We start from the raw sequence: 48,777 nt of genomic DNA on the forward strand, positions 1-48,777 counted from the left end.
TTTTTGAAAATCAATAATAATAATAAAGTAAAATCAAGCACCTAGAAAGTGATAAATTTTAAAAATCGTTTTGCTATTTTCAAATCTTCAAATTATCAAATTGAGACCACTCGAATAGAATTCTTTACATCTTCTGCAATTTTTCTAGCTCTATCCATATCTTCATTTACAATGGTAACGTGTCCCATTTTACGGAAAGGTCGTGTTTCACGTTTTCCATAAATATGTGGCGTTACGCCATCGATTGCCATAATTTTATCGATATTTTCATAATAAACTTGTCCGGTAAAACCTTCTTCGCCTACCAAATTTACCATAATTCCTGCAACTTTACTATTGGTGTTGCCTAAAGGTAATCTTAAAATAGCACGAATATGATTTTCGAATTGCGATGTGTAACTCGCCTCAATGCTATAATGCCCAGAATTGTGTGGTCTAGGTGCAACTTCATTAACCAAAATTTCATCGTTCATCGTTTGGAACATTTCAACAGCTAAAAGACCAACATGGTTAAATGCTTCTGAAACTTGTAAAGCAATTTCTTGTGCTTTTTGTGCTATAGTATCGTCTATACGAGCCGGACAAATAACATATTCTACTTGGTTAGCTTCAGGATGAAATTCCATTTCTACAACAGGATAAGTCGCAACTTCTCCATTAGCACTTCGGGTAACAATTACTGCTAATTCATTTTTAAACGGAATTAAATCTTCAACAACACATTCAATATCGGCAAGTTTTACTAAATCTAAAGCAGATTGACAAATTTTAACCCCATTACCATCATAACCACCCGTTGCACTTTTCCATACAAATGGGAAATCAAGTTCATCTTTAGCTAAACTTTCACGTAAATCGTCTAAGCCCACAAATCGTAAGTGTTTAGATGTTGGAATATCATTTTTCACATAAAAATCTTTCTGTTTTCCTTTGTTTTGAATTAATCGAAGTGTTTTAGGTGAAGGAAAAATAGGTAAACCTTCTTCTTCTAATTTATCTAAAGCATCGAGGTTTACATTTTCGATTTCAATAGTTAATAGATGCACCATTTTACCAAATTGATAAACCGTATCATAATCTAACAAACTGCCTTTGTAAAAAGCATTGCAACCAAATCGGGCTGGTGCTTCTTCGCTAGGGTCTAAAACAAAAGTTTGAATATCGAATTTTCGAGTGTCGTTCAACAGCATTTTACCTAATTGGCCGCCACCTAAAATACCTAATCTAAAATCAGAAGAAAAATAATTCATTTGTAGTATTATGTTGTGTGTTTTAGGTTACAAAGATAATTTTTTATACCTTAAACAGAAAAGAAGAAAGGTATAAAACAATAGAAAGTAGATTAAAAATAGACTTTATAATTTAAAACTTGCGCCTTAACTTATTAGTTATTTCAAATTCAGTACAGTATCTTTGCCGTTTCAAAAACAATTATATGAATAATATAGTAGCTATTGTAGGACGGCCTAATGTAGGAAAATCTACTTTTTTTAATCGTTTAATTCAGCGTCGCGACGCCATTGTAGATTCGATTAGTGGTGTAACACGCGATAGAAATTACGGACGAAGTGAGTGGAATGGTAAAGAATTTTCGATAATTGATACGGGTGGTTACAGTATAGGTTCAGACGATATTTTTGAGGGCGAAATTAGACGCCAAGTAGAACTAGCAATAGATGAAGCCGATGCTATTTTGTTTGTGGTTGATGTAGAAGATGGTATTACACCCATGGATAATGAAGTAGCGAATCTTCTTAGAAAAGTAGAAAAGCCTGTTTTTTTAGTAGTTAATAAAGTAGATAACGCTATGCGTGTTAGCGATGCAGTAGAGTTTTATTCTTTAGGACTTGGAGAATATTATACGATATCAGGTATGAACGGAAGTGGTACAGGCGAATTACTCGACAAATTAATAGAATCGCTACCAGAACTACCACAAGCAACTGAAGAAGAAAATGAATTGCCTAAATTTACAGTAGTAGGACGACCAAATGCAGGGAAATCGTCATTTATTAACGCATTAATTGGCGAAGATCGATTTGTAGTAACCGATATAGCTGGTACAACACGCGACGCTATAGATACTACCTATAACCGATTTGGTTTCGAATTTAAATTGGTCGATACTGCAGGAATTCGTCGTAAAGCAAAAGTAAAAGAAGATTTAGAGTTCTATTCGGTTATGCGTTCAGTACGTGCTATAGAACATGCCGATGTTTGTATTCTGATGATTGATGCTACTAGAGGTTTCGAAAGCCAAGACCAAAACATATTTTGGTTGGCTCAAAAAAATAGAAAAGGAATTGTTGTTTTAGTGAATAAATGGGACTTAATTGAAAAAGATACCAAAACAGCAAAACTTTTTGAAGCTACAATTCGTAAAGAAATAGAGCCATTTACAGATGTACCTATTTTGTTTGTTTCGGCATTAACAAAACAGCGATTGTTAAAAGCTCTAGAAACAGCTGTTGAAGTGTATGAAAATAGAAAACAACGCATACCAACTTCTAAGTTTAACGAGTTAATGTTGCCAATTATAGAGCATACACCACCGCCAGCTATAAAAGGAAAATACATTAAAATAAAATATTGTATGCAGTTGCCTACACCTGTTCCTCAGTTTGTATTTTTTGCTAATTTACCACAGTATATTAAAGAACCTTATAAGCGTTTTATTGAAAATAAATTACGCGATAACTTTAACTTTTCTGGAGTGCCAATTGATATTTATTTTAGAAAAAAATAATAATTAACAAACTTTTGTGTAACAATAGTTTAAAAACAAGTACTACTAAAGTACAATGAAAAAAATTAAGCTAATAATAGTTTTTTGTTTACTTGTAACACTTTCGTCGTTTGTAGTGTGGCACAAATTTTATGTTTCGGTTACCCAAGTTAACTATAACGAAAATAAAAACCGTGTCGAGATTTCTTCTCGTATTTTTATTGATGATTTAGAAAAAGCATTAGATGAAAAATACGATAAAAAACTAAATTTAGCGACTAAAATTGAAGATAAAAAAGCCAAAACATATATCGAAAACTATTTAACTAATAAAATAAAAGTAGCTATTAACGGAAAAGAAAAAGCAGTACTTTTTTTAGGGATAGAATATGAAGACGATGTGGTTATTTGCTATTTAAAAACCGATTTTTCTAAAAAAATAACTACATTTGAGTTTACTAATAGCATTTTAACAGAACTTTATAGCGAACAACAAAATATTACTCATATAACTATTGGCAATAAAAAAGAGAGTTTTTTATTTACAAAATCAAACCCAAAACAACTAATCAAAACAAACTAATATGAAAAAGCATTTCATTCTCGTTTTTTCTACATTTTTAAGCGTTTTTCTTGTTACAGCGCAAGAAACTAAAGTTGAAGAAACTAAAAAGCCAGGGCATTACAATCAAAATAAGTTTCGTCAATTAAACGAAGAATTAGCCACTCCTAATATGTTTCGCACAGCATCAGGAGCACCCGGTCCAGCGTATTATCAGCAACAAGCCGATTATAAAATGAATTTGGTTTTAGACGATAAAAATACAACATTGTCGGGCGAAGAAACCATTACATATTACAATAACTCTCCAGACAATTTAGAATACCTTTGGGTACAACTCGACCAAAATATGCGAGCTCCAGATTCTAATACACCATTAGTTGAAAACCAAAAAATGCAGGTAGCAACCTCTGTTAGTCAGTTTTCAAAAACCTATATAGAAGAATCTTTTCAAGGCGGTTTTCACATTGATTATGTAAAAGATGCAAAAGGCAAGAATATGAGTTATACCATCAATAAAACAATGATGCGTATTAATTTAGACTCGCCATTAAAATCGGGCGATAAAATTTCATTTTCAATAAAATGGTGGTATAAAATTAACAATTATATGGTAGATGGTGGTCGTTCGGGTTACGAACAATTTGAAGATGGCAACCGCTTATATGTAATTGCACAGTTTTATCCTAGAATGGCCGTTTATAGCGATGTAGAAGGTTGGCAAAATATGCAATTTTGGGGTAGAGGCGAATTTGCACTTCCTTTCGGAGATTTTGATGTTACTATATCGGTACCATCAGACCACATTATGGAAGCAACTGGAGTATTGCAAAATAGAAAAGATGTTTTTACAAGCGAACAATTAAAACGCTGGGAATTAGCCGAAAAAACTTTTGATAAACCCGTTGTAATTGTAACCCAAGAAGAAGCCGAAAATCGTGAAAAAGGTTTTGAAACTACTACAAAAACATGGAAGTATAAAGCAAAAAATGTTCGTGATTTTGGTTTTTCTACTTCTCGTAAATTTTTACTCGATGCTATGGCGGTAAAATTAGAAACAGCACAGCCTATGGCTATTTCTATGTACCCTAAAGAATCCAATCCACTTTGGGGCGAATACTCTACACGGGCTGTGGCACATACTCTAAAAACCTATTCGCATTACACATTCGATTATCCGTATCCAAAAGCAGTTTCAGTTTCGGCACAACGACAAGGTATGGAATACCCTATGATTTGTTGGAATTTTGGGCGACCAGAAAAAGACGGTACCTATACCGATAGAACTAAATACGGAATGCTAGGAGTTATAATTCACGAAGTAGGACATAACTTTTTTCCTATGATTGTAAATTCAGACGAAAGACAATGGACGTGGATGGACGAAGGTTTAAATACTTTCTTAGAATATTTAACCGAAATTTCATTCGACCCAAATTTTCCAGCCGATAGAGGGCCAGCCGCTAAAATTGTTCCGTATATGAAAGGAAACCAAGATTTTATTTCGCCTATTATGAGCAATTCTGAAAATATTTTTCAGTTTGGAAATAACGCCTACGGAAAACCAGCAACAGGTTTAAATATTTTACGTGAAACTATTATGGGGCACGAATTATTCGATTATGCTTTTAAAACCTACGCAAACAGATGGAAATTTAAACATCCTACACCAGAAGATTTCTTTAGAACAATGGAAGATGCTTCGGCAGTAGATTTAGATTGGTTTTGGCGCGGTTGGTTTTACTCTACCGATTATGTTGATATTGGAATTAAAGAAGTGAAACAGTTTGCCGTTACAACAGAGCCAACAGAAGAAGCTAAAAAACTTTTAGCCCGTTACGGTAGAAACTTAGACGATATGAAAGATATATTATTTTGGGTAGAAGAAAAAGATAATATGTCATCTAAAAGTTTTAACGCAGAAGCTATACAACCATTAAACGATTTTTTAGCGACTAAATATACAGTTGAAGAACGAGCAAAATTAAAAAAGCCAAATTATTTTTATGAAGTAGAATTTGAAAAACCAGGCGGAATGATAATGCCAATTATTGCCGAGCTACACTATGAAGATGGCAGTACAGAAGAATTTCGCTTTCCTGCTCAAATTTGGCGTATGAACAACGAAACTGCAAAACGTATTTTTGCAACCGAAAAGCGAGTAGTAAAAATTCAACTCGATCCAAAACTTGAAACTGCCGATATTGATGTAAATAATAATATGTGGCCAAAAGAAGAATTACCATCTAAGTTTGATGAATTAGATAAAAAGTAAATAAAAAATGGGGTTTTTTAACCCCATTTTTTATTGATATCAATAACGTTTTTTAAAACTAATAATTATATTTATTTTTCCATCTATTTTTTAAAAACTGTCGCAATTCTTTTTCACGAGCATTTTCGCCAGGTTCGTAAAATTTGGTTTCAGAAATTTCTGTGGGTAAAAATTCTTGTTCTGCAAAATTATTGACAAAATCGTGTGCATATTTATATTCATCGCCATAGCCTAATGTTGCCATTAATTTAGTTGGAGCATTACGCAAGTGCATTGGAACGGGTAAATCGCCTGTTTGCTTTACTAGTTGTTGTGCTTTGCCAATTGCCATATAGCTTGCATTACTTTTTGCCGACGTTGCTAAATAAATAGCACATTGGCTTAATATAATTCTACTTTCGGGATAACCAATTGTGGTTACTGCCTGAAACGTATTGTTTGCCATAATTAAAGCAGTTGGGTTAGCGTTGCCAATATCTTCACTGGCTAAAATAAGCATTCTGCGCGCAATAAATTTTACATCTTCGCCACCTTCAATCATTCGAGCTAACCAATATACAGCACCATTTGGGTCGCTTCCCCGTATCGATTTTATAAAAGCCGAAACAATATCGTAATGTTGTTCGCCAGTTTTGTCATACAAAACCGTATTTTTTTGCACCAATTGCATTACTTTTTCATTAGTAATTTCAACTAAATCGCCTTCTGTAGCATTAACAACCAATTCAAAAACATTTAAAAGTTTTCGCCCGTCGCCACCCGATAAACGAAGCAACGCTTCTGTTTCTTTTAGTTTTATAGTTTTACTTTTCAGTAAATCATCAACCTTAATTGCTCTGTGTAAAAGTGCTTCTAAATCTTCTTTTGTAAACGGATTAAGTACATATACCTGACAACGCGACAGTAATGCGGGAATAACTTCAAAACTTGGGTTTTCGGTTGTGGCACCAATTAATGTTATCCAACCTTTTTCTACTGCTGCCAAAAGCGAATCTTGCTGCGATTTACTAAATCGATGAATTTCATCAATAAACAAAATGGGGTTTTTAGTGGTAAACAAACCGTTATTTTGTTTGGCTTTTTCAATTACTTCACGAACTTCTTTTACACCCGAGTGTATAGCCGAAAGTTGATAAAATGGACGTTTGCTTTCTGCAGCAATTATTTGCGCTAAAGTTGTTTTTCCTGTTCCTGGTGGTCCCCATAATAGCAAGCTTGGAACAATTCCTTTTGTAATTTGATGTGTTAACGAACCGTTTTTGCCTACTAAATGCAATTGGCTTACATATTCCGATAAATTTTTAGGACGAATGCGTTCTGCTAATGGTGCTTCCATACGGTAAAATTAATCTTTTAGTTTTAGGTTTAAAAATTTTACGTTTAAAGATTTTAATAACTGCCATTTCTTCAGTAAATTATATTTGGTGTTATATTTGAGTATTCCTTATTTATGAAAAAGAAAAAGACCATAATTGGCGAACATCAATTTACATTTACTAAAGCAGTTGTGTTATTTCCGTTGTTTTTTGTGTTGTTGTTATGGTTGGTTTTTTGGTACGAAATGAAGTTTAATGTTAACTTACATCATTTCGGAATTTACCCACGCGAATGGTTTGGCTTAAAAGGCATTTTATTTAGTCCGTTTTTACACGGTAGCCTAAAACATTTGGCAAACAATTCGTTGGCTTTGTTGGTTTTACTGCCTGCTTTGCAATTTTTTTATAAAAAGCAAACTACTTTAGTACTTGTATTTGGTATTCTTTTTTCGGGCTTAGGAACGTGGCTTTTAGGACGACCAAGTTATCACATAGGTGCAAGCGGATTAATTTATGTTTTAGTTAGTTTTATTTTTTTTAAAGGAATTTTTACCCGTTACTATAGATTAATGGCGGTTTCTATGTTTGTGGTGTTGTTTTATGGCGGTTCGGTTTGGTATATGTTTCCTAATGTGGATAATTCTGTTTCGTGGGAAGGTCATTTAGCAGGTTTTGTTACAGGTTTAGCAATGGCATTACTTATTAAAACACCGCAGTTTGGCAAGCCGTTAATTTACGATTGGGAACATCCAAATTTTAACCCAAAAGAAGATGTTTTTATTCGTAATTTTGATGAAAATGGCAATTTTAATCCGCCGCCAAAACCAAAAGAAGGCGAAAGCGAAATTAAAAGTTATTTTACTTCCTCAATAAAAGTGATTTATGAATTTTTGAAAAGAAATTGAACTTAAGAATGAAAACTTTAAAATTACACAATTTAGGTAAGGCTGATTTAGAAAGCATATTGAAAATGGAATTTACTTATAGAAAGGCTGAAATTAAAAATAAAGACAAACTTTCTGAAGAAGAAAAATTAAAGCAAATTCAAGAGTTAGAAATTGAGTTAAAAAAGAAAATGCAAAAAGCAAAATGGTCTTTGTTTTGATTTCTCAAATATTTAATTCACTAATCCGCTGTCTAACAGCTTCATATAAAAAAGCACCGCAAGCTACCGAAACATTAAGGGAAGAAATGGTACCAAACATAGGTAATTTTGCTTTTTCATCTACAATTTTTAAAACCGAAGGGTTAACACCTTTATCTTCGCTACCCATAATAATGGCAATAGGTTCTTTAAAATTGATGTCGTATAGTGTATGGTTTGTTTTTTCGGTTGCGGCTACTGTTTTTATGCCGCTGGCTTGTAAATGAAAAACAGCGTCTTTAACGTGATCAACTTTACAAATAGGCACATTAAAAACAGCACCAGCACTGGTTTTTACGGTGTCGCCATTTACAGGAGCGCTACCTTGTTTAGCAATAATAATTCCGTTTACACCTGTACATTCTGCAGTTCTAATAATTGCTCCAAAATTTCGCGCATCGGAAACACCATCTAAAATTATGAAAAGCGGTTTTTTTTCGGCTTCTAATAACGATACAATTAAGTTGTCTAAATTAGCAAATGTAATGGGCGATATAGTAGCAACAGCACCTTGATGGTTTCGGTTGCCTAATCGGTTTAGTTTTTCTACAGGAACTTGCGAGTAGTTAATATTGTGCTGCTTTAAAACTTTAAAAAGCTCGCGCATTAAATCGCCTTGCGAATCTTTTTGTACAAAAACTTTATCAATTTCAGTTCCCGATTGTATGGCTTCGATTATAGCTCGAATTCCAAAAATTTGTTGCGCTTTTTCCATTTGGCAAATTTAGAGTATAAAAGTATAAAAGCATAAAAGTTTAAAGGCTTTTGTTGCAAAAAAACGAGTAAAAGGCTAAATAGCCCTGATGGAAGTGATACCGAGTAAAACGGACAGCAGGAATATGGATTGCTTAAATGCCTAGAGATTCGCTGCTAAAAATTGGTAGTAAAACTAATTTGTACTATAGAATTGGATAATTTTATGGCGTGGTCGTTTGTGCTTCCGTTTGCATACACAAATTGGAATAATCCGTTTTTTGTAAGCATACCAAAACCAAAGCCTAAACCGAGTAGATTTCCTTTTAAATTTGCCGTTTTATCTTGAAAGTAGCCGTAATCGGTAATAGAATTGACGTAAACACTAGGCGAAAGCAAGTAGCGGTATTCTGCCATAATGCCCGAAAAAAAGTTGGCTTGCAGCGTGTTTTCGCGAAATCCGCGTATAGAATTTATTCCGCCAAAACGGTAGAGTTCGTTAACAACATACGCATTACTTTCTAAATAAAAGGTTTCGTTTTTTAGGTTAATACTATTTTTTTCGTTGAGGTTAAGATTGTAAAAAGCATTAAGCTGTGCTAAAAACTGCTTGGTTTTTTGTTGTAAAATGGTTCTGTTTCCTATTCCGGTTGTAAGGAGTATTTTAGCTTTTTCGGGAAAAATAAACGATGTTATATTTCGCTTTGCGTAATCGAAAGTTAAGGTGTAAAAGACACTATTATAATTGTTTAAACTAATGCTGTTTGCATTTTGAATATCGGTAGAAACAATGCTTTGATAGCCCACAAATATTTTTTTGGTATAACTAAAATAATAACCTAAATCGAAATTAAATTGTGTGTTTTGAAAAATGCTATCTTGTTTAAAAATTTTTAAATTAGCTTTTGTGCCGATTGGACTTTTAAATACATACGGAATTTCGGTTCCTAAATGAAATGATGTTTGTTTGTTTCCATCGTTTCGCCAATTTAACTTAAATTTTTCGCCACCATTTAAAATATTTATTAAGTGCAAGTCGAGATAACCGCTAAAAATTAATTTTGTGTTTTCGGCATCGTTTGCAAAACCTATAAATCCGTCAAATGTATTGGGTTTTGTTTTTTCTAGATAAGTATATATTTTGGTTGAATCTTTAGTAAATAAAAGTTCTGGATTTCGGGTTTGCATTACAAACGGAAATGCTTCTATATCGTTAGTTATTTCGGTTAAAAGTGCCTGATTGAAATTTTGTTTTTTGTATTTTTTTAACCAATTTTTTTTAATGTTCTTTGGAAATTTAGTGTAGCCTAAAACAACTAAATCGTTAACCATTCGTTTGTTGTTTAACGATAAATTTAACTCAGCAAAAATAGTGGTATTACGCTGTTTTTGATTGATGAGTTTAAGTTTACTTAGCGCATACCCATTTTGTTCTAAAACAGCGAGTTTTAGTTGTATCCACGATTCAACTTCGTTTGGTTTTAAATAGATGGTGTCGGTTTGTAGCGAAAGTAATTCTTTTTCTTCGTTTTTAATTTGATTAGTTACAATTGCAATACTGTTTATGCGATTGCCTAAAGAGTAAAAAAAGGTAAAAGTGCTATCGTTTACTTTTTTTTGGTCTTTTAACTGATAGGAAAAAAAACCATTTGAAAGTAATTTTTGTTCAAAAGTTTTTTGCGATTCTAATACTAAGGCAACCGAGCTATTTTCTTTTTTATAACCAATACTATCAATTATATGCGTTTCTTTTGCCGAACTTCCATTTATTTTTAAATAAAAGTTTTGACTTGAAACCCATAGCGGAATAAGAAATAAAATAAGTAGTTTCCATTTCATTTGGTAAATTAACGAAAAATATTGGCTATTCGTATAAATAAAAAAAGCACCCGAAGGTGCTTTTTCAAACTAACTAAAACAAATTCTATTACTTTTTTATAAGTTGTTTAGAAACTGAGTTATTATTTTTAGTAGCTTTTACAATGTACATTCCTTTAGTTAATTCGGAAATATTTATAGGTGTAAAAGCGTTAACTTGGCTTATTGAAATTACTTTTTGCCCTGTAATTGTGAATACTTCTAAAGCATCTACATCTTTAGAAAGAAATAATTCGGTATCGGCAGGATTAGGGTAAATAGCAAAGTTGTTTTCTAGCGACACAAGATCTGTAGAAAGTAGCGCGGGTTGGTTACCATAAACTTTATATCCACCAGACGGAATAGCAATTTGCATATTAGTAGCCGTAACATTTAAAGTAGAGTTATCCATTAAATTGTACCAAGTTCCTGTATAAGGGAAATCGGCTGTTACGTTTAAGTTTGCTACCGAAAAATTTGCTAAAACTACAACATTTTTTAAACTAGTAGCGGGTAAACTGTTGTCGTAAATGTATATTCTAGGTTTAATATTGTTACCATCTGGGCTAATAGAATAATCGCCATTAAAAACAGGTTCTGTAGTTTTTAATTTAATAAAACGAGCATATTGTTCATAAATAGCACCTCTAATAGCATCGGCAGGCCAATTTTCTACCCATTGTGGTTGTGGTTTGGTATCTAATTTGCAATCGCCTGCAATAGGGTCACTTTCATTATTAACCGAACCATTATTACATGTATAAATAGAATCGTCCATTCCTAATTCTTGAAAATGCCAAATCATTTTAGGTCCTGGTACTAAAATACTTGTAGCTCCTATTGATGGCATTCTGTTTAATGTATTGGTTAAATTTCCTTGTACTGGAAAAGCACCATTTCCGTTGCCATAAGTAAAGGCTTCGTACATTAAACGGTCTTTGTCATGACTTTCAGGATAGCCAATTAATCGTTTACCAGAAAAACCACTGCTTACATGTCCAATTCCTGATATATCGGCACCTGTAGCATAGCCCTGTGCTAGTTGTTTGTAAGGATAAAATTCTTCTCCCCAAAGCATAATTCCTTTTCCTTCGCCTAACCTATAGTTTGCCCATTCTACTTCTTCGGCGGCAGAACCACCTGTTCCTAAATGTTCAAAAATTACATAATGATTGGTATCTAAACTCCAACTATAATCCGCATATTGCTTTAGTACAGCAACTCTATCCGATTGATAATTATTGGTACACGTATCATCTCCAGAATTACATGCTTGCGTAAATCCTTTAGTTAAATCCCAACGAAATCCATCTATTTTAAACTCTTGTATCCAATGTTTAATAGTACGTTTTACATAGTCTTGAGTATGAATAGATTGATGGTTAAAATCGTCGCCAACGCCATAACTATGTTTAGCTACAGTATTAAAATAAGGATTGTCGGTATTAGGACCGCCCCAGCCGTCTCCATCAGGATCGTTCATCCACATACGAACCATAGGGTTTCTACCAAAAGCGTGATTAAAAGCTAAATCTAATATTACAGCAATTCCATTTTGATGGCATAAATCAATAAACTCTTTTAGTTTATTTTTTGTTCCGTAATACTTATCTAATGCCATGTGAAATGAAGTGTTGTATCCCCAACTTTCGTTGCCTTCAAATTCCATAATTGGCATTAATTCTATAGCATTAATATTTAAACTTTTAAAATAATCGATTTTATCAATTAAATCTTGATAATTTCTATCGGCATCAAAATCGCGTATAAGCACTTCATAAACTACTAAATTATCTTTACTTGGTTTCGTAAAATTTGGTACTTGCCAGCTGTAAGGTGTTTGTCCTGTTTGTAGCACTGTAACCTCTCTTTCTTGTCCGCTAGGGTAGGCATAGGTAGTGGTTAAATCTGGAAAGCTGTTAGCCGAAATCCAAGGATCATCGTAAGGGGAAAGTACTAAGGTAGAACAAGGATCAGCTATTTTAACAATACTTGGCGAGTTTGTTGTAGGTGTTTGATCACCAACCCAATATTGATATGTATATACTTGCCCTGCGGTTAATCCAGTTAATTCAATCCAAAATTTATCTGATGCCGTATCTTTTTTCAAAGCATAAGCACCAGTAGGTTGCCAATTGTTGAAAGAACCAGCCACATATACAAAGTCTTTTCCTGGTGCATTTAAAACTAATGTCGCTTTTGTAGCATCTGAAGGATTATAGTTTATACCAATATCTAAACCAGTAGGTAAAGCTTCTATAGTTGTAGCAGCAGCAATTACTACGTAAAACCTTTTACTGTAAGTTACAGCGCCTTGTGTAATTTGTAATTCGTAAGTAGTATTAGTAGTAATACCTGTATGTGTGTAACTGTAAGAGGCTGTTGTAGCTGTATTTATACTTGCGCCATTTGCTATTAAATTATAACTAGCATTTCCGTTAGTGTTTGATGCAGTTACGGTAAGATTTCCTCCCGATGGCAAAACGGTATAACTGTTTTGGTCAGGAGTAGCTAATGTTACTTGAAATGCTCCTACATTTAAAGCTAAATCGGTAGTTTGTTGTGAACCATCGGCACTACGAAAAACCAAATTAATTTTTGTGATACTACCCGATGGGTTGCTATAAAAATCTTGAATAGTTGGTGTTAAGTCTAACTTATAAATATTTCCAGAAACCAATGTTAATGCTGGTTGACTAGTGTTGTTGCCCCAACTACCAATTACATTTTGCCAGTCTGTTCCATCTACATTTACCCCAGTATGTGCATAAATTGTACCCGAGTATGAAGCCAATCCTGTACCTGTTTTATCGAATAAAATGGTTGCACTTTGGTTAGCTTCGGGGTTAGTTCCGCCTTGCCAACTTACTTGTGCGAAAGAAATTGTAGTAAAAAATAATAGTAATAATAGATATTTTTCTTTCATTTTCATAGAGATTTAAAAGGGCTACCTTAGTAGCCCTTTTTGTTTAAAATATTTTATTGTGGTGTAAGCGAGTACGTATAAGCTCTTGGATTCGATAAATCTAATTCTATTAAATAAGTACCAGCTGTAACTGCGATGTTTTCACCGCCATAAGTCATCATGTCGCCAGCGTAATTAAGTGTGCCATCTTCACTAGCTTTGTAACCACCTAAATTCCATTGGTCTGCACCGTTGTTCCAGTTGTTGTTGTAGCGGAATTTAATTTCACCATCGCCTAAAGTTATTACTATTGACCATACACCTGTAGCAGCATCATAAGTCATATCGGCATCACTATCCCATCCTGAACCTCCTGTTACTGCAGCAGTTGCAGAACCAATAACTCCCCAAGAAACTTGTGTAGCATCATAAGTTAAACTAGTAGTGTTAGCACGTAGTCTGTAGTAACCAGCAGTTGCATTACAATTACTTTCGCCTTGTTCAACTAAAGTATTAGTAAAGGTCCCATCATCGCCCCAGTCTGTATTTCCCCAATCGTAAACACCAGAAGCGTTAGCTGCAATAAATTTAAATTCGCCATCTAACCAAACATAACCGTCGTAGTCTGTGTTCCCATATTCGTAAGCAGCTAATTCTGGAGCTGTTCCAGGCGACCAGCCTTGGTGATTTCCTGGTACAGCTATTTTTGGTAAATCAGTTGAATAAGGTGTAATGGTTAATGTTATAGTATTTGAATAAGCTACTACATCTTCATTTGTTCCTAAAGAAGATTTAATTCTCATATCAACATCTGTAGGAGTGTAAGGAGTAGCACCTAAAGCCGTCATAGCGCCATTTAATTCTTCTACTTTCCAAACTAAAAAGCGGTTGCTAGTTGTACCCGCAGATACAACTTCTGCAAAGTCTGTATTAGCTAAGGCTAATTCAATTTCGTAGTTTACTTGTGTTTGCACACCATAATCGGCATGATTCCATACTAAAGTAACTAAATCGTTGCTTGCGTTTTCGGGTAATAGAACATATTCGCTACCATCTTCAGGAGTTAATAATTCTGGCCCACCACTAGGGTTTATAATAGTTTGGTCGTCGTTTTCGCACGAAAATGCTGCGAAAAAAACTAATAATAAAGCTGATATTTTTAAAACTTTTTTCATTTTCTTATAATTTTATTAATATTAATAACCAGGGTTTTGCGTTAAATTAGGGTTTGCTTGTAATGCAGTAAGTGGTATAGGGAACAGATTATAGGTGTTAGATATTGCTGCACCATTTACACTATTACCTTTCCAAGGCCATAGGTATGTTCCACCTGTAAATTTTCCAAAACGGATTAAGTCACTACGTCTATGTCCTTCTAAATTTAATTCACGACCTCTTTCGTCAAGAATAAAATCTAATGTTAAATCTCCTGCAGTGATTAAGTCTGCGTGAGAACGATCTCTTACGTCATTTACATAGTCTAAAGCTAATGATGAACTACCACCACCACCACGTAGGAAACACTCTGCATACATTAAATACGCATCTGCTAATCGGAATAAAGGAAAATCTGTATTTGAGAATACTGTTGCAGCTCCTGAAGCGGCATAATAATTAGTGTTTCTAAATTTAATAGAAGGATAACCATTTGTCCATTCTTTATAATCATTCATTTCATAAGTATGCCCCGATGTCCAAAACAATTCTCCTCTTTCATCATTTGTTTCGTAAAGACCATACCAAGCTTTTGTAGCTCTGTGTCCTGCCCAAGCATCGTTTCCACCAGGATTTCCAAATAATGAAGTATCCATTGTAGCACTGTTCATACTTCCACATATAATATAAGTTGTATTCCCATAACTTTGACTGGTAACAGCATCAGCAATTAATGGTAAAATAATTTCACTTGATGAATTGTTGTCTCCAGAAAATAAAGCACCATAGTTAGGTTCTAAACTGTAGCCGCCTTCACTAACTATCATGTTAATGTATGGGTAGGCATCAGTGTAACGATCTGTTCCGGTATAAACTTTACCATTCATATAAAGTTTGGCTAATAGCATAGCGCCAGCGTATTTGTTAGCTCTACCATAAGTATTTGATGTTGGTAAATTATTAACTACATCGATTAATTCACTTTCAACAAAATTAAACAGGTCAACTCTTGAAGATTCGGGTAGAGGTAATGTAACACCTGCTTCAGCTTCGGTTACTAAAACACCTTTTCCAAAACAATCAATAAGATAGTAATAGGCTAAAGCTCTTAAAAAACGAACTTCAGCAATAATTTGTTCCTTGTTTTCAACATCTACATTTTGAAGAACAACCAATAAGTTATTACATTGTGGTATTGTGTAATATATACGATTGTATAAATATCTGAAAAACTTATTGTTTTCGTCCCAATTTGAAGTAGTTGTCAATTGGTCTAAACCATCATCTCCCCAACGGTTTTTCATGCCATCGGCAGTAAAATCTTGTAGGTTAATAATTCCACGTAAAAACGGAGATTCTCCTGGATCGTCAGAAATATCGGAACTGCCAGGCCCATTAGGTCCAGATAAAGCATACGAACCGTATAATTTTGATAAAATACCTGTTATGGCATTTGGGTCTTGCGCTAAAAGTTGTTCTAATGAAAGCTCAACTTTAGGTTCCGTATTCAAATCGTCGGTACACGAAAATAGTATCGACAATAGTGTAAATAAACTTAATACTTTAATTATTTTCATAACATTTTATTTTAAAAATCTAAACTTAAACCAAAAGTATAAACTCTAGGTCTTGGATAAAAATTAGTATCAATACCACCAAAAACTTCTGGGTCTTGACCAGAATATTTAGTAACTAAAAAGGCATTGTTTACTGCACCGTATAAACGTAATGATGTACTATCATTATTAAATAATTTGTTGAAACGATATCCTAAAACAATATTTTCACAACGTAAAAATGTTGCATTTTGGAGCATATAGTCTGAAAATTTTTCATTTCCGTTGAAGTTTACAAAACTTGAATCTGCAGCACCGTCATAAAAATTAAGTACGTTTGTTAAATTACTACCTCTAACAGGTTTAACAGCGTCTGTCCAACCAGAAGTTAAAATTCTTGAGTTGTAAGTTTGTCCGTCAAATTGGCCTCTAAAACTAGAGCTAAAATCCCAATTTTTATAATTAAAATTGAAACCAAAACCAAATGTAAATTTAGGTGTTCTTTCAACAATATAACGGTCGTCGTTTGTAATTTTACTATCCCCGTTTCTATCAACAAAGGCTCCAGGTATTACTTTTCCATTCGCATCGTAAAGTTGTTGAAATACCCAAAATGAACCAGGTTGAAATCCTACTGCATGAACTTGACTGTTTACGTTAGTTCCTGTTGGTAAAGTACCGCCAGCACTAATCATAGTAACATCTCCTAAGTTAGTTATTTCAGTATAATTATATGCTAAATTGGTGTTAAATTTTAAACTTGTAACATCAGTTTGAACAGGTTTAATATTTAAATTTAATTCAAAACCTTTGCTTTCGGTTTCCCCTATATTACTTACAAAGCTGTCTTTTAGGTATTGACCAGGAGCAACAGGAATAGTTGCCAATAAGTCTTTAGTGTAGCGTTTGTATATTTCAAATGATCCTGATAACAAATTGTTTTTAAAGAAATCAAAATCTAAACCAGCATTATATGTCGTTGTTTTTTCCCAAGTTAAATCTGGGTTGTATGCATTTGCCGAAAATAAATTAGAACCAGGTAAGTACTGGCTGGTAGTTCCTGCAACTGTAAATAAAGGAATTGAAGGATAAAAGCCTTGTGAGTTATATCTTGTTGTCCTGTTTTACCAGCATAATCGATTTTTTAAGTCGTTAACAAAGTTTGAGTCTTTTAGATGTTTCTTCTTTTAACTTCAAGCAACAGCTGCAGCAGGAAAATAGCCCCAACGATTATCTTTGTTAAATAATGAAGAACCGTCAGCTCTTAATGATAACGTAACTAAATATTTATTATACCGTCAAAATTTGTTCAAAAGAAAAGACTGAGAAGATTTAATTCATTTGTAATATCTATTGTTTGGATTATTCGGGTTGTAAAATTCATTAGTAGGATCCGAGGTGTATTCAATTACACCAGTAGTAGTATTTGTATTAGCAGATGTCTTTGTATCCATCATTTTTTAAAATTTTTAATTACGAATAACCTCCTTGAATATCAAATTTTCGTAAGCACCATTAATTCTTTACTATAAACTAAATAGCTATCAAAGTGAGTGTTTGTTGTAGTTTGGTGTTCTTCATAGTTTTTCCATAATTGAAAACTTGATAGTTTCCACTACTATATCTGTATAAAGCTAAATTGTTTTCTGAAAAAGTTTCTCTTAATTTGGCCTGAGAAGCATCTAGACCTAAATTTACAACTGCACGTAATTCTGGTAAGAAGTGCATTTTGTAGTCTAATTCTAAATTACCTAAAAAGCGAAGGTTTCTTTCCGGTCTTTTACGTTGATTTAATAATGCAACAGGGTTATATTGCCCACTTATAATATTTGGATCTGAATCGTCCATGGTTTGATAATAATTTCCAAAAAGACTAGTTCCAAATTCATCATATATAGGTTTAGTAGGATCCATATTCACGGCTCCAGCTAAAACACTACCTTCGTCTATAGCATTTTTATAGGTGTATGTTCCTTTAGCATTCATGTCAATTTTTAAATGATCATCAAAAATGCTTGGCGTCATTTTTACAGAATATGAAAGCCTTTCGTAGTCATTAGTTTTAACTAAACCTTCATTTTTAGTATATCCTACAGAAGCTCTAAAAGGCAAATAACCATAAAGATTTGCCCTTGCACTAAAGTTATGGTCGGTAGAAATTGAGTTTCTATAAATAGCATCTTGCCAATCGGTATCATAAATAACTCTTTCACCGCTAGATGGGTTTTCTACTCCTAGCTTATTAACTAAATTAGGGTGAAATTCTTCTATAAATCGAGTAAATTCGCTACTGTTCATAACGTCAATTTTTTTAGTTACTTTTCCAGCGGAAACATTAGCAGAATAATTGAATTTAGGGTCTCCAGAAGTACCTTTTTTAGTCGTAATTATGATAACACCATTAGAAGCTCGAGAACCGTAAATAGCAGTTGCAGAAGCGTCTTTTAAAACCGTAAAACTCTCAATGTCGTTAGGGTTAATTAACGTTAATGGATTGCTAACTCCTGCAGGAGATGTGTTATCGATAGGAATACCATCAATAACAATTAGCGGACTACTATTAGCTGTTAATGATGCACCTCCACGAATTCTAATATTTGGTGCAGAATCGGGCTGTCCGCCGTTGTTAGTAATTCTAACACCAGCAGCCTTACCTGTTAACAGCTGGTCTGCAGAAACAATTGTTCCTTTATTAAATTCTTTCGCTGTAATAAGATCTACAGAACCTGTAGCATCTTCTTTTTTTACAGAACCATAACCTATAATAACTAAGTCTTGGAGCATTTCTGAACTTTCTGTTAAATTAACAGTAACTTCTTTTTGCCCTGTGTAGGTTAATGTGTAATCTGTAAAACCTAAATAACTAAAAACGATAACATCGTTTACTTTAAGATTGTTTAATGTAAATTTTCCATCAAAATCGGTAGCTGTACCGTTCGATGTTCCTTTAACTATTATGTTTACTCCGGGTAATGGCTCTTGCATAGAAGGGTCAATAACCACACCTTTTAAAACATTTTGTGCTAGCATTCCTAATGGGAATAAAAACAACATAAATAGTAACTTTTTTTGCAGTGTTTTCATACAAAATTTTTAAATTTAACGCTTTTTTAAATTCGCTTATATTTACTTCAAGTGTTAAAGTTATGTAAATAAATTGTAAAAAAAGACATCGGGTGTGAGCTAAGGCTTGCGAAAACGTTTTCGTGTTGAAAACTTTATGTTTTCGGCGTTTTTTTATTCGTTTTTTGCGAAAATTAAAATTTAAATAGTACATTTATTGCAAGAATATAATACATTGAGAAAAAAGGTAACATTAAAACAAATTGCAAAAGAGTTAGATGTTTCGGTTTCAACCGTGTCTAAATCTTTAAAAGATAGTCCAGAAATTAGCGAAGATACAAGGCTAAAAGTTCAGGCTTTTGCTAAATTGTACAACTATAAACCTAATAATATTGCATTAAGTTTAAAAAATAGACGCACTAAGACTATTGCAGTTATTATTCCAGAAATTGTACATCATTTCTTTGCAACGGTTATTACAGGTGTAGAGCAAGTAGCTAATGATGAAGGTTACAATGTATTAGTTTGTTTGTCTAATGAATCATTTACAAAAGAAGTTATTAATATGGAAACTCTTGCAAGTGGAAGTATTGATGGTTTTATAATGTCGTTATCAAAGGAAACACAACAGAAACAAGATTTTCATCATATAAAGGAAGCTATTAGTCAAGGAATGCCCGTAGTTTTATTCGATAGGGTAACTAATAAAATAAATACCGATAAAGTAATTATTGATGATTTTATGGCAGCCTATAATGCAGTTCAGTTTTTGTTAAATACAGGGGCTAAAAAAATTGCACTTATTACAACTGTAGATTATGTTAGTGTAGGTAAATTACGAACAGACGGCTACAAAAAGGCATTAATCGACAACGGAATAGCAGTAGAGGATAAGTATATTGTTAAAATTGAAGACATGGATACTTGCGATACAAAGATTCATTATTTAATGAGTACCGAAAAAATTGATGCCATTTTCGCAGTAAATGAGTTGTTTGCAGTTGTAGCCATAAAAATTGCGAATAGTTTGCAAATTAAAATTCCAAACGATTTAGAAATAATTGCATTTACTGACGGTATTATTTCTAAGTTTTCTACCCCAACCATTACAACAGTTAGTCAAAGTGGTGTAAAAATGGGAAGAAAAGCAGCCCAAATTTTAATTAAAAAATTAGAAGACGAAAACGAAGAACAAGAAAACGAAGTTGAAGTTTACGATACGGTGGAAATAGAAACAGAATTAATATTAAGAGAAACTACGAAAACGTTGTAACTTGATTAATTTACTGAAAATCAGATTTTTGTTTTTGTTTGATTCTTGTAAATAAAAAAAATAAACCTTCTTTTTTTGCGAGCTACATTAAAAAAATTACTTTTGAAAAATCAAAGCTTATATTTACTTCACAAAAGTTTTGATAAGCATAGCTTATCGTAAATAATAAAAATTACGATAATGGAAAAACGTAGATTAAGTTTCTGGGAAATTTGGAACATGAGTTTCGGTTTCTTGGGAATACAGATGGGCTTTGCCTTGCAAAATGCCAATGCCAGTAGAATTTTACAATTGTTTGGAGCCGATGTGCACGAATTGTCTTGGTTTTGGATAATTGCTCCTTTAATGGGGTTAATTGTTCAACCAATAATTGGTCATTATAGCGACAATACTTGGACGCGTTTCGGCAGACGTAAACCTTATTTTTTAGCAGGGGCATTATTGGCGTCAATTGGTTTGGTTCTTATGCCACAAGCCGAAATTTTCATAGCTTTTCTGCCAGCACTTTGGGTTGGTGCAGGTATGCTTATGATTATGGACGCCTCGTTTAACATTGCCATGGAGCCTTTCCGTGCGTTAGTAGGCGATAATCTAAGAGCAGATCAGCACACTTTAGGTTTTAGTGTTCAAACAGCTTTAATTGGTATTGGTGCTGTAGTGGGTTCATGGTTGCCATATGTTTTAAATCATTGGTTTGGCATCAGTAATCAACCTACAGCAAATTCTGTTGTTCCCGAAAATTTAATTTATTCTTTTATTATTGGTGCTATTGTTTTAGTCGTTTCTATTATAATTACTATTACTACAACAAAAGAATATTCCCCAGAAGAATTAGCAAAGTTTACAGAAGAAATTGAAAGTAAAGAAGCAGTTGGTGAGGTTAAAGAAGCAAAACTTTCTGATATTTTTACCGATTTTGTAAAAATGCCCGAAACTATGCGCCAATTAAGTTGGGTGCAGTTTTTTTCATGGTTTGGACTTTTTGGTATGTGGGTTTTTACCACACCGGCTATTGCACAACATATTTATGGACTTTCAATAGATGATACAAAAAGCCCCGCATTTCAAGATGCAGGCGATTGGGTAGGAATCATTTTTGGCGTGTATAATTTTGTTTCAGCAATTGTTGCTTTTGGTTTACCTTATATAGCGAAACAAATTGGTCGTAAAAAGACTCATGCAATTTCATTAGTATTAGGAGGTATTGGATTACTTTCTATGTATTTTATGCCAAATAAAGAAGCGCTTATTTTTTCAATGGTTTTGGTTGGTGTTGCTTGGGCAAGTATATTGGCAATGCCATATGCTATATTAGCGGGTTCTATAAAACCAAAAAAAATGGGCGTTTATATGGGAATTTTTAACTTTTTTATTGTAATTCCTCAAATTATCAATGCACTAATAGGTGGGCCATTGGTTAAATATGTATATAACGACCATGCTATTTATGCTATTGTTATGAGTGGTATAAGTTTTATTATTGCTGCAGTTTTAGTATTAAAGGTAAAAGATAAAGAAAGTTTGTAATGAAACAAAAAACATTTATTTTCGATTTAGATGGTGTAATTGTTGACACGGCTAAATATCATTTTTTAGCTTGGCAAAATTTAGCCACTCAATTAGGAATACATTTTACGAATGAAGATAACGAACAATTAAAAGGTGTTAGCCGAGTTCGTTCACTTGAAATTATTTTAGGACTAGGCAATCAAACGGCTTCTGACGAAAAAAAAGAAAAATGGTTGGTTCAAAAAAATGAAGAATATTTAGCCTACATCGAAAAAATGGATGAATCAGAAATTCTACCAGATGTAAAGCGAGTATTACAGTTTTTGAAAGATAACAACCAAAAAATAGTTTTAGGTTCAGCAAGTAAAAATGCTAAAGTTATTTTAGATAAAGTGCATCTTACATCTTATTTTGATGCTCTTGTTGATGGTAATGCTGTTTCTAAAGCAAAGCCAGATCCTGAAGTTTTTTTAGTTGGTGCTAAATTAACAGCATCAACCCCCGAAAATTGCATTGTATTTGAAGATGCTTTTGCTGGAATTCAAGCAGCAAATGCTGCAAATATGTTAAGTATTGGAATAGGAGATAAAGCCGTTTTACATGAAGCTAACTATTGCTTCAATGATTTTACAGCTATATCAAATGAATTTTTAAAAGAATTAATTGAAAAATAAAAATGAATCAAGATTATATCATACCAAATAACTGGTCGATTATTGAAGAAGGATTTAATGCAGAAACTGTAAAATCGTCTGAAAGCTTATTTAGTTTGGGAAATGGTGCTATGGGGCAACGTGCCAATTTTGAAGAAGCATATTCCGGAAAAACATTCCAAGGAAGTTATATTGCTGGCGTATATTATCCCGATAAAACTAGAGTAGGTTGGTGGAAAAATGGTTACCCTGAATATTTTGCAAAAGTATTAAATGCGCCAAATTGGATAGGAATCGCAGTTGAAATAAATGGAGAATCATTAGATTTGGCAAAATGTAAAGCCGTAAATAACTTTCGTCGTGAATTAAACATGAAAGAAGGGTGGTATAAACGTCAATTCCAGGCAGTTTTACAAAATAACACTGAAATTGAGGTTAATGTTACTCGTTTCCTCTCTTTAGATTTAGACGAAGTTGGCGCTATTAAATATAGTATTACGCCATTAAACGGTAAAGCAAACATTACATTTAAGCCTTATTTAGATTCGGGAATTCATAACGAAGATACCAATTGGGACGATCAATTTTGGGAAACACTTCAAGTAAAAGAAGAAGCGCAGTTGAATCAAGCTTTTATTGTTTCTAAAACATTAAAAACGAATTATGAAGTAGTTACTTTTATGCATAATTCTGTTTGGATTGAGCAAGAAAATATTGCAACTAATCCATCTAATGTTACTAAAGAAGCTACCAAAGTAACTTTTACCTATGAAGTAACAGCTGAAAAAAATAAAACCGTTTCACTTCAAAAATTTGGAGGTTATACCACTTCTTTACATTATAATTTTGATAACTTAATACCAGCAGCTCAAAAAGCAATTTCAAAAGCAAACGAATTAGGTTTTCAACAATTATTAGAAAATCAAATTAAAGCTTGGGCTACAATTTGGGAAATGAGTGATATTACCATTGATGGCGATGTTAAAGCGCAACAAGGTATTCGTTTCAATATTTTTCAATTAAATCAAACCTATTCTGGTAAAGATTCACGCTTAAACATTGGACCAAAAGGATTTACTGGCGAAAAATACGGAGGTTCTACCTATTGGGATACCGAGGCGTATTGTATTCCATTTTATATGGCTACAAAAGATCAACAAGTTGCTCGTAATTTATTAACATATCGTTACAATCAATTGGATAAAGCTATCGAAAATGCTGAAAAACTTGGTTTTAAAAACGGCGCAGCTTTATATCCAATGGTTACCATGAATGGAGAAGAATGTCATAATGAATGGGAAATTACTTTTGAAGAAATTCATCGTAATGGCGCTATTGCATTTGCCATTTATAATTACCACCGTTTTACCAATGATTATTCATATATTCCAGAAAAAGGATTAGAAGTTTTAATCGGAATTGCACGTTTTTGGCATCAAAGAGCCACTTTTTCAACGGCTAAAAATAAATATGTTATCTTAGGTGTAACTGGCCCGAATGAATACGAAAACAATGTAAACAATAACTGGTACACCAATTATATTGCCAAATGGTGTATTGATTATACATTGGAACAAGTTGAAAAAGTTAACCAAGAATATCAAAACGATTATCAACGTATACAAGCAAAAGTTAATTTGAGTACTGAAGAAATGGAAGCTATGAAAAAAGTAGCAGATGCTATGTATTTTCCATATTCTGAAGAACACGGCGTGTATTTACAACAAGATGGTTTCTTAGATAAAGAATTAGTTACAGTAGCCAATTTAGAAAAATCGCAACGACCAATTAATCAAAAATGGAGTTGGGATAGAATCTTGCGTTCGCCTTATATTAAGCAAGCCGATACTTTGCAAGGATTTTATTTCTTTGAAGATCATTTTACAAAAGACGAATTAGCAAAACATTTCGATTTTTACGAACCATTTACTGTTCACGAAAGTTCGTTATCGCCTTGTGTACACTCTATTCAAGCCGCAGTTTTAGGAAGAATGGAGCAGGCTTACACCTTTTATTTACGTACATCGCGTTTGGATTTAGATGATTATAATAAAGAAGTACACGAAGGTTTACACATCACTTCAATGGCTGGAACATGGATGAGTATTGTTGAAGGTTTTGGAGGAATGCGTATTAAAGATAACACTTTATCTTTTGAACCGCGAATTCCATCACAATGGCAAGCATATTCGTTTAAAGTCAATTTCAGAAATCAAATAGTAACAGTAAAAGTAACGCAAAACGAAACAACTATTTTAGTTGATGGAGAAAAAGAATTGCCAATTCTTTTAAACGGTATTGAAACTGTAGCGAAAACAACTTTAAACTTAATTTAATAAATAACCTCAAAGGTTTTCAAAACCTTTGAGGTTTTGCTTTTTAATTAAACAACACATGAAAAAATCATTCGTATTTTTCTTTTTTTTAGTTTCAGTTTTTGGAATTGCTCAAGAATTGATGTCGCCCAATGGAAATTTTAAAATGAAATTTTATCTTTTGGAAGATGGCACACCTACTTATCAATTGTTTTATCATAATACAGAAATTATAAAACGGAGTAAATTAGGTTTAGAATTGAAAAACGATACAAAATCATTATTAAATGATTTTCAATTGGCAGATTCAAAAACAGCTTCTTTTGATGAAACATGGAAACCTGTGTGGGGTGAAGAAACAAAAATAAGAAATCATTACAATGAGTTAGCAGTTACTTTACAACAAAGACAAACGGATAGAAAAATAATAATAAAATTCAGACTTTTCGATGATGGTTTAGGTTTTCGCTATGAATTTCCAGAACAAAAAAATCTTGTCTATTTTGTTGTAAAAGAAGAACGAACAGAATTTGCCATGACGGGCGATCATACTGCTTTTTGGATTCCAGGCGATTATGATACACAAGAATATGATTATACAGAAAGTAAACTTTCAGAGATAAGAAAATTATTTAGAGGTGCAGTAACCGAAAATGCTTCGCAACAACAATTTTCAGATACGGGTGTACAAACTTCTTTAATGATGAAAACTACAAATGGAATCTATATTAATATACACGAAGCAGCGCTAATCAACTACTCTTGTATGCATCTTAATTTAGATGATAAAAATTTTGTGTTTCAATCACATTTAACGCCCGATGCAAAAGGTGATAAAGGCTATTTACAAGCACCATGTGTGTCGCCATGGAGAACTATAATTGTGAGCAATGATGCACGCTATATTTTAGCTTCGCGAATGACATTAAATTTAAATGAACCTTGTAAAATTGAAGATACTTCATGGATAAAACCTGTAAAATATGTTGGTGTTTGGTGGGAAATGATTACTGGAAAAAGTGCTTGGGCTTATACCGATGATGTGCAAGCCGTTCAACTAGGTGTTACAGATTATACCAAAGTAAAACAAAGTCCAAAACACGCTGCAAACACAAAACATGTTAAAGAGTATATCGATTTTGCAGCACAACATGGTTTTGATGCTGTTTTAGTAGAAGGCTGGAACGAAGGTTGGGAAGATTGGTTCGGAAAATCAAAAGATTATGTATTTGATTTTATTACACCATATCCTGATTTTAATGTGCAAGAATTGCATAAATACGCCGCTTCTAAAGGAATCAAAATGATTATGCATCATGAAACTTCGGGTTCAACTCGTAATTATGAACGCCACATGGATAAAGCATATCAATTTATGAAAGACAATGGTTATGATGCAGTAAAAAGCGGTTATGTTGGTAATATTTTACCACGTGGCGAACATCATTATAGCCAATGGATAAATAATCATTATCAATACTCCATTGAAAAAGCTGCTGATTATAAAATAATGGTCAATGCACACGAAGCGGTTCGTCCTACTGGAATTTGTCGTACGTATCCTAATTTAATAGGTAACGAATCGGCTCGTGGAACAGAATTTCAAGCTTTTGGTGGTTCAAAACCAAATCATACTACTATTTTACCTTTTACACGTTTAATGGGTGGACCAATGGATTATACACCAGGTATTTTTGAAATGAATATTTCAAAATTAAATCCAAATAATAATTCTCATGTAAATACAACTTTAGCCAATCAATTAGGATTGTATGTAGTAATGTATAGCCCATTACAAATGGCGGCTGATTTACCAGAACATTACAATCAATTTTTAGATGCTTTTCAGTTTATAAAAGATGTGCCAGTGGAATGGGAAAAATCGGTTTATTTAGAAGCAGAACCAGGATATTACACTACAATTGCTCGCAAAGATAAAAATTCAAATGACTGGTTTGTAGGTAATTCGAATGGATTAAAAGAAAGAGTTTCTGAAATTAATTTAGATTTTTTGGATAAAGGGAAAAAATACGAAGCAACCATTTATGCTGATGCTAAAAATGCTGATTATAAAACCAATCCTCAAGCTTATACTATTTCTAAACAAAAAGTAACACAAAAATCAAAGCTTAGTATTAATACTAAAATAGCGGGTGGATTTGGAATTAGTATAAAAGAAATTAAATAAAATCTAATGGGTTTTTAACAAGGCAAGACCTCAAAGGTTTTTAAAACCTTTGAGGTCTGGTTAAAAAAAAATAAAAAATGAAAAAAATAACAACCTTATTATTAATATCACTTACAATTTTATCATTTGCTCAAGTTGATAAAATGGAACCGCCATTTTGGTTTGAAGGAATGAACCATTCAGAAGTTCAAGTAATGTTTTATGGAAAAAATATCGCCCAAAATGCTGTTTCGGTTTCCAATAACGTAGTAATAACGAATGTTGTTAAAACTGAAAATCCAAATTATTTATTCGTAACAATTGAGACTAAAAATGTAAGTGCACAAACTTTAAAATTTCAATTCAAAAACGGAAAGTCAACTTTTACTAAAGATTTTGAAATTAAAAAACGCAAAGAAAATTCTTCTTTACGAAAAAGCTTCACTTCGGCAGATGCCATGTATTTAATCATGCCCGATCGATTTGCAAATGGTAATTCAGCCAACGATTCGTCTTCTGAATTAAAAGAAAAAGCAGATAGAAACAACCCAGGTGGGCGTCATGGAGGCGATATTCAGGGAATTATTAATCATTTAGATTATTTAAAAGAATTAGGAATTACAGCACTTTGGAGCACGCCACTTTGCGAGGATAACGACGAAACCTACTCGTATCACACTTATGGTCAATCAGATGTTTATAGAATTGACCCGCGTTATGGAACTAATGACGAATACAAACAATTAGCTGCCGAAATGCACAAACGCGATATGAAATTGGTAATGGATTATGTAACCAATCATTGGGGTGCCGAGCATTGGATGTTTAAAGATATGCCTACATACGATTGGTTTCATCAATTTCCAGGGTATGCACAAAGTAATTACCGCATGACAACGCAATATGATAATTATGCTTCAAAAAGAGATGCACGTTATTGTATGGACGGGTGGTTTGTACCAAGTATGCCCGATTTGAATCAATCGAATCCGTTGGTGTTAAATTATTTAATTCAAAATGCAATTTGGTGGATTGAATTTGCCGATTTAGATGGTTTCCGTGTAGATACCTATTCTTACAATGATAAAGAAGGTATTGCAAATTGGACCAAGGCAATTACCGATGAGTATCCTTATTTTAATATTGTAGGTGAAGTATGGATGCACGACCAAGCTCAAATTTCGTATTGGCAAAAAGATAGTCCGATTGCTAAAATTCAAAGTTACAATTCACATTTACCAAGTGTGATGGATTTTACGCTTCACGATGCTTTTGGTGAAGTTTTCAATCAAAATAGTGCCAGTTGGTTTGATGGAACCATTAAGTTTTACGAAAATTTTGTGAATGATTTCTTGTATGCCGATCCAAATAATTTATTAATTTTTTTCGAAAACCACGATACTGCACGTTTCAATCACATTTACCAAAACGACATCAAGAAATATAAAATGGCGATGACTTTAATGGCTACTATGCGTGGAATTCCTCAATTGTATTATGGTAGCGAAATTGGAATGGCTGGCGATAAAGGTAAAGGCGATGCTGCCATTCGTCAAGATTTTCCAGGTGGTTGGAAAGGCGATGCGAACAATGCTTTTTCTGCTTCAGGTAGAAATGATTTACAAAACGATTATTTTAATGTAACAAAGAAATTATTGAATTGGCGAAAAAATAAAAATGTTATTCATTCTGGAAAATTAACACAATACATTCCAGAAAACAATGTGTATGTATATTTCCGTCATAACGATACAGAATCAGTAATGGTAATTATTAATAATTCATTAGAAAAACAAAAAATCAATTTAGCTCGTTTTCAAGAAAATATTAAAACTGCAAAAAGCGGATTTGATGTGATTTCTGATAAAAAAATAGATCTTACTCAAAACATTGAAATTGAAGCCTTGACTTCTTATATTTTAGAATTACATTAAAATGAAATATATTTTTTTACTTATGGTTTCTTTATCACTTGCTCAAAATTCAATAAAAAGTGAGCAATTAAAAGATTCGTCCAGATTTTTGGGAACCATTGTAAGAATACAAGATTTTCCGTCAAAATTTGTTGAAAAAAGAACGGTTGATGTTTGGTTACCAGACAATTATGTTGCCCATAAAAAATACAGTGTATTGTATATGCACGACGGACAAATGCTATTTGATGCAACAACGACTTGGAATAAACAAGAATGGGGAGTTGATGATGTGCTAACGCAATTAGTTTCAGAAAATAAAATAGTAGATGTTATTGTTGTGGCTATTCACAACGTGCCACAAATTCGTCATACCGATTATTTTCCACAAAAACCTTACGAAAATTTAACAAAAGTTCAACGAGAAGAATTAAAGGCAGCCATTAAAAAATCAGGTTTTTCATTTGATGAAAAAAAGTTGAATGCTGACAATTATTTAAAATTTATAGTAAAAGAAGTAAAACCTTTTGTCGATAAAAATTATTCCGTTTATACCGATGCTCAGCATACTGCTATCATGGGTTCTAGCATGGGCGGATTGATTTCGATGTATGCCATTTGCGAATATCCAAAAGTATTTGGTGCTGCCGCATGTCTGTCTACACATTGGCCAGGTTTTCGAGATTTTGATGGCAATCCAATTCCCAATCAATTTTTTAATTATATAAAAAAACATTGCCCTTCACCTAAAACACATAAATTGTATTTTGATTACGGAACAGTTGAGCTTGATGCTGAATATGTAAAATATGCACAGCAAGTAGATGAAGTTTTTGATCTAAAAGGTTATGATATTACGAATTATGAAAATTTAAAATTTGAAGGCGAAAATCATTCTGAAAATGCTTGGTGCAAGCGATTACATATTCCTCTTGAATTTATATTTGGAGAAAAAAATAAAAGATAATAAAAAGAAAAAGATCTCAAAGGTTTTTAAAACCTTTGAGGTTAAAGAAAAAAATAAATATAAATTAATAGCAATGAAAAAAACAATTGTAACTCTAGTTGCCCTTTCTTTTTTATGGAGTTGTAAAAGAGAAAATAAAGAAGGTGTAGTGGTTGACAATACACCAAAATTAGAAGCATTTAACGATAAAACCACTGAAAATGCAGTTATTTACGAAGCTAACATTCGTCAATATTCTCCAGAAGGAAGTTTTAAAGCCTTTACCAAAGATATTCCGCAGTTAAAGGAATTGGGTGTAAAAATCATTTGGGTAATGCCTATTTTTCCTATTTCGCAAACTAAAAGAAAAGCTACAGGTGGCGAAAACAGTAAGTTTGCTTCAGAAATGCCCGAAGCAGAGCAACATAAATATTTAGGAAGTTACTATGCAGTTTCCGATTTTACTAAGGTAAATCCGGAGTTTGGTACTATTGAAGATTTTCGTGAATTGGTAAAAACAGCTCACGATAATGGTATGTATGTTATTTTAGACTGGGTGCCAAACCATACCGGTTGGGATCATAAGTGGATAACAGAACATCCTGAGTTTTATACTAAAAATGATAAAGGCGAAATTATTGATCCAATTAATCCCGAAACTGGAGAATCTTGGGGTTGGACAGATGTTGCCGATTTGAATTATGATAATGCAGAATTGCGTAAAACCATGATTGCCGATATGAAACATTGGATAACTAACGAAAATATTGATGGTTTCCGTTGCGATGTTGCCAGTAATGTTCCAACCGATTTTTGGCAACAAGCTATTCCTGAATTACGTAAAGAAAAAAATATTTTTATGTTAGCCGAGGCTTGGGAACCCGAATTATTGAAAGATAACTTATTCGATATGTGTTATGGTTGGGAAGGTCATCATTTAATGAATGAAATGGCACAAGGTAAAAAACCTGTAACCGATTGGGCAAAGTATATGGAAAAAGTTTCAAAAGAATATGAAGCCAATGATATTGTGATGAATTTTGTTGATAATCACGATGAAAATTCTTGGAATGGAACTATAAATTCACGCTTAGGTAAAGCCAGAGAAGCAGGAATTGCTTTGTCTTATGTTATGCCTGGAATGCCGTTAATATATAGTGGTGACGAATATGGATTAGATCATAGTTTAAAATTCTTCGAAAAAGATTCCATTCCTAAAACAAAAGGTAATGAATGGGCTTTGCTAGAAAAATTAGGGAAACTTAAAAATGAAAATCCTGCATTAGCTGGTGGAAAATCAAAAGCAGAATATATGACAATGCTTACACCTGATAACGATAAAATAATTGCATTCTCTCGAAAAAATGGAGGTAATGAGGTAGTTTATCTAGCTAATTTTTCGGATAAAGAACAAAATGCAACGGTAAAAGTTGAAGGAAAATACAAAGACTACATCACTGGAAAAGAAATTGAATTGAAAAGTGATGAAACTATGAAGTTTCAGCCATGGCAATATTTTGTTTTAACAAACTAAAAATTCAATATTTTTATATAGAATTAAGACAGTCAATTAATAAGGCTGTCTTATTTTTTTTGAATTGTATTGAAAATTAATATATTAAGATTTGGATTATAAAAAATAATTTTTACCTTTGCATCCCCTAAAATAGGGTAGATAAACAAGTATTAATTTATAAGTAATTATGCCAACAATTCAACAATTAGTAAGAACTGGAAGAGCCAAAATAACTAAGAAGAGTAAATCGGCTGCTTTAGATTCTTGTCCTCAAAGAAGAGGGGTTTGTACGCGTGTTTACACTACAACACCAAAAAAACCAAACTCGGCAATGCGTAAAGTTGCCCGTGTTCGTTTAACAAATGGTAACGAAGTAAACGCTTACATTCCTGGTGAAGGACACAATCTACAAGAGCACTCGATAGTATTAGTTAGAGGTGGAAGGGTAAAAGATTTACCAGGAGTTAGATACCACATCGTACGTGGTGCTTTGGATACTGCCGGAGTTAACGGTCGTTTACAAAGAAGATCTAAATATGGTGCAAAACGCCCTAAAGACAAAAAGTAATTTTTAATTAAGTTAAAAGTTGAAAGTTAAAAGTTGAAAGTAAAAACTTTGCAAACCTTAAACTTTGAAACCTTAAACTTTAAAAAAGAAAAGACATGAGAAAAAGACAGGCCAAAAAAAGACCTCTTTTACCAGATCCAAAATTTAACGATCAGTTAGTAACGCGTTTTGTGAATAACTTAATGTGGGACGGTAAAAAATCAGTTGCTTTCAAAGTATTTTACGATGCTTTAGAAATCGTAGAAACTAAAAAGCAAGACGATGAAAAATCGTCATTAGAACTTTGGAAAGATGCTTTAACCAATGTTATGCCGCACGTAGAAGTACGTTCGCGTCGTGTAGGTGGTGCTACGTTCCAAATCCCAATGCCAATTCGTCCAGATAGAAAAATTTCTATGGCAATGAAATGGTTAATTCTTTATGCAAGAAAAAGAAACGAAAAGTCAATGGCGGCTCGCTTAGCATCTGAAATTTTGTCAGCAGCTAAAGAAGAAGGTGCTGCTGTTAAGAAAAGAATGGATACGCACAAAATGGCTGAGGCTAATAAAGCATTCTCTCACTTTAGATTTTAATTCATAAAGAAAAAACAAAATGGCAAGAGATTTAAAATATACAAGAAATATCGGTATTGCAGCGCATATTGATGCAGGTAAAACTACGACTACTGAACGTATTTTATTCTATACCGGTAAATCGCATAAAATTGGAGAAGTTCACGAAGGTGCTGCAACCATGGACTGGATGGAGCAAGAAGCAGAAAGAGGTATTACCATTACTTCTGCTGCTACAACTTGTGAATGGAATTTTCCAACAGAACAAGGTAAGCCAACAGCAGATTCTAAAGGTTACCACTTTAATATTATCGATACTCCAGGTCACGTTGACTTTACAGTAGAGGTAAACCGTTCACTACGTGTGTTAGATGGTTTGGTATTCTTGTTTTCTGCAGTAGATGGCGTTGAACCACAGTCTGAAACCAACTGGAGATTAGCTGATAACTACAAAGTGCCTCGTATGGGATTTGTTAATAAAATGGACCGTCAAGGATCTAATTTCTTAGCAGTATGTCAGCAAGTAAAAGATATGTTGAAATCAAATGCAGTGCCATTGGTTTTACCAATTGGTGATGAAGCTGATTTTAAAGGAGTGGTTGACTTAATCAAAAATCAAGCAATCGTTTGGCACGATGATACACAAGGTGCTACTTTCGATATTGTTCCTGTACCAGACGATATGATTGCAGATGCAAAGAAATACAGACAACAATTAATTGAAGAAGTTGCTGCTTACGATGAAAATCTTTTAGAAAAATTCATGGAAGATGAAGATTCTATTACAGAAGATGAAATCAATAACGCGTTAAGAAGAGCAACTATCGATATGGCTATTATTCCAATGTTATGTGGATCTTCATTCAAAAACAAAGGAGTACAGTTTATGTTAGATGCTGTTTGTAAATTCTTGCCTTCTCCATTAGATAAAGAAGCTATTGATGGTACAAACCCAGACACAGAGCAGCCAATATCAAGAAAACCATCGGTTAGCGAGCCTTTCGCAGCATTAGCATTTAAAATTGCTACCGATCCTTATGTAGGTCGTTTGGCTTTCTTCCGTGCGTATTCAGGTGGTTTAGATGCAGGTTCGTACGTGTTAAATACTCGTTCTGGTAACAAAGAACGTATTTCGCGTATTTATCAAATGCACGCTAATAAGCAAAACCCAATCGATAGAATTGAAGCTGGAGATATTGGAGCAGCAGTAGGTTTTAAAGATATTAAAACGGGAGATACATTGTGTGATGAAAAACATCCAATTGTATTAGAATCAATGGTGTTCCCTGATCCAGTAATCGGTATTGCAGTTGAGCCTAAAACAAAAGCTGACGTAGATAAAATGGGTATGGCTTTAGCAAAATTAGCAGAAGAAGATCCAACTTTTACAGTACGTACAGACCACGCTTCAGGACAAACTATCATTTCTGGTATGGGTGAGCTTCACTTAGACATCATTGTTGACCGTATGCGTCGTGAGTTTAAAGTGGAAGTAAACCAAGGTGAACCACAAGTTGAGTACAAAGAAGCATTCACTAGACAAGCTGAACACAGAGAGGTTTATAAAAAACAATCAGGTGGTCGTGGTAAATTTGGTGATATCGTATTCAAAATTGGACCAGCTGACGAAGTTGACGGAAAAGTGCCAATGGGCTTACAATTCGTTAACGAAGTAAAAGGTGGTAACGTACCAAAAGAATATATACCAGCTGTTGAAAAAGGTTTCCGTGAGGCTATGAAATCAGGTCCTTTAGCAGGATATGAAGTAGATAGTTTAAAAGTAACTTTACTAGACGGTTCATTCCACCCTGTGGATTCAGATGCGCTTTCATTCGAATTGGCTGCTAAATTAGGTTATAAAGAATCAGCAAAAGCTGCTGGTGCTGTTATCCTTGAGCCAATTATGAAGTTAGAAGTGTTAACTCCAGAAGAAAATATGGGTGATATTGTAGGTGACTTAAACAGACGTAGAGGTCAAGTAAACAATATGGACGATAGAGCAGGTGCTAAAGTAATTAAAGCTTCTGTGCCACTTTCTGAAATGTTTGGTTATGTAACTACTTTAAGAACATTATCTTCTGGTAGAGCAACATCAACAATGGAATTTTCACATTACGCTGAAACGCCTTCTAATATTTCAGAAGAAGTTATTAAAAAAGCTAAAGGTAACGCTTAATTTTAAAGAAAATGAGTCAAAAAATTAGAATAAAACTAAAATCATACGATCATAATTTAGTAGATAAATCTGCTGAAAAAATCGTTAAAACTGTAAAAAGTACAGGTGCAGCGGTAACAGGGCCAATTCCATTGCCTACGCATAAAAAGATTTTTACTGTATTACGTTCTCCGCACGTAAACAAAAAAGCGCGTGAGCAGTTCGAACTAAGTTCGTACAAAAGATTGTTAGACATTTATAGTTCATCTTCAAAAACTATCGATGCTTTAATGAAATTAGAATTGCCAAGCGGTGTTGAAGTAGAAATCAAAGTGTGATAGATACTAAAATTGAGTAATAGAAAACCTCGACATTTTGTCGAGGTTTTGTTTTTATAAAAAACTTATAAAAAAGAAAATCAATTGTTTGCAAAATAAAATAAAAAGATTACCTTTGCACCCCATTGGGAAACATATATATTGTTTTCAAGTAAATTAGTAATTAATAATTATTTTAAATATGTCTGGGTTAATCGGAAGAAAAATCGGTATGACAAGCATTTTTGACGAAAACGGAAAAAACATTCCGTGTACAGTTATTGAGGCTGGTCCATGTACTGTTACCCAAGTCAGAACCACTGAGGTTGACGGGTATGAAGCTCTTCAACTTGGTTTCGATGACAAGGCAGAAAAGCAAACAGTAAAAGCAGAAGAAGGACACTTTAAGAAAGCGGGTACTGTGGCTAAGAAGCAAGTTGTTGAATTCAAGTATTTTGAAGAAAAACACAATCTAGGAGATGTGTTAACTGTTGATTTATTCAACGAAGGAGAATTTGTAGATGTACAAGGTGTGTCTAAAGGTAAAGGTTTTCAAGGGGTTGTAAAACGTCACGGATTTGGTGGTGTTGGTCAAGCAACTCACGGTCAACATAACCGTTTAAGAGCACCGGGTTCAGTAGGAGCATCGTCTTATCCTTCTCGTGTATTCAAAGGAATGCGTATGGCGGGAAGAACAGGAGGAGAGAAAGTAACAATTCAAAACCTTAGAGTTTTAAAAGTTGTGGCAGAGAAAAATCTTTTAGTAGTAAAAGGTTGTGTACCAGGTCATAAAAACTCTTACGTAATCATTCAAAAGTAATGGAAGTAAAAGTATTAGATATCAACGGAAAAGATACAGGGAGAAAAGTACAACTTTCTGACGCTGTATTTGCAATTGAGCCTAATAAGCATGCTTTGTATTTAGATGTAAAACAGTATTTAGCTAATCAAAGACAAGGTACACATAAGTCTAAAGAAAGAGGAGAAATTGCAGGAAGTACTCGTAAGATTAAAAAACAAAAGGGTACAGGTACTGCACGTGCAGGTAGTGTAAAATCGCCTGTATTTGTAGGTGGTGGTAGAGTTTTTGGTCCAAAACCAAGAAACTATTCGTTTAAGTTAAATAAAAACTTAAAAAGATTGGCTCGTAAAACAGCTTTAACTTTAAAAGCGCAAGAATCTAATTTAGTAGTGGTAGAAGATTTTACTTTTGAAACACCAAATACTAAAAATTTCATTAATGTATTGAAAGCTTTAGGGTTAGATAATAAAAAGTCGTTATTTGTGTTAGGTAATGCAAATAAAAATGTATATTTGTCGTCGCGCAATTTACAATCGACTTCAGTTGTAACTTCTTCAGAATTAAATACTTACGGCGTTTTAAATGCTAAAAGTTTAGTGTTGACTGAAGGTTCTGTAAGTGGAATTGAAGCTAATTTAAGTTAATATATAAGGTTATGAGTATCATTATTAAACCCATTATAACTGAAAAAATGACCAAAGATGGTGAGGTTTTTAATCGTTTCGGTTTTGTTGTTGCTAAAAATGCTAACAAAATTCAAATCAAAAATGCAGTTGAAGCTGCGTATGGTGTGAATGTAGTTGCTATTAATACAATGAACTATAGAGCAGATAGAAGCGTTAAATACACCAAAAACGGTTTAATCAGTGGGAAAACAAATGCTTACAAGAAAGCAGTTGTTCAAGTTCAAGAAGGAGAATCAATAGATTTTTATACTAATATCTAATTAAAAATGTCAGTTAGAAAATTAAAACCTATTACCCCGGGTCAGCGTTTTAGAGTTGTAAATAGCTTTGACACTATTACAACTGATAAGCCGGTTAAGTCATTATTGGCGCCGAAAAAAAACTCAGGAGGTAGAAATAGTCAAGGAAAAATGACCATCCGTTATTCAGGAGGTGGTCATAAACAAAAGTATCGTATAATCGATTTTAAAAGAGCTAAAGATGGTGTTCCAGCTATAGTGAAAACTATCGAGTACGATCCAAATCGTTCTGCTTTTATTTCGTTGTTAGCGTATGCTGATGGAGCTAAGACTTATGTTATTGCTCAAAACGGAATGCAAGTAGGGCAAACTGTAGTTTCTGGTGAAAACGCATCTCCAGAAATTGGAAACGCAATGCCTTTAAGTAAAATTCCTCTAGGTACTGTAATTTCTTGTATAGAATTACGCCCAGGTCAAGGTGCTGTTATCGCACGTTCAGCAGGAACTTTTGCTCAGTTAATGGCAAGAGATGGTAAATATGCAACAATTAAAATGCCTTCAGGTGAAACAAGATTAATTTTGTTAACGTGTTCGGCAACAATTGGGGCTGTATCAAATTCTGATCATCAACTAGTGGTATCTGGTAAAGCAGGTAGATCTAGATGGTTGGGCAGAAGACCTAGAACAAGACCAGTAGCTATGAACCCTGTAGATCACCCAATGGGTGGTGGAGAAGGCCGTTCATCTGGAGGTCATCCACGTTCAAGAAAAGGTTTACCAGCTAAAGGTTATAGAACTCGTTCTACAACCAATCCGAGCAACAAGTATATTGTAGAACGTAGAAAGAAATAATTTAGAAAAACATGGCACGTTCATTAAAAAAAGGACCTTACGTACACTATAAATTAGAAAAGAAAGTTTTAGAAAACGTAGAAAACGGTAATAAAGCTGTGATCAAAACTTGGTCAAGAGCTTCAATGATTACTCCAGACTTCGTTGGGCAAACTATCGCAGTACACAATGGTCGTCAATTTGTACCAGTTTACGTTACAGAAAACATGGTAGGTCATAAATTAGGAGAATTTTCACCAACACGTTCATTCCGTGGTCATGCTGGTGCAAAAAATAAAGGTAAAAAATAATAAGAAGCTATGGGAGTTCGTAAAAGAGAAAGAGCAGAGCAAATTAAAGAAGCTAAAGCACAAGTGGCTTTCGCTAAATTAAACAATTGCCCTACTTCGCCTAGAAAGATGCGTTTAGTAGCTGATTTAGTAAGAGGTAAAAAAGTAGAACAAGCTCTAAATATATTAAGATTTAGTCAAAAAGAGGCTTCTAGAAGATTAGAAAAATTATTGCTTTCTGCAATTAATAACTATCAGCAAAAAAATGCTGAGGCTAATTTAGAAGAAGCAGGCTTATTTGTAAAAGAGATTCGCGTTGATGGTGGTATGATGTTAAAAAGACTTCGCCCAGCACCACAAGGTCGTGCACACAGAATTAGAAAACGTTCTAACCACGTAACAATCGTGTTAGGAGAAAATAATAACACACAAAGCTAATAAACAGTATGGGACAAAAGACAAATCCAATCGGAAATAGACTTGGGATCATCAGAGGATGGGACTCAAACTGGTATGGTGGAAATGATTACGGTGATAAAATCGCAGAAGATTACAAAATTCGTAAATACATTTACGCACGTTTAGCAAAAGCAAGTGTTTCAAAAATAATTATCGAGAGAACTTTAAAACTTGTAACCGTTACTATCACTACGGCTCGTCCAGGTATCATTATTGGTAAAGGCGGTCAAGAGGTAGACAAGTTAAAAGAAGAACTTAAGAAAATTACTGACAAAGAGGTTCAAATTAACATCTTTGAAATTAAACGTCCTGAGTTAGATGCTTATTTAGTAGCTAACAGTATTGCTCGTCAAATCGAAAGCAGAATTTCATACCGAAGAGCTATTAAAATGGCTATTGCGGCTGCAATGCGTATGAATGCTGAAGGTATTAAAGTAATGATTTCGGGTCGTTTAAATGGTGCTGAAATGGCACGTTCAGAACATTTTAAAGATGGTCGTATTCCTCTATCTACTTTCAGAGCCGATATCGATTATGCTTTAGCAGAAGCTCACACTACTTACGGTAGAATGGGTATTAAAGTATGGATTATGAAAGGTGAAGTTTACGGAAAAAGAGATCTTTCACCGTTAGTTGGTATGGACAAACAAAAGTCTAAATCTTCTGGAGGATCAAAATCAGGTAAACCAGCTCGTAAAAGAAAGTAATTATTTTAAATTAAAGAAAAATGTTACAGCCTAAAAGAACAAAATACCGCAAGGTACAGAAAGGTAAAATGAAAGGAAACTCGCAAAGAGGTCATGAGCTTTCAAACGGTATGTTTGGAATCAAATCTCTAGATTCTTCTTTCATTACTTCTCGTCAAATTGAAGCAGCTCGTATTGCAGCTACTCGTTTTATGAAAAGAGAAGGACAATTATGGATTAAAATCTTTCCAGATAAACCTATTACTAAGAAACCTCTCGAAGTACGTATGGGTAAAGGTAAAGGTGCAGTTGAATATTGGGCTGCAGTTGTAAAACCAGGAAGAATTATGTTTGAAGTAGGTGGCGTGCCATTATCAGTTGCTAAAGAAGCATTACGATTGGCAGCTCAAAAACTTCCAGTAAAAACTAAGTTTGTTGTTGCTAGAGATTTCGAAGCATAATTTACAAAAAAATTATTACGATGAAACAGTCAGAAATTAAAAATCTATCTTCAGCTGAATTACAAGAGCAACTTAGTCAATTACAGAAAACGTATGCCGAACTAAAAACTGCTCACGCAATTTCACCTATTAACAATCCACTTGAAATTAGAGGAGTAAGAAGATCAATAGCAAGAGTTGCTACTGAAATTACCAAAAGAGAGTTACAATAATAGTTATTCTGTAAGATGGAAAAAAGAAATTTAAGAAAAGAAAGAATTGGTGTTGTTACCAGTAACAAAATGGAAAAATCTATTGTTGTTTCTGAAACCAAAAAAGTAAAACACCCATTATATGGTAAGTTCGTGTTAAAAACTAAAAAATATGTGGCACACGACGAAAAAAACGATTGTAACATTGGAGATACTGTAAAGATCATGGAAACACGACCATTAAGTAAATCTAAATGTTGGAGATTAGTTGAAATCATTGAAAGAGCTAAATAATTATGGTACAACAAGAATCAAGATTAAAAGTAGCAGATAACACGGGAGCTAAAGAAGTTTTAACTATTCGTGTTCTAGGAGGAACCAAACGTCGTTACGCATCAGTAGGAGATAAAATTGTAGTATCTATTAAAGATGCAACTCCAAACGGAAACGTAAAAAAAGGAGCTGTTTCTACAGCAGTTGTTGTTCGTACTAAAAAAGAAGTAAGAAGAGCAGACGGTTCATACATCCGTTTCGATGATAACGCATGCGTATTATTAAATGCAGCAGGTGAAATGAGAGGAACTCGTGTATTTGGTCCTGTTGCCAGAGAACTTCGTGAAAAACAATTCATGAAAATTGTATCATTAGCACCAGAAGTGCTTTAATTCTAAAAATGATGACAAAGTTAAAAATCAAATCAGGAGACGTAGTAAAAGTAATTGCTGGCGAAAGCAAAGGCAAAGAAGGAAAAGTATTACGTGTACTTCGTGAAACAAACAAAGCGATAGTTGAAGGTTTAAACATGGTTTCAAAACATACAAAACCAAGTGCTAAAAACCCTCAAGGTGGTATCGTTCAAAAAGAAGCACCTATTCATATTTCTAATTTAGCTCTAATTGATTCTAAAACAAAATCAATTACTAAAGTAGGGTATAAAATGGAAGGTGATAAAAAAGTAAGGTTCTCAAAAAAATCTAATCAAGTATTATAGTTATGGCTTATATACCAAGATTAAAAGAAGAGTATAAGAGTAGAATTATTGCTGCTCTTAAAGAAGAATACGGTTACAAAAGTATTATGCAAGTTCCAAAACTTGAAAAAATAGTAGTAAGCCGTGGCGTTGGTGCAGCTGTATCTGACAAGAAATTAGTAGATTACGCAGTTGATGAAATCACAAATATTACAGGCCAAAAAGCAGTGGCAACTATTTCTAAAAAAGACGTAGCGTCTTTCAAATTAAGAAAAGGTATGCCTATTGGTGCTAAAGTAACATTACGTGGCGAAAGAATGTATGAATTCTTAGATAGATTAATTACATCTTCACTACCTCGTGTACGTGATTTCGGCGGAATTAAATCTACAGGTTTCGATGGTAGAGGAAATTACAACTTAGGTGTTGTAGAACAAATTATCTTCCCAGAAATTGATATTGATAAAGTAAACAAAATTGCCGGTTTCGATATTACTTTCGTAACATCTGCAAATACAGACAAAGAAGCACAATCATTATTAGCAGAACTAGGTTTACCTTTTAAAAAGAATTAAGACATGGCTAAAGAATCAATGAAAGCCCGTGAGGCAAAAAGAGAGGCGTTAGTAGCTAAATATGCAGCCAAAAGAAAAGCGTTAAAAGAAGCAGGCGATTATGAAGCATTACAAAAATTACCAAAAAATGCTTCACCCGTACGTTTACACAATCGTTGTAAATTAACAGGACGCCCAAGAGGCTATATGCGTCAATTTGGAATATCACGTGTAACTTTTCGTGAAATGGCCAACCAAGGATTAATTCCAGGCGTAAAAAAAGCTAGTTGGTAAAATAAATTGCTTTAATAAATAAAAAAGTTTATATTTGCACACTTTTTTATTGAAAAAGTTTAACTATAAGTCGCAAAAACACCAATTTTTGGGGTGTTTGCGACTTATAGAATTATAAAAATGAATTAATTGGTTTCAGGTTCAAGAAGTGGGTTGCCTCTTGAAAACCAAAACCGCAATTTAATAAATATGTATACAGATCCAATTGCCGATTTCTTAACAAGAATTCGTAATGCGTCGAGAGCTAACCATAAAGTGGTTGAGATTCCGGCATCTAACTTGAAAAAAGAAATCACAAAAATTTTATTCGACCAAGGATACATCTTGAGTTATAAATTTGAAACAGAAACCCCACAAGGTTCAATCAAAATTGCTCTTAAGTACGACAAAGAAACGAAAGAGCCAATAATTAGAGATATCCAAAGAATAAGTAAACCAGGTTTGCGTAAGTATTCAGGTTCTACAACGTTACCAAGAATTTTAAATGGTTTAGGTTGTGCTATCGTGTCAACTTCTAAAGGAGTAATGACAGGAAAACAAGCAAAACAACTTAATGTTGGAGGAGAAGTTATTTGTTACGTATACTAATTAAAAGACGAAAGCATGTCAAGAATAGGTAAAAATCCAATTGCAATTCCAGCAGGAGTAACAGTAGAAGTTAAAGATGCTGTGGTTACAGTAAAAGGAAAATTAGGCGAGCTTTCTCAAGAGTTTTCTGATGTTACTGTAAAGGTAGAAGACGGTCAAGTTATAGTTGAACGTTCATCAGACAACAAAAACGAGAGAGCGAAACATGGGCTTTATCGTGCTCTTATCAACAATATGGTTGAGGGAGTTTCAGAAGGTTTTACAAAACAATTAGAACTAGTGGGTGTTGGTTACCGTGCTTCAAACCAAGGTCAAAGACTTGATTTAGCATTAGGTTATTCACACAATATAGTTTTAGAAATTGTTCCAGAAGTAACTGTAGAAACTATTTCTGAAAAGGGTAAAAATCCAATAGTGAAATTATCATCATTTGACAAACAATTATTAGGACAGGTTACTGCTAAAATCAGATCTTTCCGTAAACCAGAACCTTATAAAGGAAAAGGTATTAAGTTTGTAGGTGAAGTATTAAGAAGAAAAGCAGGTAAATCAGCTTAAAAATTAAGGCTATGTCATTAACAAAATCGGAAAGAAGACAAAGAATCCATTACAGAGTTAGAAAAACGGTTAGCGGAACTACGCAACAACCAAGACTATCTGTATTTAGATCAAATAAAGAAATCTATGCGCAAATCATAGACGACGTAAACGGTGTTACATTAGTTGCTGCATCTTCTCGTGAAAAGGGAGTAACAAAAGGTACAAAAATTGAAACTGCAAGCGCAGTAGGTAAATTAGTAGCAGAAAGAGCTCTTAAAGCAGGTGTTTCAAATATTACTTTTGATAGAAGTGGATATTTGTATCACGGACGTGTAAAATCATTAGCAGAAGGAGCTAGAGAAGCAGGACTTAAATTCTAAGAAATTATGTATCAAAATTATAAAAATGTAGAACTAGTAAAACCAGGTGGTCTCGAATTAAAAGATCGTTTGGTTAGTGTAAATCGTGTAACCAAAGTAACAAAAGGTGGTAGAGCTTTCGGCTTTTCTGCTATTGTTGTTGTTGGAGATGAAAACGGTGTTGTAGGTCACGGATTAGGTAAATCTAAAGATGTTTCTGAAGCAATTGCTAAAGCAGTAGAAGATGCTAAGAAAAATTTAGTGCGTATTCCATTAAACAGTGCTACAGTACCTCATGAACAAAAAGGAAAATTTGGTGGAGCAAGAGTGTTTTTAATGCCTGCATCTCACGGTACTGGAGTAATTGCTGGTGGTGCTGTACGTGCAGTATTAGAATCAGTTGGTATTCACGATGTGTTATCAAAATCTCAAGGTTCATCTAACCCTCATAACGTTGTTAAAGCTACTTTTGATGCTTTATTACAAATGAGAAGTGCTGTAACAGTTGCAAAACAAAGAGGTATTTCTCTAGAAAAAGTATTCAAAGGATAAAAATTCAAGGAAAATGGCAAAAATTTTAGTAAAACAAGTTAGAAGTAGAATTAACTGTCCTGAAACTCAAAAAAGAACATTAGATTCTTTAGGGTTAAGAAAATTAGGACAAGTTGTTAAGCACGACGCAAGTCCTGCTATCCTTGGAATGGTAAATAAAGTTAAACACTTAGTTTCTGTAGAAGAAACTAAATAATAAATTTCGTTATGAATTTAAGTAACTTACAACCGGCTGAAGGTTCAACACATAATCAAAATAAAAGAGTAGGTAGAGGACAAGGTTCTGGAAAAGGTGGTACCGCTGCACGTGGTCATAAAGGAGCAAAATCTCGTTCGGGTTACTCTAAAAAAATTGGTTTTGAAGGCGGGCAAATGCCGCTTCAAAGACGTGTTCCTAAGTTTGGTTTCAAAAACATAAACAGAGTAGAATACCAAGGCGTAAATCTAGATACATTACAAACATTAGTAGATAATGGTGTAATAGTAGATACAGTAGATTTTGCTACATTAGTTGATAATCGTTTAGCAACAAAAAGCAGTTTAGTAAAGATTTTAGGAAGAGGTGAGTTAAAAGCTAAACTTAAAGTTAGTGCTCACAAATTTACAGCATCTGCAAAAGCCGCTATTGAAGCAGCTGGAGGAGAAGTTGTAACTTTATAAAATTTTAGTACATGAAAAAGTTTATAGATACTTTACAAAATATTTGGAAAATTGAAGAGCTAAAAAATAGAATTCTTTTAACTCTAGGTTTGTTATTAGTGTATCGTTTTGGTGCACAAGTAACGCTTCCAGGTATTGATGCTACTAAACTAGGAAAACTGGCAGAGCAAACAGATCAAGGTATTGGTTGGTTAATTAATGTGTTTACAGGAGGTGCGTTTTCGCAAGCTTCCGTATTTGCATTAGGTATTATGCCATACATTTCGGCTTCTATTGTGGTGCAATTAATGGGATTAGCGATTCCATATTTGCAAAAACTACAAAAAGACGGCGAAAGCGGACGAAAAAAAATCACTCAAATTACGCGTTGGCTTACTATAGCTATTACCTTAGTACAAGGTCCTGGGTATATATATAATCTATATAACCAGTTACCAGGAGAAGCATTTTTATTAAGCGGTCCAACGTTTATATTCTCATCAGTACTTATATTAGTTACAGGTACTATATTCGCTATGTGGTTAGGAGAAAAGATTACCGATAAAGGAATTGGTAATGGTATATCTCTCTTAATTATGGTGGGTATTATTGCTCGTTTACCACAAGCATTTGCTCAAGAATTTGTTTCGCGAACTTCTCAAGAATCAAGCGGTAGTATCATGATGATTGTTATCGAAATTATTTTATGGATTTTGGTAATAGTAGCTTGTGTATTATTAGTAATGGCAGTTCGTAAAATACCAGTTCAATACGCAAGAAGAACTACTTCGGGTAGTTTTGAACAAGATGAGTTAGGTGGTGCAAGACAATTTATTCCATTAAAGTTAAATGCTTCTGGAGTAATGCCAATTATATTTGCGCAGGCTATTATGTTTATACCAGCTGCTTTAGCAGGTTTAGCAACAGAATCTGAAACAGCTCGAAACTTAGGTACAATGTTTAGTAATCCTTTCGGATTAGTATATAATATAGTTTTTGCATTGTTAATTGTAATTTTTACATATTTTTATACCGCAATTACTGTTCCTACAAATAAAATGGCAGACGATTTAAAACGTAGTGGTGGTTTTATACCAGGAATTCGTCCTGGAGTAGAAACAAGCGATTATCTTGATAAAATTATGTCGTTAATTACTTTCCCAGGTTCATTATTTTTGGCTTTAATAGCTGTTTTTCCAGCTATTGTAGTTAGTTTATTAAATGTACAAGGTGCTTGGGGGTATTTCTACGGTGGAACATCGTTATTAATTATGGTAGGTGTTGCAATTGATACAATTCAACAAGTTAATTCGTATTTGTTAAACAGACATTACGATAGTATAATGAAAAGTGGTAAAAACCGAAAAGCAGTAGCTTAATATTATGGCAAAACAATCAGCAATAGAACAAGATGGAACCATAATTGAAGCATTATCAAATGCAATGTTTCGAGTAAAATTACAAAACGAACACATCGTAATTGCTCATATCTCAGGTAAAATGCGTATGCACTACATTAAATTACTACCAGGAGATAAGGTAAAACTTGAAATGAGCCCTTACGATTTATCAAAAGCTCGTATAACATATAGATATTAATAAAATATTAAGTCGTAAAGTAAAAAGTCGAAAGTTGCAAAGAGAGAAATCAACTTTTAAACTTTAAACTTTAAACTTTTAAACTAAAGTAAAGATGAAAGTAAGAGCATCAGTAAAAAAGAGAAGTGCCGAGTGCATTGTTGTGCGTAGAAAAGGCAGAATTTATGTGATTAATAAAAAAAATCCTAGATTTAAACAAAGACAAGGATAATTATGGCTAGAATTGCAGGGGTAGATGTACCTAAACAAAAAAGAGGAATTATTGCTTTAACTTATATCTTCGGTATAGGTAAAAGTAGAGCTAAAGATATTTTAGCAAAAGCTCAAGTAAGCGAAGATAAAAAAGTTCAAGATTGGAATGACGATGAAATTAGCGCTATTCGTGATGCTGTTTCATATTACAAAATTGAAGGAGAATTACGTTCTGAAATTCAATTAAACATCAAACGTTTAATGGATATCGGTTGTCAAAGAGGAATTCGTCATAGAGCTGGTCTTCCATTAAGAGGACAAAGAACTAAGAACAATTCTAGAACTAGAAAAGGTAAAAGAAAAACTGTTGCTAACAAGAAAAAAGCAACTAAATAATAAGTAAATAATATGGCTAAAACAGCAGCAAAAAAACGTAAAGTTATAGTTGAGTCTACAGGAGAAGCACATATTAATGCTACTTTTAACAACATTATTATTTCGTTAACAAACAAAAAAGGCGAAGTAATTTCATGGTCTTCAGCTGGTAAAATGGGCTTTAGAGGTTCTAAAAAGAACACTCCATATGCCGCTCAGTTAGCAGCAGAAGACTGTACAAAAGTAGCTTTAGAAGCAGGGCTTAAAAAAGTAAAAGTTTACGTTAAAGGTCCAGGAAACGGAAGAGAATCAGCAATTCGTTCTATCCATAACGGAGGAATCGAAGTTTCTGAAATTATCGACGTAACTCCTATGCCGCACAACGGTTGTCGTCCTCCTAAAAGACGTAGAGTATAATTAATTATTAGTATAACCAAGGTAGGTTAACGATTATCGAAGGATAAATTTTAGACCTGAATTCATAATCACTACCTTAATTATTTTTTAAAATGGCAAGATATACTGGTCCAAAAACTAAAATTGCTCGTAAATTTGGCGAAGCAATATTCGGAGACGATAAAGCCTTCGAAAAAAGAAATTACCCTCCAGGGCAACACGGTTTAGCTAAGAGAAGAGGTAAAAAATCGGAATACGCAATCCAATTAATGGAAAAGCAAAAAGCTAAATATACCTACGGTATTTTAGAAAAACAATTCCGTAATTTATACGAGAAAGCATCTGCTGCTTCTGGTGTAACAGGTGAAATTTTATTACAATTGTGTGAAGCACGTTTAGATAATGTAGTGTACAGAATGGGAATTGCCCCATCTCGTAGAGCCGCACGTCAAATTGTATCGCACCGTCATATTACTGTAAACGGAGAAGTAGTTAACGTACCGTCTTACCACCTTAAACCAGGAGATAAAGTAGCTGTTCGCGAAAAATCGAAATCGTTAGAAGCTATAACAAATTCTTTGGCAAGCGCTTCTCAAGTTTACGAATGGATAACTTGGAACAACGATACCAAAGAAGGAACTTTTGTTTCTGTACCACAAAGATTACAGATTCCAGAAAATATTAAAGAGCAACTTATTGTTGAGTTGTATAACAAATAATAATAACAGACTTTAGTCGACTATGGCATTATTTAATTTTCAAAAGCCCGATAAAGTTATCATGATCGATTCAACCGATTTTGAAGGGAAATTCGAATTTCGACCTTTAGAACCTGGTTACGGATTGACTGTTGGTAATGCATTAAGAAGAGTTTTACTTTCTTCATTAGAAGGTTATGCAATCACTTCAGTAAGAATTGAAGGTGTAGAACACGAGTTTTCAACTATTGCTGGTGTAGTAGAAGATGTAACAGAAATTATCCTTAACTTAAAACAAGTACGTTTTAAGCGTCAAATAGATGAAATCGATAATGAAACTGTTTCACTTTCACTTTCTGGTAAAGAGCAAATTACAGCGGGAGATTTCCAAAAATTTATTTCTGGTTTTCAAATATTAAATCCAGATTTAGTTATCTGTAATTTAGACAGTAAAACAAACATAAATATGGAACTTACTATCGAAAAAGGTAGAGGTTATGTTCCTGCTGAAGAAAACAAAAAGGCAAGTGCTCCTATTGGAACTATTTTTACAGACTCTATTTACACTCCAGTAAAAAATGTAAAATACACTATCGAAAATTACCGTGTTGAACAAAAAACCGATTACGAAAAATTAGTATTCGAAATCGTAACAGACGGTTCTATTCATCCAAAAGACGCTTTAACCGAAGCAGCTAAAACATTAATCCATCACTTTATGCTATTCTCAGATGAGAGAATTACACTTGAGGCTGATGAAATTGCACAAACAGAATCATACGATGAAGAATCGTTACACATGCGTCAATTGCTTAAAACTAAGTTAGTTGATATGGATTTATCTGTTCGCGCATTAAATTGTCTTAAAGCGGCAGAAGTTGAAACTTTAGGAGACTTAGTTTCTTTCAATAAAAACGACTTAATGAAATTCCGTAACTTCGGTAAAAAATCACTTACCGAGTTAGACGAATTAGTAGCTGCTAAAGGCTTAAATTTTGGAATGGATTTAACAAAATACAAACTAGATAAAGAATAATCGCTTTCATAATTTGCTCTCCAAAACGGATTGATGCAAGATGAAAGATAAACCAAAAAGTCATGAGACACGGAAAAAAAGTAAATCACTTAAGCAGACAAACTGGACATAGAAAAGCTATGTTAGCCAATATGGCTTGTTCATTAATAGAGCATAAGCGTATTAATACTACAGTTGCTAAAGCAAAAGCGCTTAAACAATTTGTA

General features: G+C 33.6%; 54 protein-coding genes. 45 read left to right on the forward strand and 9 right to left on the reverse strand.

Annotation, left to right across the window (positions count from 1 at the left end):
• Positions 1 to 95 precede the first annotated feature (95 nt).
• Complete coding sequence (locus R2808_RS04510) at positions 96 to 1,250, reverse strand: 5-(carboxyamino)imidazole ribonucleotide synthase (RefSeq protein WP_371269766.1); 1,155 nt, start codon at positions 1,248 to 1,250, stop codon at positions 96 to 98.
• 185 nt (positions 1,251 to 1,435) lie between these two features.
• Here R2808_RS04510 and der point away from each other — a divergent pair, with 185 nt between their 5' ends.
• The 3 genes from der to R2808_RS04525 are packed head-to-tail and all read left to right on the forward strand — an operon-like array spanning position 1,436 to position 5,562.
• Positions 1,436 to 2,746, forward strand: a complete 1,311-nt coding sequence (gene der, locus R2808_RS04515) for a ribosome biogenesis GTPase Der (protein WP_371269767.1) — start codon at positions 1,436 to 1,438, stop codon at positions 2,744 to 2,746.
• 55 nt (positions 2,747 to 2,801) lie between these two features.
• Complete coding sequence (locus R2808_RS04520) at positions 2,802 to 3,308, forward strand: DUF6702 family protein (RefSeq protein WP_371269768.1); 507 nt, start codon at positions 2,802 to 2,804, stop codon at positions 3,306 to 3,308.
• 1 nt (position 3,309) lies between these two features.
• Positions 3,310 to 5,562 carry a M1 family metallopeptidase gene (locus R2808_RS04525; RefSeq protein ID WP_371269769.1) on the forward strand — a complete coding sequence of 751 codons (2,253 nt, stop codon included), beginning with the start codon at positions 3,310 to 3,312 and terminating at the stop codon, positions 5,560 to 5,562.
• Between the two features lie 58 nt (positions 5,563 to 5,620).
• Here the strand turns inward: R2808_RS04525 and R2808_RS04530 are convergent, their stop codons facing one another.
• Positions 5,621 to 6,898: a replication-associated recombination protein A gene (locus tag R2808_RS04530; protein WP_371269770.1), complete on the reverse strand. Its 1,278-nt coding sequence runs from the start codon at positions 6,896 to 6,898 to the stop codon at positions 5,621 to 5,623.
• 114 nt (positions 6,899 to 7,012) lie between these two features.
• On the opposite strand from R2808_RS04530, the gene R2808_RS04535 reads away from it, so the two are divergent.
• Both R2808_RS04535 and R2808_RS04540 read left to right on the forward strand, forming a co-directional pair.
• On the forward strand, positions 7,013 to 7,783 hold the full coding sequence (locus R2808_RS04535; protein WP_371269771.1) for a rhomboid family intramembrane serine protease: 771 nt from the start codon (positions 7,013 to 7,015) through the stop codon (positions 7,781 to 7,783).
• A gap of 8 nt (positions 7,784 to 7,791) precedes the next feature.
• Positions 7,792 to 7,983: a hypothetical protein gene (locus tag R2808_RS04540; protein ID WP_371269772.1), complete on the forward strand. Its 192-nt coding sequence runs from the start codon at positions 7,792 to 7,794 to the stop codon at positions 7,981 to 7,983.
• Between the two features lie 4 nt (positions 7,984 to 7,987).
• Here the strand turns inward: R2808_RS04540 and rlmB are convergent, their stop codons facing one another.
• The 7 genes from rlmB to R2808_RS04575 form a co-directional block, all read right to left on the reverse strand.
• Positions 7,988 to 8,737 carry a 23S rRNA (guanosine(2251)-2'-O)-methyltransferase RlmB gene (gene rlmB, locus R2808_RS04545; RefSeq protein WP_371269773.1) on the reverse strand — a complete coding sequence of 250 codons (750 nt, stop codon included), beginning with the start codon at positions 8,735 to 8,737 and terminating at the stop codon, positions 7,988 to 7,990.
• Positions 8,738 to 8,892: 155 nt separating this feature from the next.
• Positions 8,893 to 10,554 carry a hypothetical protein gene (locus R2808_RS04550; RefSeq protein WP_371269774.1) on the reverse strand — a complete coding sequence of 554 codons (1,662 nt, stop codon included), beginning with the start codon at positions 10,552 to 10,554 and terminating at the stop codon, positions 8,893 to 8,895.
• Between the two features lie 88 nt (positions 10,555 to 10,642).
• Positions 10,643 to 13,498: an alpha-amylase family glycosyl hydrolase gene (locus tag R2808_RS04555; protein ID WP_371269775.1), complete on the reverse strand. Its 2,856-nt coding sequence runs from the start codon at positions 13,496 to 13,498 to the stop codon at positions 10,643 to 10,645.
• 53 nt (positions 13,499 to 13,551) lie between these two features.
• Positions 13,552 to 14,652 (reverse strand): SusE domain-containing protein, encoded by a 1,101-nt coding sequence (locus R2808_RS04560; protein ID WP_371269776.1) that lies wholly within the window; start codon positions 14,650 to 14,652, stop codon positions 13,552 to 13,554.
• Between the two features lie 21 nt (positions 14,653 to 14,673).
• Positions 14,674 to 16,209 (reverse strand): RagB/SusD family nutrient uptake outer membrane protein, encoded by a 1,536-nt coding sequence (locus tag R2808_RS04565; RefSeq protein WP_371269777.1) that lies wholly within the window; start codon positions 16,207 to 16,209, stop codon positions 14,674 to 14,676.
• An 11-nt stretch (positions 16,210 to 16,220) separates the two neighbouring features.
• Positions 16,221 to 17,270: a TonB-dependent receptor domain-containing protein gene (locus R2808_RS04570; RefSeq protein WP_371269818.1), complete on the reverse strand. Its 1,050-nt coding sequence runs from the start codon at positions 17,268 to 17,270 to the stop codon at positions 16,221 to 16,223.
• Positions 17,271 to 17,721: 451 nt separating this feature from the next.
• Entirely contained in the window at positions 17,722 to 19,272 is a 1,551-nt protein-coding gene (locus R2808_RS04575; protein WP_371269778.1) for a SusC/RagA family TonB-linked outer membrane protein, read from the reverse strand.
• A 214-nt stretch (positions 19,273 to 19,486) separates the two neighbouring features.
• On the opposite strand from R2808_RS04575, the gene R2808_RS04580 reads away from it, so the two are divergent.
• From R2808_RS04580 to R2808_RS04775, 40 genes are all read left to right on the forward strand, one after another.
• Entirely contained in the window at positions 19,487 to 20,524 is a 1,038-nt protein-coding gene (locus R2808_RS04580) for a LacI family DNA-binding transcriptional regulator (RefSeq protein ID WP_371269779.1), read from the forward strand.
• Positions 20,525 to 20,704: 180 nt separating this feature from the next.
• Positions 20,705 to 22,051, forward strand: coding sequence for an MFS transporter (locus tag R2808_RS04585; protein ID WP_371269780.1), 1,347 nt, complete (start codon positions 20,705 to 20,707; stop codon positions 22,049 to 22,051).
• Complete coding sequence (pgmB, locus tag R2808_RS04590; RefSeq protein ID WP_371269781.1) at positions 22,051 to 22,707, forward strand: beta-phosphoglucomutase; 657 nt, start codon at positions 22,051 to 22,053, stop codon at positions 22,705 to 22,707. The genes R2808_RS04585 and pgmB overlap by 1 nt, the downstream gene beginning before the upstream one ends.
• Positions 22,708 to 22,709: 2 nt before the next feature.
• Positions 22,710 to 25,022, forward strand: a complete 2,313-nt coding sequence (locus R2808_RS04595) for a glycoside hydrolase family 65 protein (RefSeq protein ID WP_371269782.1) — start codon at positions 22,710 to 22,712, stop codon at positions 25,020 to 25,022.
• 58 nt (positions 25,023 to 25,080) lie between these two features.
• Positions 25,081 to 27,189, forward strand: a complete 2,109-nt coding sequence (locus R2808_RS04600) for a glycoside hydrolase family 97 protein (protein WP_371269783.1) — start codon at positions 25,081 to 25,083, stop codon at positions 27,187 to 27,189.
• A gap of 77 nt (positions 27,190 to 27,266) precedes the next feature.
• A complete protein-coding gene (locus R2808_RS04605) occupies positions 27,267 to 29,102 on the forward strand; it encodes a glycoside hydrolase family 13 protein (protein WP_371269784.1) in 1,836 nt (611 codons plus the stop codon).
• A 1-nt stretch (position 29,103) separates the two neighbouring features.
• Positions 29,104 to 30,048, forward strand: a complete 945-nt coding sequence (locus R2808_RS04610) for an alpha/beta hydrolase (RefSeq protein WP_371269785.1) — start codon at positions 29,104 to 29,106, stop codon at positions 30,046 to 30,048.
• 73 nt (positions 30,049 to 30,121) lie between these two features.
• Entirely contained in the window at positions 30,122 to 31,561 is a 1,440-nt protein-coding gene (locus tag R2808_RS04615; protein ID WP_371269786.1) for an alpha-amylase family glycosyl hydrolase, read from the forward strand.
• Between the two features lie 169 nt (positions 31,562 to 31,730).
• Positions 31,731 to 32,111, forward strand: a complete 381-nt coding sequence (rpsL, locus tag R2808_RS04620; RefSeq protein WP_072781281.1) for a 30S ribosomal protein S12 — start codon at positions 31,731 to 31,733, stop codon at positions 32,109 to 32,111.
• 95 nt (positions 32,112 to 32,206) lie between these two features.
• Positions 32,207 to 32,683, forward strand: coding sequence for a 30S ribosomal protein S7 (rpsG, locus tag R2808_RS04625; protein WP_371269787.1), 477 nt, complete (start codon positions 32,207 to 32,209; stop codon positions 32,681 to 32,683).
• A 19-nt stretch (positions 32,684 to 32,702) separates the two neighbouring features.
• Entirely contained in the window at positions 32,703 to 34,838 is a 2,136-nt protein-coding gene (fusA, locus tag R2808_RS04630) for an elongation factor G (RefSeq protein ID WP_371269788.1), read from the forward strand.
• An 11-nt stretch (positions 34,839 to 34,849) separates the two neighbouring features.
• A complete protein-coding gene (gene rpsJ / locus R2808_RS04635; RefSeq protein ID WP_371269789.1) occupies positions 34,850 to 35,155 on the forward strand; it encodes a 30S ribosomal protein S10 in 306 nt (101 codons plus the stop codon).
• Positions 35,156 to 35,336: 181 nt separating this feature from the next.
• Positions 35,337 to 35,954, forward strand: a complete 618-nt coding sequence (gene rplC, locus R2808_RS04640; RefSeq protein ID WP_371269790.1) for a 50S ribosomal protein L3 — start codon at positions 35,337 to 35,339, stop codon at positions 35,952 to 35,954.
• Positions 35,954 to 36,580, forward strand: a complete 627-nt coding sequence (gene rplD / locus R2808_RS04645; protein ID WP_371269791.1) for a 50S ribosomal protein L4 — start codon at positions 35,954 to 35,956, stop codon at positions 36,578 to 36,580. The genes rplC and rplD overlap by 1 nt, the downstream gene beginning before the upstream one ends.
• Before the next feature lie 11 nt (positions 36,581 to 36,591).
• Positions 36,592 to 36,882 carry a 50S ribosomal protein L23 gene (gene rplW, locus R2808_RS04650; RefSeq protein ID WP_371269792.1) on the forward strand — a complete coding sequence of 97 codons (291 nt, stop codon included), beginning with the start codon at positions 36,592 to 36,594 and terminating at the stop codon, positions 36,880 to 36,882.
• 6 nt (positions 36,883 to 36,888) lie between these two features.
• Positions 36,889 to 37,713: a 50S ribosomal protein L2 gene (gene rplB / locus R2808_RS04655; RefSeq protein WP_371269793.1), complete on the forward strand. Its 825-nt coding sequence runs from the start codon at positions 36,889 to 36,891 to the stop codon at positions 37,711 to 37,713.
• 11 nt (positions 37,714 to 37,724) lie between these two features.
• On the forward strand, positions 37,725 to 38,003 hold the full coding sequence (gene rpsS / locus R2808_RS04660; RefSeq protein WP_371269794.1) for a 30S ribosomal protein S19: 279 nt from the start codon (positions 37,725 to 37,727) through the stop codon (positions 38,001 to 38,003).
• Between the two features lie 9 nt (positions 38,004 to 38,012).
• Positions 38,013 to 38,420, forward strand: a complete 408-nt coding sequence (gene rplV / locus R2808_RS04665; protein ID WP_371269795.1) for a 50S ribosomal protein L22 — start codon at positions 38,013 to 38,015, stop codon at positions 38,418 to 38,420.
• An 8-nt stretch (positions 38,421 to 38,428) separates the two neighbouring features.
• Positions 38,429 to 39,148 (forward strand): 30S ribosomal protein S3, encoded by a 720-nt coding sequence (gene rpsC / locus R2808_RS04670; RefSeq protein ID WP_371269796.1) that lies wholly within the window; start codon positions 38,429 to 38,431, stop codon positions 39,146 to 39,148.
• A 20-nt stretch (positions 39,149 to 39,168) separates the two neighbouring features.
• A complete protein-coding gene (gene rplP / locus R2808_RS04675; RefSeq protein WP_371269797.1) occupies positions 39,169 to 39,588 on the forward strand; it encodes a 50S ribosomal protein L16 in 420 nt (139 codons plus the stop codon).
• 20 nt (positions 39,589 to 39,608) lie between these two features.
• Positions 39,609 to 39,800, forward strand: coding sequence for a 50S ribosomal protein L29 (rpmC, locus tag R2808_RS04680; protein WP_371269798.1), 192 nt, complete (start codon positions 39,609 to 39,611; stop codon positions 39,798 to 39,800).
• Between the two features lie 15 nt (positions 39,801 to 39,815).
• A complete protein-coding gene (rpsQ, locus tag R2808_RS04685; protein ID WP_371269799.1) occupies positions 39,816 to 40,073 on the forward strand; it encodes a 30S ribosomal protein S17 in 258 nt (85 codons plus the stop codon).
• A gap of 2 nt (positions 40,074 to 40,075) precedes the next feature.
• Positions 40,076 to 40,444 (forward strand): 50S ribosomal protein L14, encoded by a 369-nt coding sequence (gene rplN / locus R2808_RS04690; protein WP_007803649.1) that lies wholly within the window; start codon positions 40,076 to 40,078, stop codon positions 40,442 to 40,444.
• An 11-nt stretch (positions 40,445 to 40,455) separates the two neighbouring features.
• Positions 40,456 to 40,770 carry a 50S ribosomal protein L24 gene (gene rplX, locus R2808_RS04695; protein WP_371269819.1) on the forward strand — a complete coding sequence of 105 codons (315 nt, stop codon included), beginning with the start codon at positions 40,456 to 40,458 and terminating at the stop codon, positions 40,768 to 40,770.
• Positions 40,771 to 40,772: 2 nt separating this feature from the next.
• Positions 40,773 to 41,324, forward strand: a complete 552-nt coding sequence (rplE, locus tag R2808_RS04700; protein ID WP_371269800.1) for a 50S ribosomal protein L5 — start codon at positions 40,773 to 40,775, stop codon at positions 41,322 to 41,324.
• Positions 41,325 to 41,327: 3 nt separating this feature from the next.
• A complete protein-coding gene (gene rpsN, locus R2808_RS04705; RefSeq protein ID WP_371269801.1) occupies positions 41,328 to 41,597 on the forward strand; it encodes a 30S ribosomal protein S14 in 270 nt (89 codons plus the stop codon).
• A 189-nt stretch (positions 41,598 to 41,786) separates the two neighbouring features.
• Complete coding sequence (gene rpsH, locus R2808_RS04710; protein ID WP_371269802.1) at positions 41,787 to 42,185, forward strand: 30S ribosomal protein S8; 399 nt, start codon at positions 41,787 to 41,789, stop codon at positions 42,183 to 42,185.
• 15 nt (positions 42,186 to 42,200) lie between these two features.
• On the forward strand, positions 42,201 to 42,743 hold the full coding sequence (rplF, locus tag R2808_RS04715; RefSeq protein ID WP_371269803.1) for a 50S ribosomal protein L6: 543 nt from the start codon (positions 42,201 to 42,203) through the stop codon (positions 42,741 to 42,743).
• An 11-nt stretch (positions 42,744 to 42,754) separates the two neighbouring features.
• Positions 42,755 to 43,105, forward strand: coding sequence for a 50S ribosomal protein L18 (gene rplR, locus R2808_RS04720; RefSeq protein WP_371269804.1), 351 nt, complete (start codon positions 42,755 to 42,757; stop codon positions 43,103 to 43,105).
• A gap of 6 nt (positions 43,106 to 43,111) precedes the next feature.
• Positions 43,112 to 43,636 carry a 30S ribosomal protein S5 gene (gene rpsE, locus R2808_RS04725; protein ID WP_371269805.1) on the forward strand — a complete coding sequence of 175 codons (525 nt, stop codon included), beginning with the start codon at positions 43,112 to 43,114 and terminating at the stop codon, positions 43,634 to 43,636.
• A gap of 13 nt (positions 43,637 to 43,649) precedes the next feature.
• The gene (gene rpmD, locus R2808_RS04730; RefSeq protein WP_371269806.1) at positions 43,650 to 43,832 is read left to right on the forward strand and encodes a 50S ribosomal protein L30; all 183 of its coding nucleotides are present in this window, start codon (positions 43,650 to 43,652) and stop codon (positions 43,830 to 43,832) included.
• A gap of 11 nt (positions 43,833 to 43,843) precedes the next feature.
• Entirely contained in the window at positions 43,844 to 44,296 is a 453-nt protein-coding gene (gene rplO, locus R2808_RS04735) for a 50S ribosomal protein L15 (RefSeq protein ID WP_371269808.1), read from the forward strand.
• A gap of 11 nt (positions 44,297 to 44,307) precedes the next feature.
• Positions 44,308 to 45,654 carry a preprotein translocase subunit SecY gene (gene secY, locus R2808_RS04740; protein ID WP_371269809.1) on the forward strand — a complete coding sequence of 449 codons (1,347 nt, stop codon included), beginning with the start codon at positions 44,308 to 44,310 and terminating at the stop codon, positions 45,652 to 45,654.
• Between the two features lie 4 nt (positions 45,655 to 45,658).
• The gene (infA, locus tag R2808_RS04745) at positions 45,659 to 45,874 is read left to right on the forward strand and encodes a translation initiation factor IF-1 (protein ID WP_371269810.1); all 216 of its coding nucleotides are present in this window, start codon (positions 45,659 to 45,661) and stop codon (positions 45,872 to 45,874) included.
• A 94-nt stretch (positions 45,875 to 45,968) separates the two neighbouring features.
• The gene (gene ykgO, locus R2808_RS04750) at positions 45,969 to 46,085 is read left to right on the forward strand and encodes a type B 50S ribosomal protein L36 (protein WP_371269811.1); all 117 of its coding nucleotides are present in this window, start codon (positions 45,969 to 45,971) and stop codon (positions 46,083 to 46,085) included.
• 2 nt (positions 46,086 to 46,087) lie between these two features.
• Complete coding sequence (gene rpsM / locus R2808_RS04755) at positions 46,088 to 46,462, forward strand: 30S ribosomal protein S13 (RefSeq protein ID WP_371269813.1); 375 nt, start codon at positions 46,088 to 46,090, stop codon at positions 46,460 to 46,462.
• 12 nt (positions 46,463 to 46,474) lie between these two features.
• Entirely contained in the window at positions 46,475 to 46,858 is a 384-nt protein-coding gene (gene rpsK / locus R2808_RS04760; protein ID WP_371269814.1) for a 30S ribosomal protein S11, read from the forward strand.
• Positions 46,859 to 46,950: 92 nt separating this feature from the next.
• Complete coding sequence (gene rpsD, locus R2808_RS04765) at positions 46,951 to 47,556, forward strand: 30S ribosomal protein S4 (protein WP_371269815.1); 606 nt, start codon at positions 46,951 to 46,953, stop codon at positions 47,554 to 47,556.
• Positions 47,557 to 47,578: 22 nt separating this feature from the next.
• On the forward strand, positions 47,579 to 48,571 hold the full coding sequence (locus tag R2808_RS04770) for a DNA-directed RNA polymerase subunit alpha (protein ID WP_371269816.1): 993 nt from the start codon (positions 47,579 to 47,581) through the stop codon (positions 48,569 to 48,571).
• A 62-nt stretch (positions 48,572 to 48,633) separates the two neighbouring features.
• Positions 48,634 to 48,777 (forward strand): bL17 family ribosomal protein (locus R2808_RS04775; RefSeq protein ID WP_371269820.1); only part of this gene is annotated, 144 nt, incomplete at its 3' end.

This window comes from Flavobacterium sp., assembly GCF_041392005.1.
In the GTDB taxonomy this organism is placed as follows: Bacteria; Bacteroidota; Bacteroidia; order Flavobacteriales; family Flavobacteriaceae; genus Flavobacterium.

Bases quoted from the DNA above. Each gene is read 5' to 3' on its own strand.
- rpsN (WP_371269801.1), top strand. From the start codon at position 41,328: ATGGCTAAAGAATCAATGAAAGCCCGTGAGGCAAAAAGAGAGGCGTTA.
- rplX (WP_371269819.1), top strand. From the start codon at position 40,456: ATGACAAAGTTAAAAATCAAATCAGGAGACGTAGTAAAAGTAATTGCT.
- R2808_RS04565 (WP_371269777.1), bottom strand. From the start codon at position 16,209: ATGAAAATAATTAAAGTATTAAGTTTATTTACACTATTGTCGATACTA.
- rplV (WP_371269795.1), top strand. From the start codon at position 38,013: ATGGGAGTTCGTAAAAGAGAAAGAGCAGAGCAAATTAAAGAAGCTAAA.
- R2808_RS04615 (WP_371269786.1), top strand. From the start codon at position 30,122: ATGAAAAAAACAATTGTAACTCTAGTTGCCCTTTCTTTTTTATGGAGT.
- rpmD (WP_371269806.1), top strand. From the start codon at position 43,650: ATGGCAAAAATTTTAGTAAAACAAGTTAGAAGTAGAATTAACTGTCCT.
- R2808_RS04600 (WP_371269783.1), top strand. From the start codon at position 25,081: ATGAAAAAATCATTCGTATTTTTCTTTTTTTTAGTTTCAGTTTTTGGA.
- rpsE (WP_371269805.1), top strand. From the start codon at position 43,112: ATGTATCAAAATTATAAAAATGTAGAACTAGTAAAACCAGGTGGTCTC.
- R2808_RS04605 (WP_371269784.1), top strand. From the start codon at position 27,267: ATGAAAAAAATAACAACCTTATTATTAATATCACTTACAATTTTATCA.
- R2808_RS04585 (WP_371269780.1), top strand. From the start codon at position 20,705: ATGGAAAAACGTAGATTAAGTTTCTGGGAAATTTGGAACATGAGTTTC.
- rplN (WP_007803649.1), top strand. From the start codon at position 40,076: ATGGTACAACAAGAATCAAGATTAAAAGTAGCAGATAACACGGGAGCT.
- R2808_RS04595 (WP_371269782.1), top strand. From the start codon at position 22,710: ATGAATCAAGATTATATCATACCAAATAACTGGTCGATTATTGAAGAA.
- rpsH (WP_371269802.1), top strand. From the start codon at position 41,787: ATGTATACAGATCCAATTGCCGATTTCTTAACAAGAATTCGTAATGCG.
- R2808_RS04540 (WP_371269772.1), top strand. From the start codon at position 7,792: ATGAAAACTTTAAAATTACACAATTTAGGTAAGGCTGATTTAGAAAGC.
- der (WP_371269767.1), top strand. From the start codon at position 1,436: ATGAATAATATAGTAGCTATTGTAGGACGGCCTAATGTAGGAAAATCT.
- infA (WP_371269810.1), top strand. From the start codon at position 45,659: ATGGCAAAACAATCAGCAATAGAACAAGATGGAACCATAATTGAAGCA.
- rplC (WP_371269790.1), top strand. From the start codon at position 35,337: ATGTCTGGGTTAATCGGAAGAAAAATCGGTATGACAAGCATTTTTGAC.
- rpsL (WP_072781281.1), top strand. From the start codon at position 31,731: ATGCCAACAATTCAACAATTAGTAAGAACTGGAAGAGCCAAAATAACT.
- R2808_RS04520 (WP_371269768.1), top strand. From the start codon at position 2,802: ATGAAAAAAATTAAGCTAATAATAGTTTTTTGTTTACTTGTAACACTT.
- rplE (WP_371269800.1), top strand. From the start codon at position 40,773: ATGGCTTATATACCAAGATTAAAAGAAGAGTATAAGAGTAGAATTATT.
- R2808_RS04770 (WP_371269816.1), top strand. From the start codon at position 47,579: ATGGCATTATTTAATTTTCAAAAGCCCGATAAAGTTATCATGATCGAT.
- R2808_RS04555 (WP_371269775.1), bottom strand. From the start codon at position 13,498: ATGAAAGAAAAATATCTATTATTACTATTATTTTTTACTACAATTTCT.
- rpsD (WP_371269815.1), top strand. From the start codon at position 46,951: ATGGCAAGATATACTGGTCCAAAAACTAAAATTGCTCGTAAATTTGGC.
- R2808_RS04510 (WP_371269766.1), bottom strand. From the start codon at position 1,250: ATGAATTATTTTTCTTCTGATTTTAGATTAGGTATTTTAGGTGGCGGC.
- rpsS (WP_371269794.1), top strand. From the start codon at position 37,725: ATGGCACGTTCATTAAAAAAAGGACCTTACGTACACTATAAATTAGAA.
- rplR (WP_371269804.1), top strand. From the start codon at position 42,755: ATGTCATTAACAAAATCGGAAAGAAGACAAAGAATCCATTACAGAGTT.
- R2808_RS04530 (WP_371269770.1), bottom strand. From the start codon at position 6,898: ATGGAAGCACCATTAGCAGAACGCATTCGTCCTAAAAATTTATCGGAA.
- rpsG (WP_371269787.1), top strand. From the start codon at position 32,207: ATGAGAAAAAGACAGGCCAAAAAAAGACCTCTTTTACCAGATCCAAAA.
- rplW (WP_371269792.1), top strand. From the start codon at position 36,592: ATGAGTATCATTATTAAACCCATTATAACTGAAAAAATGACCAAAGAT.
- pgmB (WP_371269781.1), top strand. From the start codon at position 22,051: ATGAAACAAAAAACATTTATTTTCGATTTAGATGGTGTAATTGTTGAC.
- rpmC (WP_371269798.1), top strand. From the start codon at position 39,609: ATGAAACAGTCAGAAATTAAAAATCTATCTTCAGCTGAATTACAAGAG.
- R2808_RS04525 (WP_371269769.1), top strand. From the start codon at position 3,310: ATGAAAAAGCATTTCATTCTCGTTTTTTCTACATTTTTAAGCGTTTTT.
- rplB (WP_371269793.1), top strand. From the start codon at position 36,889: ATGTCAGTTAGAAAATTAAAACCTATTACCCCGGGTCAGCGTTTTAGA.
- rpsK (WP_371269814.1), top strand. From the start codon at position 46,475: ATGGCTAAAACAGCAGCAAAAAAACGTAAAGTTATAGTTGAGTCTACA.
- fusA (WP_371269788.1), top strand. From the start codon at position 32,703: ATGGCAAGAGATTTAAAATATACAAGAAATATCGGTATTGCAGCGCAT.
- rlmB (WP_371269773.1), bottom strand. From the start codon at position 8,737: ATGGAAAAAGCGCAACAAATTTTTGGAATTCGAGCTATAATCGAAGCC.
- rpsC (WP_371269796.1), top strand. From the start codon at position 38,429: ATGGGACAAAAGACAAATCCAATCGGAAATAGACTTGGGATCATCAGA.
- rplD (WP_371269791.1), top strand. From the start codon at position 35,954: ATGGAAGTAAAAGTATTAGATATCAACGGAAAAGATACAGGGAGAAAA.
- rpsJ (WP_371269789.1), top strand. From the start codon at position 34,850: ATGAGTCAAAAAATTAGAATAAAACTAAAATCATACGATCATAATTTA.
- secY (WP_371269809.1), top strand. From the start codon at position 44,308: ATGAAAAAGTTTATAGATACTTTACAAAATATTTGGAAAATTGAAGAG.
- R2808_RS04550 (WP_371269774.1), bottom strand. From the start codon at position 10,554: ATGAAATGGAAACTACTTATTTTATTTCTTATTCCGCTATGGGTTTCA.
- rplF (WP_371269803.1), top strand. From the start codon at position 42,201: ATGTCAAGAATAGGTAAAAATCCAATTGCAATTCCAGCAGGAGTAACA.
- R2808_RS04610 (WP_371269785.1), top strand. From the start codon at position 29,104: ATGAAATATATTTTTTTACTTATGGTTTCTTTATCACTTGCTCAAAAT.
- R2808_RS04575 (WP_371269778.1), bottom strand. From the start codon at position 19,272: ATGAAAACACTGCAAAAAAAGTTACTATTTATGTTGTTTTTATTCCCA.
- rplP (WP_371269797.1), top strand. From the start codon at position 39,169: ATGTTACAGCCTAAAAGAACAAAATACCGCAAGGTACAGAAAGGTAAA.
- R2808_RS04560 (WP_371269776.1), bottom strand. From the start codon at position 14,652: ATGAAAAAAGTTTTAAAAATATCAGCTTTATTATTAGTTTTTTTCGCA.
- rplO (WP_371269808.1), top strand. From the start codon at position 43,844: ATGAATTTAAGTAACTTACAACCGGCTGAAGGTTCAACACATAATCAA.
- rpsM (WP_371269813.1), top strand. From the start codon at position 46,088: ATGGCTAGAATTGCAGGGGTAGATGTACCTAAACAAAAAAGAGGAATT.
- rpsQ (WP_371269799.1), top strand. From the start codon at position 39,816: ATGGAAAAAAGAAATTTAAGAAAAGAAAGAATTGGTGTTGTTACCAGT.
- ykgO (WP_371269811.1), top strand. From the start codon at position 45,969: ATGAAAGTAAGAGCATCAGTAAAAAAGAGAAGTGCCGAGTGCATTGTT.
- R2808_RS04535 (WP_371269771.1), top strand. From the start codon at position 7,013: ATGAAAAAGAAAAAGACCATAATTGGCGAACATCAATTTACATTTACT.